Below are 54,814 nucleotides of genomic sequence, written 5' to 3'. Positions count from 1 at the left end.
CGCGCCGCTGCGCAGGGCCTTCGCGAGACGGTCGGGGCGGTCGCCCGGCACGTACAGCGCGGTGGTCCTCATCCGACGGTCTCCTTGCCCGAGGTCAGGGCCTTGGCGATGACGGTCCGCATGATGTCGTTGGTGCCCTCGCCGATGCTCATCAGCGGCGCGTCCCGGTAAAGGCGCTCGACGGCGAACTCCTTGGAGTAGCCGTACCCGCCGTGGACCTGCATCGAGGCGAGCGCGCACTCCATCGCGGCCTCGCTGGCGAACGTCTTGGCCATCCCCGCCTGCATGTCGACGCGGTCGCCCGCGTCGGCGCGGGACGCGGCCCAGTAGACCAGCAGGCGCGCGGCCTGCACCTTGATCGCCATGTCCGCGAGCTTCAGCTGGACCGCCTGGAAGTCCTGGATGGGCCGGCCGAACGCCTCCCGCTGCGCCGCGTACCGCAGCGCCTCGTCGTAGGCGGCCTGGGCGATGCCGAGCGACCGGGCGGCGACGTTGATGCGGCCGGTCTCCAGCCCGGACAGCACCTGCTGCATGCCGCGCCCCTCGACGCCGCCGAGCAGGTTCGCGGCCGGGACGCGCACGCCGTCGAACACGATCTCGCAGGACTCGGTGCCCTTGTACCCGAGCTTGGGCAGGTCCCGCAGCACCTCGAAGCCGTCCTCCACCAGCAGGACGGACATGCCCCGGTGCGCCGGGGACGCGGCGGGGTCGGTCTTGACCAGGACGGGCAGCGGGCTCGCGTGCCGGGCGTTGGTGATCCACGTCTTGCGCCCGTCGACGACGTAGTGGTCGCCGTCGCGGCGCGCAGTGGTGGCGATGCCCTGCAGGTCGGTGCCGGCGCCCGGCTCGGTGAGGCCGATGCCGGTGCGGCGCCGCCCGGCGGCGAGGTCGGGCAGGAAGCGCTCCCGCTGCTCCGGCGTGCCGTGCCGGGCGATCATCCAGCAGGACAGCGAGTGGCTGCCGAGGATGCCGGCGATGCCCATCCAGCCCTTGGAGATCTCCTCGAAGACCAGGGCGAAGGAGACCATGTCGGCGCCGAGCCCGCCGTACTCCTCCGGGACGGTCAGCCCGAACAGGCCGAGGCCCTTCATCGTCTCGACGATCTCGGCCGGGTACCGGTCGGCCGCCTCCCACTCCTGGACCACGGGGCGGATCTCGCGGTCCACGAAGTCGCGGAGCGTGTCGCGGAAGAGCCGCTGCTCTTCGGTCAGTTCGAAGTCCATCAGGCGTCCTTGGTGAAGATGGGGAGGTTGCGGCCGTCGGGCAGCGGCCGCCAGCCGAGCCGCACCGGCTCGTCGCACGCCCACGGCCCCGGGCCGTCCAGATGGCTGAGGATGATCGGGCCCTCGGCGAGCCGGACCCGCGCGACCGTGTACGGGACCTCGACGTCGGGGGCGGGCGCGCGGTGCACGACGGTGAAGGAGTCGACGGTGCCGCGCCCGGACGCCTCCGCGAACTCCAGCGCCGTGCCGCCGCAGGCCGTGCAGAGTTCGCGCGGGTAGTGCTGGGCGTGCCCGCACGCGCAGCGCTGGACGACCAGGCGCCGCTCGCGGGTCGCGTCCCACCATTCGTCCTCGATCATCGGTCCGCTCCCAGCAGGACGGTGGCGTGGCTGGACAGGATGCCGCCGGTGCCGTGCGCGAGCGCGATCTCGGCGCCGGCGACCTGCCGGTCCCCGCACTCGCCGCGCAGCTGCCGGACGGCCTCGACGAGCAGCAGCAGCCCGTACTGGCCGGGATGGCAGTAGGACAGGCCGCCGCCGTTGGTGTTGAGCGGGAGGCCGCCGCCGGGGCGGATCCGGCCGTCCGCGACGAACCCGGCGGCCTCGCCCGGCGCGCAGAAGCCGAGGCCCTCCAGGGTCAGCAGCACGGTGATGGTGAACGAGTCGTAGACCTCGGCGACGTCGACGTCCGACGGGGTGAGCCCGGCCATCGCGAACGCCCGCCGCCCGGAGTCGAACGAGCCGGGGCGCAGCAGGTCGCCGGCCGAGGTCATGCTGGTGTTGGTCGTCGACTCCCCGTAGCCGAGCACGATCGCCGGGGGCCTGCGCAGGTCGCGGGCCCGCTCCAGGGAGGTGAGCACGACCGCGCCGCCGCCGTCGGTGACCAGGCAGCAGTCGGCGGTGGTCAGCGGCGTGGACACCGGCGGCGCGCCGAGGACGTCCGGCGCGGTCAGCGGGCCCTTGCCGTACCGGAACGCCTGGGGGTTGAGCAGCGCCCATTCGCGGGCGGCGACGGCGACCTCGGCGAGCTGCTCGCGGGTGGCGCCGTAGGCGTGCAGGTACCGCTGCGCCGCCATCGCGTAGTACGAGATCGGGTACAGCGGCGCGTAGGGCGACTCGAACACCGCCTCCGGGGTGTGCGGGTCGAGCACGCCGCCGAGCGACCGGGACCGCGCGGACCGCTGGTTCGACGCGAACGTGATGAGGACCGTGCGGCACTGGCCCGCCTCGATCGCCTGCGCGGCCCGCGCCGCGAACATCTCGAACGCGGACCCGCCGGCGAACGTCGAGTCCGTCCAGGACGGCTCGATCCCCAGGTAGTCGGCGAGCTGGGTGGCGGAGAAGCGGGAGATCCCGGTGGTGGCGATCCCGTCGACGTCGGCGAGCGCGAGGCCCGCGTCGTCCAGCGCCCGGGTGACGGCCTGCGCCTGGAGACCGAGGATCGACTTCCCGGTCACGCCGAGGTCGGACTCGGCCGCGCCCGCGATGGCGACGGTCACGGCGTCCCCTCACCGAGCCGTACCTGGCAGCCTGCCGGCGCGACCGCGACCCGGCCGTCGTCCACCACCACGACCTGCTGCTCGATGGTCAGCAGGCCGTCCTCCGCGGCGGTGACGGTGCCGGTGCAGCGGACGGTCTCCCCCGCGAACACCAGGTTCTTGAACCGGAAGGACAGCTTCGCCAGCCGGGCGGACGGGCCGAGCCAGTCCTGCACCTGCTCGGCCAGCAGCGCCCCGAACACCTGGCCGTCCACGACGGGCGCGGGCAGCTTGCGCGGCTCAAGGAACGCCGGGTCGTAGTGCATGCGGTGCCAGTCCCAGGTGGCGCCGGCGTAGGCGACCATGTCGGCGAGCTCGATGCGGCGCACCAGCTCCGGCACCGCCTCCCCCGCGGCCGTCACGCGATCTCCACGTAGATCAGGGTCTCCTCGTTGGCGGCGAGCGGCTCGCCGCGCTGGTCGGTGTAGGTCGCGGTGGAGGTGACGATGAGCATCGCCTGCCCGCGCCCGTTGACCCGCTCGGTGATGCCGGTGATCCGCCAGGTGGCCGTGACGACGTCGTCCGGGCGGACGGGCCGGTGGAACTCGTAGGAGTTGCCGCCGCGCACCAGCCGGGTGCCGGGCACGTCCAGGTGCCAGCTGTGCCCGGCGAACCCGTCGTCGTCGCGGCGCAGGCCGGTGTACTGGTTCGTCTCGAAGATGAGCGTCGGCGGGGCGACCACGCCGCCGTAGCCGTGCTCGCGCGCGTGGGCGTCGTCGGTGTAGAGCGGGTTGGCGTCGCCGACGGCCTCGGCGAAGTACCGGATAGAGGCGCGTCCCAGCTCCTCGGGCGCGGTGTAGACGACCTCGCGCCCGACGAGCGCCTTCATCTCCTCGGTCAGCAGGCTCATGGTGTGCTCCTTCGAGGCGGGACGACTCCTCGCACGTCCCGGTTCGCTCCGCTCATTTCAGGACCGCCGTGGGCACGACCTCGATGAGGAAGTCGGGGCGCAGCAGCGCCGAGCACACCACCGACGACACCGCGGGTGCGTCCCCGAAGTACTTGCGGCGGATCTCGGCGACCTCGTCGTAGCCGTCCACCGCGGCGGGGGTGATGTACTCGACGAGCCGGACGACGCTCGGGTAGGGAGGACGGTCGCCGAGGCCCGCCTCGCGGAGCGTCGCGGCGATGGACGCGTAGGTGTACTCGGCCTGGGCGAGCAGATCGCCGTCGAAGATGCCCTTCTGGGTCGCCGGCTCCAGCGCGCCGAAGCCCGACATGAACAGCGTGTCGCCGGCCGCGACGCCCGGCTTGTAGGTGAGGGTGTCGTACCTCTTCCAGCCGGGGTTGACGGCGCGCAGCTCCGCCGTGGACGCGATCGCGTCGAGCGACACCATCGCGCCCGGCATGACCGGCTGGTCGACGATGATGCCCGCCGCGCCGGGGAAGACCCCGTCGGCGGTGCCGAGCAGCTCCCTGCGCGGGCGGCCGCAGCGCGGGTACTCGGCGCGGGTCTCGGACGCCGTGTAGTCGGTGGTCTGCACGAGCGCGCCGAGCCCGAGCCCGGCGGCCTTCAGCAAATCGGCGGCCTGCTCCAGGCACTGCCGGTACTGGGCGCGGAAGTCGCCGCCGCGCGGGTGGACGCTCGGCAGGTAGACGATGCCGCCCGCGATGCGCAGGGCGCCGCGGTGCAGGCCGTCGTCCGGGGCGGCCTCGACCAGCTCGCCGCCGCCGGGATACGCGGTCAGCTCGACCGACAGGTCCTCGCCGCCGGGCAGGGCCTCCACCGCCACGGTCGCGACCGGGGCGCGGTGCCCGCCGAGCGCGGCGCCGCGGGCGGCCTCCACCTCGGCGTAGGCGCCGAGCGCGGCGGCGGTGGCGTACTCGACGACGTGCACGACGTCGCCCGGCACCGCGCCGGCCTTGCCGAGCTCGGCGAAGGCCCGCTCGTAGGCGCCTTCGATCGTCCCCGCGAAGGCGGGCAGCCGAACAGTCACTCTTCCTCCAGACTGGTGAGCAGCGGCCGGACCGACGGCAGATCGGCCAGGCCGAGGATCAGGTCGGCGCGGTCCGCGGAGCCGAGGTTGGCGACCGCCTTGGCGCGGACGGTCGCGTCGATGCGCGGGTCGTCGGGGCCGCCGCCGCTGCGCGCCACCTCGGCGGTGACGACCTCGCCGTCCGGGGCGACCGCGCGCAGCCGCCCCGGCTGGTCGGCGGCGGCGCCGGGGAACGCGACGACCTCCGTGCGGACGCGGGCGGCGAGCGCGAGCACCTCGGGGCGGTCGATGTCGTCGTAGGTCGCGGCGGTCACCTCGCCGTCCAGCACCATCGCGGCGACGCTCCACGGCAGGCTGAACTTCGCGTCGTAGGGCGTGCGCGGCCGCTCCTTGCCGGGGCCGCAGACGATGGACGCGGCGTCCGGGTGCACCTCGGCGGTGATGCTCTCGACCGCCCTTCCGTGGAGCCGCCGCGCGGCGTCGAGCTGCGCGTGCATGAGCTGGCAGGCGGGATACGGCTTGACGGTGATGCGGGCCAGCTCCCACCGCTCGCCGAGCCCGTCCAGGACGGCGGCGGGCTCGACGCGGCGGCCGAGCAGCGCCCCGTACAGGCCGTACTCGCCCTCCACGACCGAGTCGGGCCCGGTGGCGCCGTGGGAGGCGAGGGTCGTGGCGAGCACTCCCCCGCGCGCGGCGAACCCGGGGTGCAGCTGCTTGGTGGACGCGCCGGTGTTGAGGAACTCCAGCAGCCCGCCGGCCTGGCTGCCCGCGATGCCGAGCGCGTGGACGGCCGTGTCCGGGGGCAGCCCGCGCATCCGGGCCGCGGTGAGCGCCGCCGCGAGCACCCCGCAGGCGGCCGTGGCGTGCAGCCCGCGGGCGTGGAAGCCGTGCGGGGCGGCGGCGCCCAGCCGGCAGACGGCCTCCAGCCCGACGACGGCGCCGAGCAGCAGGTCCGCGCCGGTGCGGCCGAGCGCCTCCGCCTCCGCCAGCGCGACCGGGACGACCGGGGCGCAGGCGTGCACGAGCCCGCCCGCGTGGGTGTCGTCGAAGTCGAGCGCGTGCATCAGGACGCCGTTGGCGAACGCGGCCTCGGCGCGGGTCACCCGGGGCGCGCCGGGCGGCCCGCCGATGACGGTCGCCTCCGCGCGGCCCCCGCCGAGGTCGCGGGCGGTGCGCACGGCGGCGGTCGCGGCCCCGCGCCGGGCGGCGGCGGCCGCGCAGCCGAGACCGTCCAGCAGGTGCCGGACGGCGGCGCGGCGCACGGTCTCGGGGACGTCGTCGAGGGTGAGCCCGAGCGCCCAGCCGGCCAGTTCGCGGGCGACCGTCATGCCGGGTCCCGCTCGTCGGCGCCGAACGGGTGGTCGGTGCCGAACGGGTGGTCGGGGCCGAACGCGCCGGCCTCCGCGAGTTCGGCGACGCGCTCCCCGGTCAGGCCGAGCACCTCGGCGGTGACGTGCGCGAGGTCCTCGCCGCGCTGCGGGGCGCGCCGGTAGGCGGGCGGCTCCGTCCCCGCCCGGACCGGCGAGGCGAGGTTCTGCAGCGTCCCGTAGCGGGGGTGCTCGGTCTCCACCACCAGGCCGCGCGCGGCGGTGTGCTCCTCGGCGAGCGCGGCGGCCACGTCGTTGACCGGCCCGCACGGGATCGCGGCGGCGTACAGCGGCTCCAGCCATTCGGCGACGGTCCGGGCCAGGAACAGCGGTTCGAGGACGCCGAGGAGGTCGGCGGCGTTGCGCTGCCGGTCGGCGAACGTCGCGAAGCGCGGGTCCTCGGCGAGGTCGGGCCGCTCCAGGACGGCGGTGAGGCGCCGCCAGAACTTCTCCTTCGCGCAGCCGACGACGAGCCAGCCGTCCTTGGCGCGGAAGTTCTGGAACGGCACGAGCGACGGGTGCGCCGAGTGCCGGGTGCGGGCCGGGGTGAACCCGGCGTTGAGGTGCCAGACGCCCGGATAGGTGAGCATCGAGATGGCGGTGTCGTAGAGGGAGACGTCGCAGTCCATGCCGACGCCGTCGCGGCGCGCGGCGTGCAGCGCGGCGAGCAGCGACAGCACCGCGACGTAGCCGCCGGAGTAGTCGACGAGGGACAGGCCCGACTTGGCGGGCGGCCCGTCCGGCTCGCCGGTCAGGTCCATCCAGCCGGCGAGGCCCTGCAGGATGTAGTCGTAGCCCGGTTCGTTCGAGCGCGGCCCGGTCATCCCGAACCCGGTGAGCGAGCAGCACACGATGCGCGGGTTGATGTGCTTGAGGTCGTCGTAGGTGATGCGGAGCTTGGCGGGGACGTCGCCGCGCAGGTTGGAGTAGACCGCGTCGGAGACCCGGACCAGCTCCTCGAACACCGTCCGGCCCGCGGCGGTGGACAGGTCCACCGACACCGACCGCTTGTTGCGGTTGAACGCCTCGTGGAACAGCGAGTCCTCGCCCTCCGCGTACGGGGGGACGTAGCGGCCGACGTCGCCGCCGGTCCGGGGGTCCTCGATCTTGATGATCTCGGCGCCGAGGTCGGCGAGGTGCAGGGAGCCGAACGGTCCCGCGCCGTACTGCTCCAGCGAGACGATGCGCACGTCCTCCAGCGGCCTCATGTCAGCTCCTTGATCAGGTCGATGATCCGGGCCTGCGCGGTCCGGATCTCCGCGGCGGCGAGCCCGTGGGTGGGCGGCGTCAGCTTGATCGTCGCGGCGTGCCCCGCGTACCCGGCGATGCGCTCGGCGACCTGGTCGGCGGTGCCGGCCAGGGTGAGCGCGTCGACCATCCGGTCCGGCACGGCGGCGGCGAGGTCGTCGGCGCGGGCGCCGGCCCGGAACGCCTCGACCACCGTGTCCTGCTCGGCGGCGAGGTCGTGGAAGGCGAAGAAGTCGGCGTAGGTCCGGACGGAGGCGTAGAACCCGGCGAGCCCGGCGGCGCGGCGCCGCGCCGCCGCCGGGTCGGCGTCGATCGAGCAGGCCGCCGAGACGACCGCGTCCACGCCGGGGCGCAGCAGCGGCAGGGCGCGCTCGCGCAGCCACTCCGGCGAGCACAGCTCGTGCGAGATCCAGCCGTCGGCGACCTCCCCCGCGAGCCGGGTCATCACCGGCCCCATGCCCGCCAGGTAGATCGGGAACGGGACGGCCGGGAACGGGCGCTGGTAGCCGCGCACCCGCAGGCTCTCCAGCTCCCCCTCGACGGTCATCGGCTCGCCGGACGCGGCGTGCGCGGCGAAGTGCCGGATGATCCGGACGGTCTCGCGCAGCCGCGCCGCCGGGCGCTCCCAGCGCACCCCGTGCCAGTCCTCGTTGAGCCGCCGCACGCCGCTGCCGAGACCGAGGACGAACCGCCCGCCGGACAGCTCGGCGAGGTCGAGGGCCTCCAGCGCGGTGGTCATCGGGCTGCGGGTGAAGGCCAGCGCGATCGCGGTGCCGACCTGGGCGCGGGCGGTGCCGGCGGCGACGGCCGCCGCCGACACCGTGGCGCTGCGGTGCAGCTCGGGGACCCACAGGGCCTCGGCCCCGGCCTCCTCGGCGGCGCGCGCGGCGGCGACCATCTCGGCCAGGGTCTCGCCCCACGGCCCGTAGGTGATCCTCATGCCGTGAGCGGGCCGTTCTTGGCCTCGGGGAAGTAGCCCTTGTCGTGCGGGGCGTCGCGCTTGTAGACCATGACGGTCCGCGTCCAGGAGACGACTTCGTCGCCGTCCTGGTTCAGGCCGCGGGTCCGGGCGGTGACGATGCCGGCGTAGGGGCGGGACGCCGACTCGCGCATCTCGGTGATGAGCGACTCGGCGTAGACCGTGTCGCCGACGAACACCGGGTGGGTGAGGCGGATGTCGGTCCAGCCGAGGTTCAGCAGCGCGTTCTGGCTGACGTCGATCACCGACAGGCCGAGGACGAGCGCCACCGTCAGCCCCGAGTTCACGATGATCTTGCCGCTGGGCGAGCGGCCGGCGAAGTCGGCGTTGAAGTGGTTCTGGTTCGTGTTCAGCGTCAGCAGCGTGAACCAGGTGTTGTCGGTCTCGCCGATCGTGCGGCCGAACGGATGACGGAACACGTCGCCGACGGCGAAGTCCTCGTAGTACCGGCCGATCTGGGCCTCATGGACGGTCAACCCGCACCTCCTCGGGGGTTTCACCCCTTCCGGAGGGGCTGACTCCGAACCTAAAGGTCAGACTTTTCTCCCGTCAAGACCCCGACCCCCTTGCATGCCGCTCAATATTCCGCTTAGCGTAACGGCGTTCCGTCAAAAGAGGGAGGTGGGCAGGCCGTGGATCCGACCCCGGAGCCCCCGCGAACCGACTACCGGGCGCTGGCGCTGCAGACCCGGACCGAGGCCGTCAACGGCCTGTCCCCCGGCGAGGCGCGCGACGCCATGGCGGCGTCCATCGCCCGGATCGGCGCCGAGGTCGCCGCCGCCAAGCGCTGGGTCGGCCCCGACCTGCGCCTGGTCGTGCTGCCCGAGTACGTCCTGACCGGCTTTCCGATGGGCGAGCCCGTCGAGCGCTGGCGGGACATGGCCGCGCTCGCCCCGGACGGCCCCGAGTACGCCGCGCTCGCCGCCGTCGCGGCGCGCGAGGGGCTCTTCCTGTCCGGGAACGCCTACGAGAGCGACCCGCACTTCCCCGAGCTGTACTTCCAGGCGTCCTTCGTGATCGACCCGGCCGGCGCCGTGGTGCTGCGCTACCGCCGCCTGCACTCGCTGTACTCGCCGACGCCCTACGACGTGTGGGACCGCTACCTCGACGTCTACGGCATGGACGCGGTGCTCCCCGTGGCCCGGACCGAGATCGGCGCCCTGGCCTGCATCGCCTCGGAGGAGATCCTCTATCCCGAGCTGGCGCGGGCGCTCGCGCTGCGCGGCGCCGAGGTGTTCTGCCACTCGACGTCGGAGGTGACGAGCCCCGCGCTCACCCCGAAGCAGATCGGCCGGCGCGCCCGCGCCGTGGAGAACCTCGCCTACGTGGTCTCGGCCAACAGCGGCGGCCTGCACGGCATCCCGATCCCCGGCGACTCCACGTCCGGCGGCTCCGAGGTCGTCGACTACGAGGGCCGGGTGCTGGCCGAGGCCGGCGGCGGGGAGAGCATCGTCGCCTCCGCCGAGATCGACCTGGCCGCGCTGCGCCGCAACCGCGCCCGCCCCGGCATGGGCAACCTGCCGTCGCGGGTCAAGCCCGCCCTGTGGGCGGACGAGTACGCGCGCCACGACGTCGAGCGCCCGAACGGGCTGGACGGCCGCGCGCCCGACCGGGCCTGGTTCGCCGAGCGGCAGCGGGACTCGATCGCCCGGCTCGCCGGCCCCCGCTGACACCGACCCCCGCAGGAGAGGAAGACCGATGGGAACGATCCGCGAGGACATGCCGCTGCTGGCCCGGCACGAGGGCAGGTGGCGGGGCACCTACACCTACATCGACGCCGCCGGGACGGTGACCGACCGGCACGAGTCGCTGCTGACGTGCAGCCTCCCCGAGGACGGCGAGTACGACTACCACCAGGTCAACGAGTACACCTGGCCGGACGGACGCACCGAGACCCGGGTCTTCCCCGGCGTCTACCGGGGCGGCGGGCACTGCGCGTTCGACACCGAGCGGCTGCGCGGCGAGTTCTGGGAGCTCGACGAGCGGGTCATCTACCTGAACTGGATCTACAAGGAGGAGGGCGAGGACCTGCGCCTGTTCGAGCTGATCCACCTCAGCGCGGACGGCGGCCACCGCAGCCGCGTGTGGCAGTGGATCAGGGACGGCGCCTGCTACCAGCGGACCCTCATCGACGAGGTCAAGATCGAGTAGGCGGGCCGGGCGCTCGTTCAGGAGCCGGCGAGGCGGGTGCGGTCGATGGTGGTGTAGGTCTCGCGCAGGTTCTCCAGGTGCGCGTGGCACGCCTCCCGGGCGCCCGCCTCGTCACCGGCCTCGATGCGGTCGAGGATCGCGCGGTGGTCGTGGTCGACCCCGTACCAGAACCGCGTCGGCGCGTTCTCCCGCAGGAACCGCTCGTTGAGCACCCGGAACACCGGCTGGGTGACGACCTCCAGGAACGGGTTGCCCGCCATCTTCAGCAGGACCGCGTGGAAGTGCCGGTTGGGCGCGAAGATCTCCGCCGGGTCGAGCGCGCTCGGGTCGAACAGCGAGCCGCGCAGCTCGGCCCGGCCCTCGTCGGTGCCGCGCACGGCGGCCAGCCCGGCGGCCGGCACCTCCAGCATCTCCCTGATCTCCAGCAGCTGGTCGACCGTGATCTGGGTGTCCAGGGTGAGCAGGTTGAGGCTGGTCGCCAGGTACTCGGTGATCTGGTCGGGCTGCGGGTAGGCCACGAAGCTGCCGCCCGCGACCCCGCGGGTGGTGGTGATCAGGTTCTGGCTGGCCAGCAGCCGGAGCGCCTCGCGGACGGTGCTGCGGCTGACCCCGTGCTCGGCCGACAGCTCCGGCTCGATCGGCAGCCGGTCGCCGGGCCGGAACTCGCCGGCGATGATCCGGTCGCGCAGCTGGGCCGCGATCCCGGCGTACGCCGGGACGGGAGCGGGCGGCCGGTCCGATGGTCTCTCGACGGTCACGCGGCCATCGTACGGTAAACGTCAGACTTTCTCGAAGCCAGGCATTGACTCCCCGTGCGCGCACCCGGCAAGCTCTCGAAGTACGCCGATCGGAACTGTATTCCGATCTACGGAACACGGAGGTGGGGCATGGCAGTACTCCCCGGCGGCGCGGCGCTCACCATGGCCGGGGGCGTGCGGGAGTTCGCCGCCTCGACACCCGACACCGTCGCCGTCGTCGACGGCGACCGGAGCCTCACCTACCGGGCGCTGGACGAGCGCGCGAGCCGGCTCGCCCAGGCGCTGCTGGCGCGCGGGCTGCGGCCCGGCGACCGCGTCGCCGTCCGGCTCGGCAACCGGCTGGAGTACCCCGAGGTCATCGCCGCGGCGGCGAAGGCCGGGCTGGTCCTCGTCCCCATCGGAACGCGGCTCACCGAGGCCGAGACGGCCTACATCCTGGAGCACTCCGGCGCCCGCGCCCACCTCTCCGACGAGGAGCCGCGGGCCCCCGTGGAGGTGGTGCTGCGGATCGGCGGCACGGGGGCGGCCTCGTACGAGAAGGCGCTCGAATCGGCCCGGCCCGACGACCCGCGGGTCCCCGTCGACGAGAACGACCCGTGCTGCCTCTACTACACCTCGGGCACGACCGGGAAGCCCAAGGGCGTCCTCAGCAGCCACCGCGCGCGGACCCTCATGTGCTACCTGTCGGCGATGGAGTGGGGCCTCGGCTCCCGGCGCGTCAGCCTCGCCGTCGCGCCGATGTACCACGGCGCCGGGATGGTCTTCGACTACGCGCCGGTCGTCGCCGGCGGCACCGTGGTGATGCTGCCCAAGTGGGACCCCGAGCACATGCTCGCCCTCGCCGAGCGGCACCGCGCGCAGTCGGCGTTCCTCGTCCCGACGCACGCGCAGACGCTCCGCTCGTCCGGCGCCCTCGACCGCCACGACGCCTCCAGCCTCGACACCCTGTACTTCAACGCGGCCGCCCTGCCCGCCACCTTGAAGGCGTGGGTCACGGAGGCGTTCCCGCACGCCGGCGTCCACGAGCTGTACGGCTCCACCGAGGCGGGCATCGTCACCAACTGCCGTCCCGCCGACGCCGCGCGCACCGGGTCCGTGGGGCTGCCCTGGTACATGACCGAGGTCCGCGTCGTCGACCCGGCGGGCGACCCCGTCGGCCCCGGCGAGCGCGGCGAGCTGTTCAGCCGCTCCCCGTTCCTGATGAACGGGTACCTGCGCGACGACGGCGCCACCGCCGCCTGCACGACCGAGGACGGCTTCCTCACCAGCGGCGACATCGTCGTCCGCGACGAGGACGGCTTCGTCTACATCGTGGACCGCAAGAAGGACATGATCATCTCCGGCGGGGTGAACATCGCGCCCCGCGAGGTCGAGGACGTGCTGGGCGCCTTCCCCGGCGTCGCCGACTGCGCCGTGGTCGGGCACCCCGACGAGCGGTGGGGCGAGCGCGTCGCCGCCTACGTCGTCGTCCTGCCCGGCGCGGCCGTCACCGCCGACGACCTCGTGGCCCACTGCCGCGAGCGGCTGTCCGGGCCGAAGGTGCCCCGCAGCGTCGACTTCCTCCCGGCCCTGCCCCGCAACGGCGCCGGCAAGGTCCTCAAGCGCGAGCTCCGCGCGCGCTGACCGCCGCGCGCCGCGCGCGCCGGCCACCGGGCCGTTCCGTTCCCGGCCCGGACTCACATTTCCCTACATCGAGAGAGGTGGCTCCTTTGCGACCCCACGTGGAACTCATCCAGGAGAACGACTACGTCTGGCACGCCGCCGAACTCGTGGGCGGCGAGGGCCGCGCCAGCGAGCGCCGGCTGTCGGTCGACGAGGAGGACGGGTCCTGCTCGCTCCGCGTCGACTTCCACACGGATTGGGGCCGCGGCCCCGGCATCCACCACGCCGACACCGAGTATCACGTGCTCGAAGGGTCGATGACCTACGGCGGCCGGCGGATCGGCAAGGGCGGCTACGTCTACGCGCCCAAGGGCGTCCCGACCGACGCCATCACCTTCAGCGAGGGCACCCGCATCCTGCACTACCGCGAGTACGGCGACGCCGGGTTCGACCCGGTGCAGAGCATCGAGGCGCCGCGCTGGAAGGACGCGCGCGAGGACGTCATCGTCATCGACTCCGAGGCGATGAAGTGGGACGCCGTCCCCAACCCCGGCCCCATGCCGGGCCTGTTCATCAAGTACCTGCACGTGGACCCGGTGACGGGCTTCTACACGCGGCTCGTCCACGCCCAGGAGGGCTGGACGGACCACCGCCTCGCGCACCACCCGTGCTACGAGGAGGCGTACACCGTCCAGGGGCACATGGAGTACAACTTCGGCACGCTGGACCTCGGCACGTACTTCTTCCGGCCCGCCCGCGTGAAGCACGGCCACTTCACCAGCATGGAGGGCGGCGCGACCTGGCTGCTGCGCTCCGACGGAGAACTGTTCAACTGGTACACCCAGAGCGAATGGGTCCGCTGGGGCGGCGAGGCGATCAACTGGGGCCCGTCCGACGACGGGCGCATGCGCTGGTCGATGTCGTCGCACGACATGGGCGCCGGCTCCCCCGGCCGCAGCGACCGCGACCTCGCCGACCTCCAGGCGTCGGTGCTGTACCAGCGCGAGCAGGGCCAGATCGACGAGGACTACGTCCAGCACGGCACGGGCGCCGACAAGAGCCTGATCGCCATCGCCAAGGCCATGGACGCCGCCCGCCTCCAGGGCGGCCACGGGCACGACCACGACCACGGGCACGACCACGATGGCGAGCACGACCACGGGCACGAGCCGGTCGCCGTCGACTGGGGGGCCGAGCCCGCGTCGCTGGAGCACGCCGACGAGCGCACCGACGACCTCGCCCACGTCTGGGGCGCCGGCCGCGTCTGGAAGGAGGGCGACCCCATCCCCGCCCCCATCCTGTCCAGCCGCCCGGTCCGCAGCCGCAGCGCCGGCCGCTGGAACGGCGACGGCATGTAGCACGGAAACCGTGAAGGAAGCCCCGGGCCGCTCGGCCCGGGGCTTCCTCATATAAGGGACGCGGTCAGGCGGCCGACTCGCCGCCGCCCAGGTACAGGGTCTTGACCATGGGGTCGGCCTCCACCTCCGCGGCCGTCCCGGACAGGCCGACGCGGCCCCGCTCCAGGACGTAGGCGCGGTCGGCCAGCCGGAGGGCGATGAGCGCCAGCTGCTCCACCAGCAGCACCGAGATGCCGCGCTCGGAGTGCAGCCGCTTGATGTAGGAGAACAGCTCGGCGGCCTTCAGCGGCGCCAGGCCGAGGGACGGCTCGTCCAGCACGAGCAGCTTCGGCTCGCTCATCAGCGCCCGCGCGACGGCGAGCATCTGGGCCTCCCCGCCGGACAGGGTGCCGCCGGCCTGGTCGCGGCGCTCGGCGAGGCGCGGGAACAGCTCCAGCACCTCGTCCATGAGCCGCTGGGTCCGGGCCCGGCTGCGCCGCAGCGCGAACCCGCCGAGCTGGAGGTTCTCCAGCACCGTGTGGTCGGGGAAGATCCGCCGCCCCTCTGGGACGTGCCCGATCCCGAGGCCGGCGCGGCGCCACCCGGGGACCCGGGTGATGTCCCGCCCGGCGAACGCCACCGTCCCGGCGGACGGCTTCAGCAGGCCGGACAGCACCTTCAGCGTCGTGCTCTTGCCGGCGCCGTTCGGGCCGAGCAGGACCACGAACTCGCCCTCCCCGACCGTCACGGCGACGTCGTCCAGGACCCGGACGCCGCCGTAGCCCGCCCGGATCCCGGTCATCTCCAGCAGCGCGGTCATGTCAGGTCCTCCACCAGGTCGGAGCGCCCGAGGTACGCGTCCAGCACCGCGGGGTCGGAGCGGACCTCGGCGGGCGCCCCGCAGGCGATCACCTTGCCGCTGTCGATGACGGTGACGCGGTCGCAGACGTCCATCAGGAAGTCCATGTTGTGCTCGATGAGCACCACCGCGAGGCCGTGGTCGCGGAACGCCCGGCACAGCCGCGCGAGCGCCTCGATCTCGGCGGGGACGAGCCCGGTGGCGGGCTCGTCGAGGATGAGCACGCGCGGGCTCGACGCCACCGCCCGGACGACCTCCAGCAGCCGCTTCTGGCCGTGCGACAGGGACCCGGCGAGCTGCGCCGACCGGCCCGACAGCCCGGCGAACGCCAGCAGCTGGGCGGCCTCCGCGCGGGACTCGGCCTCGCGGCGCCGGTAGCCCGGCAGCCGCAGCACCGCCGACGGCAGCCCGTACCGCTCGCGGCGGCGCATCCCGGCGAGGACGTTGTCGAGGACGGTCTGCTGCTCGAACAGGTGCGGGATCTGGAACACCCGCGTGACGCCGCGCTCGGCGACCTCGAAGGGGCGGTCCGGGGCCGGCTCGCCGCAGACCAGCACCTCCCCCGCGTCCAGCCGGTGGAAGCGGGTGAGGCAGGCGACAGTGGTCGACTTCCCCGACCCGTTCGGCCCGATGATGCCGTGGACGGTCCCGGCGGCGACGGAGACGTCCACGCCGTCCACCGCCTTGACGCCGCCGAAGTGCTTGACGAGCCCGCGCCCCTCCAGCGCGGGGACGTCCGGGTCGGCGGCGGGCGGCAGCACCGACGCGGGCAGGTTCCCGGACGGCTCGCTGTCCTCGCCCTCGGGCGGGCGGCCGAACCGGCCGCCCCGCCAGGTGCCGACGATGCCGCGCGGGACGAGCATCATCGCGAGCAGCAGGGTGCAGCCGAGGAACAGCGTGGTGTACCGGGCGTAGTCCTTGATCAGCTCGACCACGGCGGCGATGATCGCGACGCCGATCACCGGGCCGGCCAGCGTGCCGATGCCGCCGAGGAACAGGCCGACGAAGAACACCAGGCCGTTGTCCAGGATGCCGACGTCGGGGTTGATGAAGCCGAGCTGCAGCGCGTACAGGCCGCCGGAGAGGCCGGCGATCGCGCCGGCGACGGTGAACACCAGGATCTTGGTGCGGGTCGGGCGGATGCCCATGGCCGCGGCGGTGTCCGGGCTCTCCTTGACCGCCATGACCGCCCGGCCGACGCCGCTGCGCATCAGGTTGCGCTGCAGGACGTAGACCACGACCAGCGCGCCGAGCGTGACGTAGTAGAACGGGACCTTGCCGAGGCCGCCGGGGGCGACCCCGACGATGCCGTTGACGCCGCCGGTGACCGACTCCCACGCCTTCCCGCCCTCCACCGCGATCAGGTTCGCGGCGAGCGTGATCATGCCGAAGTACAGGTAGGTGGCGCGCAGGCTGATGACCAGGACGAGCGCGGAGAACACCGCGCCGAGCAGCATGGCCAGCGCGACGCCCGCGAGCCACGGCAGCCCCGCCTCGACGGTGGTGTAGGCGACGGCGTACCCGCCGATCAGCTGCATGCCGGTGTGCATCATCGACAGCAGGCCGCCGTACCCCATCGAGAGGTTCAGCGAGATCGTCAGGATCGCGCTGATCGCCGCCGCGGCGACCAGCCCGTTGTAGTACGAGGCGTTGTAGCTGTAGAAGTCGGTGATCGCGGGCCAGGCGAGCAGGACCGCGGCGGCCGCCGCGGTCAGCAGCGCGGGAAGGCCCCGCCGCAGGACGTCGTGTGCACCCTTCATCAGTGCGCCTCCATCGGCTTGCCGAACAGCCCGGACGGGAACGCCACGAGGATCAGCGCCAGCAGCCCGAAGACGACGAAGTCCCCGGTCGTGGCGCCGGCGAGGTTGCGGACCACCGCGTCCAGCAGGCCGACGATCAGGCCGCCGGCCAGCGCGCCGCGCGGCGAGCCGACCCCGCCGATCACCGCGGCGATGAACCCCTTGATGGTGAACATCAGCCCGGAGGCCGGGCCGATGAACAGCAGCGGCGCGGCCAGCACGCCCGCGAAGGCGCAGATCACCGCGGCGATCACGAAGCTGAGCAGGACGACCCGGCGGACCGGGATGCCCATGATCACGGCGGCGTCGGCGTCGTGCGAGGCCGCCCGGATGGCGCGCCCGTAGGCGGTGCGCCGCAGGAACAGGTCGTAGCCGGCCATCACGGCGAGCGCGACGCCGATGGTGAGCAGCTGCTGCCAGGCGAGCCGCTGCCCGAACACCTCCAGGTGGCCGGGGGCCAGGGCGCGCGGGCGCAGCGCGTCCACGTCGAAGTAGCGCAGCGTGAACAGCGCCTGGAAGATCATCGCCGCGGCGAGGGTGGCGATGATCCAGGCGTACCGGGACCCGGACAGCCGCACCGGCAGCATGATCATCCGCTCGCTGAGCAGGCCCATGGCCGCGCCGAGCACGAGCGTGGCCAGCAGCGCCGCGGGCCACCCCCACTGCCACAGCGCGACCACCTGGTAGCTGACGGCCGCGCCGAGCACGACCGGCTCGCCCTGGGCGAAGTTCAGCACCCGGGTGGGCTGGAAGACGATCGCCAGCGCCAGCGCGACCAGCGCGTACACCGACCCGGCGAACAGGCCGTCGAGCCAGACCTGCGCGCTCACGACGGGCTGATCTCCGTCGTGTACCAGCCCTTGCCGTCCTTGTTCCACTGGTACAGGTGCACCTGGTGGTAGAACTCGTGGCTCGGGCCGGGCTTGATGGCGTTGCCGGACGGGGTCTTGTCCGCCGGGACGTCCAGCGCCTCGATCGCGGCGGCGAGCTTGGCGGCGTCGGTGCTCTTGGTGGACTTCACGGCCTGCTCGAAGGCGAACAGGCAGTCGGCGGTGATGGCCGCGCCCTTCGGCGACTGCGCGCCGCTCTTCGGCCCGACGTTCTTGCCGTACTTCTGCTCGATCGCCTCGGTGTGCGTCCGGTATCCGGGCATCCACTCCGACCGGGACTTGCGGGTCGGGTACTCGTACAGCGCGGCGGGGAACACCGCACCCTTGGCCGCGTCCCCGGCCGCCTCGATGAAGGAGATGTTCTGCATGCCGGACCCGGCGCCCACGATCTTGCCCTTGTAGCCGGCCTGCGCGGCCGCCGCCATCGTCTTGGCGCCGCCGACGCTGCTGGAGATCATGATCGCGCCGGCGTCCCCGAACTTCTCGACGTAGGCGCGGTGGCTCTGGTCGTCGGCCCGGCTGACCTGCCAGCCGAGGTACTCGATGCCCGCCTCGGGCAGCAGCTTCTTCATCAGCGCGTCGGTGTTCTTGCCGGTGTCGTCGCCCTCGTAGACCAGGCCGAGGGAGGTGACGCCCTCCTGCTTCAGCCAGCTCACGACCATCCGGCCGTCGAGGTCGAAGGGGTCCTGCGAGCGGAAGCCGTACTTGAGGTCGGCGAAGCTGCCCGTGGAGACGGCGGGCTGGCAGTTGAGCTTCCCGCTCTTCTCGTAGGTGCCCTTGGCCGCGTCGTAGAACGCGGTCAGCGACGGGCCGATGACGAGCTTGACGGCGTCGTTGCCGGCCATCTCGTTGGCCGCCTGGACGGCCTTGCCCGGGTCGAGGCCCGAGTCGCGGGTGACGAGCTTCAGCTGCGAGCCGTCCAGCCCGCCCGCCTTGTTGATCCGCTCGATCTCGATCGTCAGGGAGTTCTGCTGGGAGATGCCGAGAACCGCGAAGGGACCGCTCATGGGCGAGATCAGCCCGATCTGGATCTCCGGTTTGTCACCCGCGGCCTTGCCCGAGCATCCGGTCGCGGTCACGGCGAGGGCCGCCAGCCCCGCGGCGACCGTGACGACTGATCTGCGCATGTGCACCTCCGCCAGGATGTTCCTGTTATCGGAACGCGGTTCCGTGACGTTGGACGCTATAAAGGCCCGCGCGGCAGTGTCAATAGGTCTGACTTTTTCGCTCATGACGTTTTTGTTACGCGGTGAGCTGCCGGAACACGGCCGGATGCCGCGCCCGCCGGCCGGCGGGCGCGGCACGGTGCGCCGCGCGCCGTCGCGGCTAATCGGAAACGTGCCCCATCAGAGCGGAAAGCCGTCCGGTCGCCGCGAGCAGCGCCCGGGCGCAGGCGTCCGCCTCGCCGCGGAACCGCTCCACGGGCCCGCACACGCTCACCACCGCCGCCGGGAGGCCGTGGTGGTCGAAGACGGGCGCGGCGACGGAGGCCGCGCCCGACTGGCGCTCGGCGAACGAGCGGGCGTGGCCGCGCCGCCGGATCTCCGCCAGCTCCCGGCGGAGCGCGTCCGGGTCGACGACCGTCCGGTCGGTGAGCCGGCTGAGATGGTCGCCGGCGAGGTACTCCTCGATGCGCGCCGCGGGCAGGAAGGCCAGGAACGCCTTCGACGAGGCGCCCGCGTGCAGTGGGAACGGGACGCCGAGCGACACCGACATGATCACCTCCCGGTCGGGGGTCACCTGGTCGACGTACACGCGCTCCGCGCCCGCCCGGGTCGACAGCGTCGCCGTCTCCCGGGTGGCCCGCGACAGCCCGGCCAACTCGGGCGCCGCCAGCCGGCGCACGTCGATGTGGTCGAGATAGGCCAGGCCGAGCCGCATCGCGGTCAGCCCGAGCGCGTACCGGCGGGTCTGCTCGTCCACCCGGACCAGCCGGCGGCTGCGCAGCGAGGTGAGGATCCGGTGGACGGCGGGCTTGGAGAGCCCGAGCGCGTCGGCGATCTCGGTGACCCCGAGCGTCGGGGCGCCCGCCTCGGCGAACAGCACCAGCACGTCCGCCGCCCGCTCCACCGTCGAGGCCGACTGCCCGGCCCGCTCGGCGGCGGCGCGGACGCCGGTCTCCCGGGACATCAGCGCCGTCCCGCTCAGCCGCGGCGCAGCCCGACGGGCACCGGCGGATCGGTGACGATCCGCGTGTCCAGGAACTCCCACCAGTCGTCCTGGGTGACGCGCTCGCCCTCCCAGTCGGCGTCGGCCTTCAGCCCGCCGAGCGCGGCGCGGTAGGCGCCCCACGCGGCCTCGTCCTCGAACGCCGCCCAGTTCTCCAGCGTGTAGACGTCGCCGATCACGCTGTAGTACCAGCGCACCTCCCTGACCATGGGGAGGTCGCGGTAGAACCAGCGCTCGCGGTCCTCCAGCCACGCCCAGAACTCCTTCTGGTTGCGCCGGGACCGCTCGCTGAGCTTCATCCGGTAGACGAGGTAGATCATGCGATGCCTCCTCATGTTCCGCTGTGCGTAACATCGTCACATAGGTTGTGGTGGGGACATCTTGCAACAGCTTTCCGCTAAATGGAACAGCCCGGCCGGACGAGGATCCGGCCGGGGCGTCCGGCCGGGAGCGGCTCACCGGGCCCGAACGCGGCCCAGCGCGGGCCGTCCGCGCCCGCCGGCCACAGCACGCGGACCGGCGAGCCGAAGCGCGCGGGCGCCCGCTCGTACAGCCGCGCCTCCCGGTCCCCTCCCGTGCGCAGCGGCAGCCCCGCCTCCGGAACGGGCACCGACAGCAGCGGCACCCGGCCGCCGGACGGGTCGGCCGGCGCGGCGCCCTCGCCCTCGGTCCAGGCCGGGACGCCGGAGAACCAGGCCAGCGCCAGCGCGCCTCCGCCGCTCACGGACGCGCGGCGGGTGACACCGGGCGCGATCCAGCCGCGGTCGCCCCGCTCGTAGGCCACGCCGGAGACGGTGAGGGCGCCGTCGAGGACGACGAACTCCTCGCCGCAGGCGTAGTGGCCCGGCCCCGGCCGGAGCCAGCCGGGCGGGAAGCGGACGAGCGAGGTGGACGACCCGTCCGCCGGGTCGACCTCCAGCCGGAGCAGCCCCACGGGCTCGTTCGACCCCGGGATCGTGAACGCCTTCCAGGGGAGCCCGGGGCGGGCCGGGTCCGCGTCGGCGAGGTGCAGGGGCATGAGCCTCTCCCATCGCTGTTTCTATTCTCGGAACAGTGTTTCAGATAGCATGCGCCGCGTCACCGGTCCCGACCCCAGGGAGTCACCATGCTCACCAGCCCCCGGTACGCCGTGCTCGGATGCCACGACCTCCCCGCCGCCGCGGGCTTCCTGTCCGTCCTCGGCTTCCGGGAGCGGCGCCGCGGCGTCCTCGGCCGGGACGCGGCGGCGGCCCTGTACGGGCTGTCCGGGCCGGCCGAGGAGGTGCTCTACCTCCCCGAGGGCGCCGGCGCCGGGGGCCTCGTGCTCGTCGCCGCCCCCGAGGGCGGCACCGGGATCGCCTCCGGCGGCTACGCCGTCGACGTCTACACGCGCGACATCGAGGCGAGCGTCGCGGAACTCACCGCGGCCGGCGGCGCCCCCTCCCCCGTCGCCCGGTGGGAGCTCGGCGGGCGGCCCTTCGCCGAATGCGGCCTCGTCGGCCCCGGCGGCATCCGGGTCGTCCTCGTCGAGGGCAGCTCCCGCCGCGCGAGCCTGCTGGACGCCGACGGCGAGCGGCGGCACTCCGAACTGCAGGCCGCCGTCCACCTCGCCCACGGGTGCGACGCCGGGTTCTGGACGGGCCTCGGCCTGCGGACGCTCTACTCGCAGCGGCTGGTGAACCCGGCCGTGGCCGCGCTGATCGGCATCGACCGGCCGGACGCCGAGATCGTCCTCGACCTGTTCTGGGACGGGCACGGCGCCCGGCTGGAACTGATCAGCTTCCCGGGCCTGGAACTGCCCGCCGGCGACGAGGCGTTCACCTCCGGCATGCGCGCGGGCGTCTTCCCGGTCGCCGACCTGGACGCCGCCCACGCCCTGCTCACCGCGGCCGGCGCGCGCACGGGCGCCATCGTGGACAGCCCGCTGCGCGGCGGCCGCGCGTTCACCGCCACCTCCCCCGACGGCGTCCACCTCGAACTCTGGACGGCCTGACCGCAGCGCCGCGAACGGCCCCGCGCGGCGCGCACCCGCGACCGCGTCAGGCGCGGGGCTCGTACAGCGTCACGCTGACGCCGTTCGGCGTGGTGACCGACGCCGCGGCGGCCTTGCCGTGCAGCGGGTCGTCGGTCTCCACGGGCGCGGCGGACACCACCGCGCCGCCCGTCCGGCGGACGCTCTCCAGCGCGGCGCCGAGGTCGCGCGTGCGGACCGTCCAGCCGCTGTGCCCGAGCGAGCGGCCGGGGCGCTGGGCCGGGCGCCGGTCGACCCGGTGCTCCCCCTCGGCGGAGGTGACCTCGATGCGGGCCGTCCGCTCCCCGGCGAGGAACGCCAGCCGCATGCGGGTGCCCGGCGGCAGGCCCGCGACCGTGTCGAAGCCCGGCGAGGAGAAGACCACGTCGTACCAGACGGACATGCCGAGGCCGTCCGGCCCCCAGAACGCCACCTCAGCGCCGGCGTCGGGGACGTGGCACACCACCGAGGTCAGCTCGGTGTAGGGGCGCCCCGGGTCGGCCTCCCAGGCGGCCGTCCCCCGGATCGCGGCGGGCTGGACGAACACGACCGCGGTGCCGTCGGGCGCGGGGCACACGCCCTGCGTGACCTGGACCTCCCGGTCCCCCACGGCGACGCCGTAGGTGGCGGGCGGCGTCGACCACGCGATGCCGTCCGCGGCGAACCGGGCGTGCGCGGCCGCGATGTCGGCGGCGTACACGTCGATGCCGATCAGGCCGTCGTCGAGGTTGTGCGGGCGCGCGGCGGGCGCGAGCGGCTCCGGCACGCGGACCAGGTGGATCCGGCCGGTGCCGGCGCCCGCCGCGGCGAGCGCCATGGCCTCGACGTCGGCGGGCCCGGTGCCCCACAGGGCGTCCGCGGCCGCCGCGCCGACGGTGCCCCGCGCGGCGACCTCGTAGCCGAGGCGTCCGCCGAAGAACTCCAGGTGCGGGCCGAAGTCGGACACGCCGATGACCGCACCGGTGATGCCCTCGACCAGGGCCGGTCCGTGCTCGCTCATCCGAGATCCCTTCGTGTTCCAAACTGCGGAATGCTGTTCCAATTCAGTGGAGGTTGACGCTAGGCTCGCGGGCGGCGGGCTGTCAACGCCCGCCGCACCGTCCCCCGCCCACGCGTCCGACCAGGAGGAGCCCATGCGCGCCGGAGTCCCGGGCATGCCCATCAACCGCCAGCACCTCGGCGAGTGGCGGGGTGAGTACGTCCACCTCGACGCCGGCGGGACGATCGTCGACCGGCACGCCTCGCACCTGAAGTGCTGGGTCCCCGAGGACGGCTCGTACGACATCCGCCAGATCAACACCTACACCTGGCCGGACGGGCGGGTGGAGGCGCTGGAGTTCGGCGGGCGCATGCGGGGCGACGTCTGCCACTTCGACAACGACCGGATCATCGGCGAGATGAGCCAGGTGGACGCCCAGGCCATCGTGCTGACCTGGTCGTACAAGTCCGACCCCGGCAACTACCTCTACGAGCTCATCCAGCTCTCCCGCGACGGGCTGCACAAGTGCCGCACCTGGCACTGGATGGACGGCGACCGCCTGGTCAAGCGGACGATCATCAGCGAGTCCAAGGTCGCCTGACCCGCCCGCCCCGGCGGCCGGGGGCCCGCGCGCCCCGGCCGCCGGACGGCCGGTCAGCCCTCCGCCGCGCCGAGGGGGCGGGCGCCGGCGGGCCACCAGTCGCCCGCGCCGTAGGGGTCGGCGAGCGGCTGCGACCCGTGCTCGTGGACGATGCGCCACCGCCCGCCCTCGTCGCGCAGCAGCCAGGTCATCCGCATCCGGAGCCGGCCGGCGGCGCCGTCCCCGTGCACGTCGTAGTCGATGACGCCGGTGACCTGGCCGAGCGCGGCGGACTCGAACACGTGCGGGCCCTCGATCCACCGGTAGCCGTCGATGCCGACGGGGGCGGCGAAGTAGGCGCGCCAGCCCTGCTCGATCCGGTCGCCGCCGCGCGTCGTCCAGCGGGGGCCCTCGGGGAAGACGTAGGCGTCGGGCGCGCCGGAGAAGGCGTCGAGGACGGCGTCGAGATCGCGGTCGACGACCGCCTGGAGCATGGCCTCGGTCGCTTCGAGCGGGGACTTCATCGCTGGTTCCTTCCTGTTCGGGGACCGTGGGCGTGTTTCATCTCATAATGTGGAACCGGGGTTCCCCGCGGGGCACCGGCGTCGCCACGTAGTGGAACGGCATTACACTGGTCGAAACCGCGTGCACGCTCGCGTCCATCAGCCATGCCGACCCACGGGGACCGGGAAGGAACCACCTCCATGACCAGCACCGCGCAGCCGAGCGAGCTCTCCCCCCGCGCCGAGGAGCGCGCGGGGACGGGCCAGACCATCGCCACGGTGGAGCGCGCGGCCGACGTCCTGATGTACTTCGCGGAGCAGCGGGCGGCGACCCTCGGCGTCACCGAGGTGGCCACCGCGCTCGGCCTGTCCAAGGCCGCGGTGCACCGCATCCTCACGTCGCTGCGCGGCCACGGGCTGATCGAGCTGGACGAGGCGACCCGGCGCTACTCCCTCGGGATCGGCGCGATGAAGCTCGGCATGGCCTACCTGGAGCGGATCGACGTGCGGACCGTCGCCCGGCCCGAGCTGACCGCGCTGTCGGAGCGCACGATGGAGACCGCGACGCTGTCGGTCCGGTCCGGCTGGACGCGCTCCTACATCGACCAGGTGACCCCGCGCCGGGAGCTGATCATGTCGGTGACGCTCGGCGTGCCCTACCCGCTGCACGCCGGGGCGTCCTCGAAGGCGTTCCTGGCCTTCCTGTCCGACGAGGAGATCGACCACTACCTCGCCCAGCCCGCGCTGGAGCAGTTCACCCCGGCCACCCTCGCCACCCCGCCGCGGCTGCGCCGCGAGATCGAGGAGATCCGCGCCCGCGGCTACGCCTCCTCGATCGCGGAGCGGCAGCCGGGCGCGGCGTCCGTCGCCGCGCCGATCCTCGACCAGAACGACCGGCCGATCGCCGTGATGAGCGTCAGCGGCCCGATCGACCGGTTCCGCGAGGAGACCGAGTTCTGCGCCTCGGCCCTGCTGCAGACGGTGCGGCGGCTGTCCGAGCGCTTCGGCCACCGCTCCGCCTGAGCCCGCCGCCGGTCCGCCGCGCCCCTGGGAGTCGCGCCGCATTCAGTACGCCGTCGATCCGGGCTTGACCACGCCGAGCAGGGCGGCCACCACGACCAGCGTCCAGATCACGAGGACGTACGGGATGCTGCCCTGGACGGCGCCGCGGATGTCGCGCTCCACCGCCGGGTCGCTGCCCTTGGCGAGCAGCGTCCCCCAGGCGGCGCCGAACGGCTTCAGCTTCACCCGGATCATCAGCCCGGCGGCGATGCACAGCGCGTAGGCGGCGACCTTCCCGGCCAGCCACTTCGGGTTGGACGTCACACCGAACGGCTCCTCGGCGAGGAAGGTGTAGCCGGCCGCGCCGAGCAGTCCGGCGATCAGCGCGCCGCGCACGACCAGGTCGGTGCGGTGCACCAGGTCGCCGTACCGGCCGGGCCGGCGCCGGTAGTCGGCGACGACCAGCCACAGCCAGACCAGCGCGAGGGCCCAGACGACGGCGAGCCGCCAGCCGCCGAAGACGTCGCGGCCGAGCTCGTCGGCCGCCATCAGCGTGATGCCGCTCGGCAGGAACAGCACCAGGCAGATCCGCGGGGACATGTCGACCACGTGCATGATCTTCACCGCGACGCCGCGCGCCTCGGTGGACAGCTCGGGCTTGAGGATGAATCGGCTGGAGTAGAAGACGCCGAGGTCGCCGCCGAGCCAGTAGGCGAACAGGACGATGTGGAGCAGGATCGCCCAGCTGTGCAGCGTCCATCCGTGGGTGCCGATCACGGGGCCTCCGTCAAGGGGAAAGGTCAGACTATTATCTGTACCATCATTCCGGTTTCAATGGAACGGCGTTACAGTCGTCGGAACAGATTCCGGGAGGTTGGGATGGCTCGACAGATCGGCGTGCGGGACCCGCGCACCGGGCGCACCGACGGGACGCTCCGCTGCGCCGACGCCGCCGAGGTGGCCGCGGCGGCGGGCCGGGCCCGCGCGGCGCAGCCCGGCTGGCTCGCGCTCGGCACCGCCGGGCGGGTGGCGGCGCTGCGCGCGCTGCGGGACGCGATCGCCGAACGGGACGGCGCGATGACGGCGGCGCTCGTCCGCGACACCGGGCGCCTCCAGGTGTCGCGGCTGGAGACCGACAGCGTCCTCGCCTCCCTGGACCGCTGGTGCGAGCGCGCCCCCGGGCTGCTCGACGCCGCCGGCCCGGACCCCGTGCCGACCTCGATGCCGGGCATCGGCCTCCGGCAGGCGCCGCTGCCCTACCCGCTCGTCGGCGCGATCAGCCCGTGGAACTTCCCGCTGCTGCTGGCGATGATCGACGCCGTGCCCGCGCTGCTCGCCGGCTCGGCGGTGCTGCTCAAGCCGAGCGAGATCACCCCGCGGTTCGCCTCCGTCCTGCGCGAGTGCGCCGCCGCGGTGCCCGCGCTGGACGGCGTCCTCACCGTGGTCGACGGCGACGGCGCCACCGGCGCGGCCGTCGTCGACGCCGTCGACCTGGTCTGCTTCACCGGCAGCGTGCGGACCGGCCGCGCCGTGGGCGCCGCCGCGGCGGCCCGGTTCATCCCGGCGTTCCTGGAGCTCGGCGGCAAGGACCCGGCCATCGTCTGCGCGGACGCCGACCTCGACCGCGCCGCCCAGGCGATCCTCTACGGCGGGACGGTCAACACCGGCCACTCGTGCATGTCGATCGAACGGGTGTACGCGGCCGCGCCCGTGTTCGAGGAGTTCGTCGGCCTGCTGGTGGCGCGGGCCCGCAAGGTCGGCCTGGCCTACCCGGAGGTGACCGACGGGGAGCTCGGGCCGATCATCTCCGCCGACCAGGTGGGGATCATCCGCGAGCATCTCGGGGACGCGGTCGCGCGCGGCGCGTCCGTCCGGTGCGGCGGGGAGATCCGCGTGCTCGGCGGCGGCGCCTACCTGGAGCCCACGGTCCTCACCGGCGTCGACCACACCATGAAGGTCATGCGGGAGGAGACGTTCGGGCCCGTCCTGCCGGTCATGCCGTTCGCGGACGCCGACGAGGCGGTCCGGCTGGCGAACGACAGCGCCTACGGGCTGTCGGCCGCCGTGTTCGCGGGCACCACCGAGGCCGCCCTGGCGGTCGGCGAGCGGCTGGAGGCGGGCGGCGTCAGCGTCAACGACGCGTCGCTGACCGGCTTCGTGCAGGACGGGGAGAAGAACGCCTTCAAGTCCTCGGGGCTCGGCGGCTCGCGGATGGGCCCCGCGTCGATCCGCCGGTTCCAGCGGCAGCGCTCCTTCCTGATCCGCTCCCCCGAGGACCGGGCGCCCTGGTGGTTCGACTGACACGGGTGGTTCGGCTGACACGGGTGGTTCGACGGCTGGGTCAGCGCACCTCGATCTCGACGCCCGCCGGTCCGCGCACCGCCGCGGCGCCGAGACGCTCGGCGCCGGCGGCCTCCAGGCCCCGCAGCGCCGCCGCGGGGTCCTCGGAGGCGAACACCAGCCGGCGCAGCCCCAGCGGGCCCCCGGACCGGTCCTTCGCGTCCACGCCGGTGAACGACATGATCTCCAGGCGGGCGGGCGCGTGGTCCGGCGGGACGAGGAACGTCAGGCGCAGCGCCGCGCCGGGCGGCATGCCGGTCATCCGGTCGAACGGCTCCCCCGACATCTCGCCCGCGAACAGCACCTCCAGGCCCGCGCCGGTGAAGAACGCGACCGCCGCGTCGTGGTCGTCCGGGACGAGCACCGCCGTGTGCAGCTCGCCGTGCAGCCGGTCCGGGTCGCCCTCCAGCGCCGGGCTCGGCCGGTGGCCGGCGGCGGCGCGCGGGATCGTCCACCAGACGCCGTCGGCGCCGAGCGCCACGAACTCGCTCAGCTCGGCCGCGCCGTACGGGTAGGTCACGCGGTCGCGGGACGCGCCCCCGGCGGCGTCGACCGCGGTCGCGGTCCGCTCCAGGTCGCGGGAGTAGATGCCGAGGAGCCGCGGCCCGATGTCCCAGATCCGCGGGGCGGGCTCCGCCGGGGCGTCCGGCGCGGCGACGAGGCGCAGGCGGCCGGTCGGCGCTCCCTCGACGCCGAGCAGGGCCGAGCCCGCGTCCCGCTCCAGCACGTCCATGCCGAAGGCGCGGGTGTGGAAGCCGATGGACGCCGCGAGGTCGCGGGTGGCCACCACGGCCTCGATGACCGCTCCGAGCATGCCTACCTCCATTGGAACGCTGTTCCCGAATTCGCGGACGGGCCTTGCGCCACCCGTCCCGAGACAGCAACATAGACCACAATATTGAAACATCGTTCCTAGAATCGGAACAAGAAGGAGCGGGTGTGCCGTACGACGTCGTCATCATCGGAGCCGGGACCGGCGGCATCCCCTGCGCCGTGGAGGCCGCACGGCACGGCGCCCGGGTCCTGCTCGTGGAGAAGGACGCCCGGATCGGCGGCACCCTGCACACCAGCGGCGGGCACATGTCGGCCGCCGGGACGCGGCGGCAGCGCGAGCGCGGGATCGCCGACTCGGTCGAGCGGCACCTGGCCGACATCGAGCGGATCAGCGGCGGCACCGCCCGCGCCGACCTCGTCGAACTCGCCGCGCGGCACGCGCCCGAGACCATCGACTGGCTCGACGAGCACGGGTTCGACTTCGCCCCCGAGTCGCCCCGGCTCGTCTACGGCCACGAGCCCTACGGCGTCCCGCGCACCTACTACGGCAAGGACGGCGGCCTGTCCATCCTGGCCGTCCTCAAGCGGCTGCTGGACGAGCAGGTCGCCGCGGGACGCGTCGAGCTGTGGCTGGGCAGCACCGCGATCGCCCTCACCGGCGCGCCCGGCGTCACCGTCCTGCGCAACGGGGTCGACGAGGTCGAGGTGACCGCCCCGGCGGTCGTGCTCGCCACCGGCGGCTTCGCCGCCGACCACGAGCTGTTCCAGGAGATCGAGGGCGTCCCCCTGGTCAGCGCCGCGCACCCGACGTCCACCGGGGACGGTCTCGTCATCGCGCGCGAGGCGGGCGCCGCGATCGCCGGGCGCGGGCGGTACCTGCCCACGTTCGGCGGGCTGCCGCACCCCACCACCCCGGGCAAGGCGTACTACGAGGAGCGGCCGCTGCTCGTCGCGACCGAGCGGCTCCCCTGGGAGATCTACGTCGACCGCGCGGGCCGCCGCTTCGTCGCCGAGGACGAGCGGAGCATCGACCGCAAGGAGCGCGCCCTCGCCTCCGCGACCGACGGGACCTTCTGGACGGTCTTCGACGACCGGGCGCGACTCAACTCCGTCCCCATGGTGATCGGCTGGAGCCCCGACGACGTCCTGGCGAAGGCCGGCACCCGCAAGGGCGTCCACAAAGCCGGCACGATCGCCGGGCTGGCCGCCCTCGCCGGCATCGACCCGGCCGGGCTCACCGCCACCGTGGAACGCTACAACGCGGCCGTGGCCGCCGGGCGCGACACCGACTTCGACCGCGCCCACCTGCCCGCGCCCATCGCGGACGGCCCCTTCTTCGCCATGGAGAACCACGGCATCACGCTGATCACCTTCTCCGGCCTGGACGTGGACGAGCGGCTGCGCGTCCGCCGCACCGACGGCACCCCGATGCCCGGCGTGCACGCGCTCGGCGAGCTGATCGGCGCCGCCGCGACCTGCGGCAACAGCTTCTGCGGCGGCATGCTGGTGACCCCGGCCCTGACCTTCGGGCGGCTCCTCGGCCGCCGCCTCGCCACCGGCGGCGGCTGAGGCGGCGCGGCCGTCCGGATCAGGGCGTCCGGGTCAGGGCGCCCGCCAGGACGGGTCGCGGCCGATGAAGCCGAGCAGGCGCGTCTGGACGTCCGCGTCGGCGGGCACCTCGACCCGGGGCCCGTACTGGCCGGACGAGCGGAGCACCTCCTCCATCCCCTCCATGCCGCCGAGGAGCTCGGCGCAGAAGCCGGCGTCGAGCCGGTCGTCCTGGCCGGTGGCCCTGGCCAGGTCCCAGGTGTGCATGAACACGTCGGCGGTGTAGAACCGGTCGATCGCGGGCGCCAGCGGCAGGGTGCCGATGTGCGGGTTGGTGAGCTTGCGGTCCGCCGTCTCCGGGTCGTCCAGCACCGCCTGCACGCCGTCGCAGTGCACCTGCCACGCGGCGACGGGGTCCTCGTCCACCGACGGCCCGGCGGGCAGCCGGACGCCGGCGCCGGAGGCCAGGAACCCGGGGAACCACTCGGTGAGGTGGCGCACCACGTCGCGGGCGGTCCAGCCGGCGACCGGGGACGGCGCGTCCCACGAGCGGGTGCCGCGGACGCGGTCGGTGAACAGCCCGGCGATCTGCCGGTGCCGGTCGGCGGGGAGGTCAGAGAGCGCCATCGGCGATCATCCTCTCCAGCTTGGCGTACCCCTCGTTCACTCCGGTCTCCATGCCGCTGCGCAGCCAGGCGTCGCGGCCCTCGAAGCTGTCGACGAGCGACTGCGCGCGCAGCCGGGTGCGGCCGTCGCCGAGGTCCTCGAACCACAGCGTCTCCAGCGCGACGCCGTCGGGCTCGCCCTCGAAGGTGAAGGTCTGCACGATGCGGCCGGGCCGCACCTCGTGGAAGCAGCCGTGGAACCAGTACTCGTCGTCGCCGCGCGCCGCGGCGTACCGCCAGCTTCCGCCGGTGCGCGCGTCCCACTGGTCGATCCGGGTGTCCATCCCGTCCGGGCCGACCCAGCGGGCGAACAGCTCGGGGTCGGTGTGGGCGCGCAGCAGCTGCTCGGGCGTCGCCGCGAAGTCACGGCTCATCCGTATGATCGGCAGTTTCGGGTCGGCCTCGATGGTCGTCTCGGTGGTCATGCTCGTCCTCCCTCATCCCCTCCAGGACGGCGTCGAGGCGGCGGTAGCGCCGCTCGACGCGGGCCCGGTGGCGCTCGATCCAGGTGTCCATCAGGTCGAGGGCCCCGATCTCCAGGCGTACCCGCCGCGGCTGCGGCCCGGCCGGCCGGCTGACGAGCCCAGCCCCTTCGAGGACCCGCAGGTGCTTGTAGACCGCCTGCAGCGACATCCGGTACGGCTCGGCGAGCTCGCCCACGGTCGCGTCGCCCTCCGAGAGCCGGGCCACGATGTCGCGCCGGGTGGGGTCCGCGAGGGCCGCGAAGACCTGCGACAGCGCGTCCGCGGTCATCGGCCCCTCCGTTTCAACTTGATGGTTTAAAGCCACCGTAGGTCGAGCCCAGGCCCGCCGTCAACCCTTCGGTTGAAAGCCCAGCTCTAACTAGGTGAGAAAGGGCGCGGGCCCTAGCGGGACGCGGCGGTGGCGCGGAGGGCGGCGGCGCGGCCGGCGCGGCGGCCGAAGAAGGAGCCCTCGCCGAGCTGGGTGCCCGAGCAGTAGCCCGCGCCGTCCTGGGCGATGTTGGACGCGCAGGCTCCGGCCGCGTAGAGCCCGGCGATGACCGACCCGTCGGGCCGCCGCACCTCGCCGTCCACGCTGGTGGCCATGCCGCCGAGCGTGAACCCGGCGTACAGGGCGGTGCCGAGGCTCAGGTCGTAGACGCCCCACGGCCCCCGGGTCTGCGGCGCCAGCCAGTCGGGGTGCTTGTGGAAGTCGGGGTCCTCACCGCGCGCGGCGTGCGCGTTGTAGCGGGCCATCGTCGCGGCCAGCGAGCCGGACGGCAGCTTCAGCCCGGCCTCCATCTCCTCGATGGTCTCGTAGCCGTCCTTCAGCGGGACGAGCGGCATCCGCTGCTCCTCCATGTGGTCGCTGTCGGCGATCAGGTACGCCGTCGCGTCCGGCTGCCGGAGCACGAAGTAGGAGGTGCGGGCGTGGTAGCTGTCCTCGGCCACGAACCGCTCACCCCGGTTGTTGACGATCAGCCCCTTGACCAGCGACGACGGCGGGTAGAACGGCGCGGTGATGAAGGGCTCGTCCATGTGCTCCAGCGCGGCCCCGACCGATTGGCCGAGCCTGATCCCGAGCCCGTCGTCGTAGCTGCCGCCCAGCGTGAACAGCTTGCCGCCGAGGGCCGGCGTGTAGGCGGCGACCATGTCGGGGTTCATCACGAACCCGCCGGCCGCGATCACCACGGCGGCGGCTCCGACCACGCCGGTCTCGTCGTACCTGCGCCACGCGACACCGGTGACCGCGCCGTCCTCGGCGGCCACCAGGTTGGTCGCGCCCGTCTCGTAGCGGACCTCGACGCCGGCCTCCTCGACCCGGTCCCGCAGCAGGTCCATCACGATCTTGGTGCCCTCGGTGTCGCCCGGCACCGGCACCTTGTGGCCACGCGGCGCCGGCGGGACCTCGTCGCGGAACGGCCACACCTTCTCGTTGCCGGTGAACATCAGGCCCTCGGTGCCGGGCTGGATCACCGCCTTGCCCGGGAAGTAGGACCGCTCGAACCGGAACCCGAGCGCCTCCAGCCAGTCGAAGTGGGCGACCGACCCCTCGCAGTAGGCCCGGATCTTCTGCTCGTCGGGGTCCTTGGTGCTCGCCGCCAGGTACCGCGCCATCGCCTCGACGGTGTCCTCATGGCCGGTGGCCCGCTGGACGGCCGTGCCGCCGCCGAGGTAGAAGTGGCCGCCCGACATGCTGGACGTGCCGCCGTGCACGGCCGCGCGCTCCAGCAGCAGCACGCGGGCGCCCGAGCGCGCGGCCTCCAGCGCGGCGCAGCCGCCGGCGATTCCGAAGCCGACGACGACCACGTCGAAGCGCTCGGCGCCGCCGGGCAGGTCCGCCGCCGGCAGCACCTGCGGGACGGCCAGTCCCGGAGAGGGGTGTGCGTCCATCGCTCCTCGCCTCGCTCAGCCCTTGTGCGGGATCTGGTTGACGGTGCCGCCGTCGATGACGAACTCCGCTCCGGTGGCGTAGGACGACTCGTCGCTCGCGAGGAACACCACGAACGAGGCGACGTCCTCCGGCTGCCCGGGACGCCCGAGCGGGATCGGGACCATGTCGTCGGGGATGCCCTCGGTGATCGGCGTGCGGATCAGCCCCGGGTGCAGCGAGTTGACCCGGACGCCGTGCGGCGCGAGCTCGACGGCGACCGACTTGGTCAGGCCGCGCAGGCCCCACTTGGAGGCCACGTAGCCGTGCGCCCAGGAGGTGCCGCGCAGCCCCTCGATGGAGGAGTTGTTGATGATCGAGCCGCCGCCGGCCGCGATCAGCGCGTCGGCGGCGGCGCGGATGCCGAGGAACGGGCCGGTCAGGTTGACGTCGATGATCTTCTGCCACTTCTCCAGCGAGAAGCGGGTGATGGCGGCCCCGTTGGCGATGCCCGCGTTGTTGAACAGCACGTTCAGGCGGCCGAACTCGCCGACGGCCGCGGCGACGGCGGCCGTCCAGTCCTCCGGGCTCGTCACGTCGAGGTGCACGTAGCGGCACGCCTCGCCGAGCTCGGCCGCGACGGCGCGGCCCTTCTCGTCGAGGATGTCGCCGATCACGACCCGCGCGCCCTCGGCGACCAGTGCCCGCGCGGCGGCCGCCCCGATGCCGCGCGCGCCGCCGCTGACCAGGGCGACCTTCCCGTCCACACGTCCCATCGCCGGTGTCCTCTCCTCGGTGTGCCTCAGCCGGCCAGCGTCGCCGCGAACACGCCGCGGGCGGTGTTGAAGGGTAGGTCGAGCGGCGTCCGCAGGCCCGGCGGCGCCGCGACGACGTCGGGGATTGCATTGACGATGCGCCCGGCGCCCGCCGCGATCGCCGCGTAGTTGTGGTCGCCGCGCGCGCTGGACGGGCAGACGTCGACGCGGTAGGACGGCTCGCCGGTGATCTCGACCCGGTAGGAGCCGCCGTCCTGCGCGGGCCGGGGCCAGTCGGGGCGCAGGTCGGCGCGCAGCCGGGTGGTGTGGTCGATGACCAGCACCTCCTTGCCGGCGGCGACGCCGGCGATCTGGAACCGCATGGCCGCGACGCCGCCCGCGGGGATGTGCCCGGCGGCCACGTCGAACGCCTCCGGCGCGGGCTCCTGCTCGAACCGCTCGGTGATGTCGTCCAGCTCGAAGCCGAAGCCGCGGGCCAGCATCCGGAGGCTGACGCCCCAGGACGCCGCCAGCATCCCCGGCCTGAACATCTTCGGCAGGTCGCCCACGGGGCGGCCGAAGCCCATGAAGTCGAAGATGACCGGGGCGCCGTCGTAGGTCGCGTAGTCGGCGATCTCCGAGCAGCGCACCCGCTCCACCCGCTGGCAGGTGCTCGCGATCGCGAAGGGCAGCAGGTCGTTGATCCAGCCGGGGTCGACCCCGGTGGCGAACAGGCTCGTCCCGCCGGCGCGGCAGGCGTCCTCGATCGGGGCGATCATGCGGTCCGGCAGCACGCCCCAGGGGTGGATCAGCGGCACCGGCGAGGACGCGACGACGTCGCTGCCCGAGGCGAGGATCCTCCGGAGGTCGTCGAGCGCCTCGAACAGGCGGGTCTCGCCGAGCGCGCAGTAGACGGTGCAGTCCGGACGCAGGGCCAGCGCCGCGTCCAGGTCGGCGGTGGCGGCCACGCCGGTGACCGCGTCCAGGCCCGCGAGGTCCCCGGCGTCCCGCCCGACCTTCTCCGGGTTCGACACGACCAGCCCGGCCAGCTCGAAGCGGGGGTCCTCGATCAGCTGCGACAGGGCGATGCGGCCGACGTTGCCGGTCGCCACATGAAGGACGCGGATGGCCATGGTGCTCCTCGGCGCGGGGCTGGTCAGCTGCCTGGACAGGTGTCCACCCTAGAGCCGGGCCGGGCGGCGCCGCAATGGCGCCGGACGGGAGCCGACTCGACCGGACAGCTGTCCAGTCACTATTCCAGAATTGATAGAACGCGTTCTAGTATGGCGTCCATGCGCAACGGAATCGTGCTCTTCACCTCGGACCGCGGCATCACCCCGGCGGCACTGGCCAAGGCCGCCGAAGAGCGCGGCTTCGACACCTTCTACGTGCCCGAGCACACCCATATCCCGGTCCGCCGGGACGCGCTGCACCCCACCGGCGGCGCGGACCTGCCCGACGACCGCTACACCCGCACCCTCGACCCGTGGGTGTCGCTGGCGACCGCCGCCGCGGTGACCTCCCGGATCGGCCTGGCGACCGCGGTCGCGCTGCCGGTGGAGTCCGACCCGATCACCCTCGCCAAGACGCTCGCGACCCTGGACCACCTGTCCGGCGGCCGGGTGACGGTCGGCGCCGGGTTCGGGTGGAACACCGACGAGCTGGCCGACCACCACGTCCCGGCCGCCAAGCGGCGCACCGTCCTCAAGGAGTACCTGGAGGCGATGCGCGCCCTGTGGACGCAGGAGGAGGCGTCCTACGCCGGCGAGTTCGTGTCGTTCGGCCCGAGCTGGGCCTACCCCAAGCCCCCGCAGGGCCGCATCCCCGTGATCATCGGTGCGGGCGGCGGGCCCAAGACCATGAAGTGGATCGCCCGCCACGCCGACGGCTGGATGACCACCCCGATCGAGACGGACATCGCCGAACGGGTCGCGCTGCTGCGCAAGGAGTGGGACGAGGCGGGCCGCGGCGGCGAGCCCGACGTGCGGATCCTGGTCGCGAAGAACCCCACCCCCGACGACCTCGCCGAGTGGGAGGCCGCCGGCGCCGGCGAACTGATCTGGGGCGTGCCCGACGCCGACGAGGCCGCCGTGCTCACGTATCTGGACAAGACCGCCGCCCGGCTCGGCCTGGCCCAGAGCTGACGACCGACGGGCCCAGAGCTGACGACCAAGGAGACCGGCAGATGACCCCTGCGCCCCCGCCGAGCCGCTACGCCGCCCTGTCCCGGGAGCGGCTCGCGGCCGCCGTCCCCGAGCTGCTGCTGATCGGGCAGCTCATCGACCGCTCGGGGATGGCGTGGTGCATCTCCGCCTTCGGACGGGAGGAGATGGCGCGGATCGCGATCGAGGAGTGGGCGGCCTCAAGCCCGATCTACACCCGCCGGATGCAGCGGGCACTCGGCTACGCCCCCAAGGTCCCCGGCAAGGGCGACGTCCCGACCATCTTCAAGGGCCTCCAGCTCGACATCGGCGCTCCCCCGCAGTTCATGGACTTCCGCTACACGGTCCACGACCGGTGGCACGGCGAGTTCCACCTCGACCATTGCGGCGCCCTCATGGACGTCGAACCCATGGGCGAGGACTTCGTCCGCTCCATGTGCCACGACATCGAGGACCCCACCTTCGACGCGACCGCCGTCGCCACCAACCCCAGGGCGCAGGTGCGTCCGATCCACCGGCCGCCGCGCCTGCCCGCCGACCGGCACCCCCACTGCGCGTGGACGGTCACCATCGACGACGCGCACCCGGAGGCTCGGGGCATCCCCCTGCTGGCCGTCAACGAGCGGTCCCGCGCCGCGACCCTCGAACTCGCGCCGATCGACCTCGCCGGGGACGGCCTCGCCGACTACTCCGGCCCGCTGCTGTCCGACCTGGACTTCGCCGCGTTCTCCCACTCGGCGCTGGCCCGGATCGCCGACGAGGTGTGCCTGCAGATGCACCTGCTCGACCGCGCCTTCGCGCTCGCCGTCGCCGAGCGCGCCGACGGCGCCGACGCGCTGCTGAGGATCCGCCGCAAGCAGCTCGTGGGCATCGCCGGCATCGCCGCCGAACGGCTCGCCCGCGCCCTGGACCTGCCGGGCGACGAGCGGGGCGCGGCCCGCGCCCTCGCCCTGCACCCGCTCCTCAACCCCGCCGCCTACGTCGACGCCGACATCGACGGCGCGGCGGTCGCCGTCCGGCCGTCCCCCGCCCACGAGGACGGCGCCTGGATCTCGCTGTGCGGCCCCGGCTGGACGGACGCGCTCCAGGCCGTGGTCCGCGCCGTGGACCCGCACCTCGACGTCGAGGTCACCGGGGACGGCCCGGGATGGCGGCTGACCGTCGTCCGCCGCGAGGAGCCGGCCCCCGAGGCCGGCGAGGTCGCCGTCGTCCGGTTCAGCACCGGCGCCGGCTTCGCCTTCGAGCCGCGCCGGCCGCTGCCGATCACCCCCGTCTGACCGCGGCGGAGCGTCGGGGGCGGAGGTCAGAAGGGGAACTCGCGGTCCTGGTCGCGGACGGTGACCCACTGCAGCTCGCAGAACTCCTCGGCCGCGAACCCCAGCCCGAACCGGCCCCAGCCGGTGTCCTTGACGCCGCCGAACGGCATCTGCGGCTCGTCGTTGACGGGCTGGTCGTTGACGTGGACGATGCCGACGTCGAGCGCCGCGGCCAGCCGCAGCCCGCGCCGCCGGTCGCCGGTGATGACCGAGGCGACGAGCCCGAAGTCGGAGGCGTTGGCGCGGGCGACGGCCTCCTCGGCGGAGTCGGCCGCCTCCAGCACCACCACGGGGCCGAACGTCTCGCCCTGCGCGATCTCGGCCTCGTCCGGCACGTCGGCGAGCACGGTGGCCGGGTAGCACGGCGGCCGGGGGTCGCCGCCGGCCAGCACGCGGGCGCCGAGCCCGACCGCCTCCTTGACGCGCCGGTCGATGAGCGCGAGCGCCCACTCGTTGATCACCGGGCCCACGACGGTCGCCGGGTCGGACGGGTCGCCCGTCGGCAGCGCCGCGGCCCGGGCGGCGAACCGCTCGGCGAACTCCTCCATCAGCGGGCGCTCGACGTAGACGCGCCTGGCGCACATGCACACCTGCCCCTGGTGCACGAACGCGCCGTAGACGGCGGCGTCCACGGCGTAGCCGAGGTCGGCGTCGCCCGCCACGATGAGCGGGTTCTGCCCGCTGAGCTGGAGCACCACCCGCTTGAGGTGCCGGCCCGCCTTCTCCGCGAGGCGCCGGCCGGTCGGGGTGGAGCCGGTGAAGTTGATCCGCCGGACGAGCGGGCTGGCGAGCAGCGCGTCGCCGATCCCGCCGGCCTCGCCGGGCGCGTGGGTGACGACGTTGAGCACCCCGGCGGGCAGGCCGGCCTCGTGCAGGATCTCCGCCCAGAGCGCGCCGCCGGTGTACGGGGCGTCCTCCGACGGCTTGAGCACCACGGTGTTGCCGAGCGCGAGCGGCCCGACGATGCCCCGCCCGGCGAGGGTGAGCGAGGCGTTCCACGGCGCGATCGCCGCGACCACGCCCACCGGCCGCCGCACGGCCATCGCGCTGGTGCCCTCGACGTCCGACGGCAGCAGCTCCCCCGCCGGGCGGTACGCCAGCTGCGCGGCCTGGCGGAGCAGCCGGACGGCGAAGCCGAGCTGCACGCCACCGAAGACGGCGCCGCAGCCGGTCTCGGCGGCCAGCGCGGCGAGCACCTCGGCGCCGCGCCGCTCCAGGACGTCGGCCGCGCGCAGGAAGACCAGCTGCCGCTCGTGCGGCGGCGTCCGCGCCCACCCGTCGAACGCCGCGCGGGCCGCCGCCACGGCCCGGTCGGCGTCCTCGATGTCGCCGGCGGCGACCTCGCTGAGCGTCTCGCCCGACCACGGGGAGCGGTTCAGGTAGGAGCGCCCGGACGCGGACTCCGCCCACTCCCCGCCGATGAAGTGCCCGACGCGCGGCTTGCGCCAGCCGTTCCCGTTCGGCTCCGCTTCGGCCATGGGGGTCGGTTCTCCTCGCTCGCGTCGTCGCACCGGCCCCAGAAGACTGCCATCCCTGCCGTGATGGTCAAAAACGTTCGGATATATGGAACTTCCGAGCCGTATTCTGACCGCGTGACCGACGACGACTCCCCCCGCAGGCGCGCCCGGCCCGCCGCCGACCCCACGTTCTCCGCGTCGCTGGAGCGCGGGCTGCGCGTCCTGTCCGCCTTCACCGGCAGCCGCTCGGTGCTGGGCATCGCCGACCTCGCCCGGGCCGCGGGGCTGACCAAGAGCACGACGCACCGGTACGTCGCCACGCTGACCAAGCTCGGCTACCTCCAGCAGGACCCGGAGACCAAGAAGTACTCCCTCGGCCCGCGCGCGGTCGACCTCGGGTTCGCGGCGATCGACTCCATGGAGCTGACGAGCCTCGCCGGTCCGCCGCTCCAGGCGCTGGCCGACGAGACCGGCTACACCGCCAGCCTGGGACTGAGCGACGGCCCCGACGTCGTCTACGTCGACCGGCGGCGCAGCGGCCGGCGCAGCGCGCTCGCCATGGACCTCAACCTGCACGTGGGGTCGCGGCTGCCCGCCTACTGCACGTCGATGGGCAAGGTGCTGCTGGCCTACAAGGACGCGGCGGAGCTGCGGCAGCTCCTGGACCGCACCGACATGGCGCGCCGGGGCCCGAAGACGATCACCAACCGGGAGCAGCTCACCGCCGCGCTCGCCCGGGTGCGGCAGAGCGGCGTGGCGGTCAACGACGAGGAGCTCGCGCCGGGCCTGCGCTCGTTCGCGGCACCGGTCCGCGACCGCTCCGGCGCGGTCATCGCGGCGGTCAACGTGGCCGTCCACCTGACCGTCGCGCCCGCGTCGGTCGAGGCCCTCGCCGGACGCGTGGAGCCGCCGCTGCGGCGCGCCGCCGCCGAGATCTCCCGGAGGCTCGGCCATCGCCCCATGTCAGAGCCGCGTTCCAAATAGCAAAGTAGCGTTCGAGCCCTCGGAACAGGCTGTTGCCCCGCAGGTGGGGGGCCCGTACGGTCACGTCAACTTTCCGTCGCCCGGGCCGCGACCCCTCGGCCGCGCGGCGGCCGAGCCAGGTGTTCCCCCGAGCAACCGCGGCGTTCCCGAGCACAAAGGACCAGCCCGTCCTGCCCCGGGAGCGCCGCGGCGACAAGGAGTTGGGCGTGAGCGAGTTCTCGACGCGCGGACTGAACCGCCGTTCCTTCCTCAAGACGGCCGCCGTCCTCGGCGGCACGTCGCTGGCGACCGCGTGCGGCGGGCTGAAGGGCACCGGCAGCACGTCGTCGGACGTCCTCAAGATCGGCTACGTCAGCCCGCAGACCGGACCGCTGGCCGGCTTCGCCACCGCCGACAACTTCGTGGTCGAGCAGGTCAAGAACGCGCTCCGCAACGGCTTCACCTCCGGCGGCAGGAAGCGCCGGATCGAGATCGTCGTCAAGGACACCCAGTCCAACCCCAACCGCGCCACCGAGGTCACCCGCGAGCTGATCAACAGCGACAAGGTGGACCTCATCGTCGGCTCGTCCACCCCGGACACCACCAACCCCGTCGCCGACCAGTGCGAGGCCAACGGCGTCCCGAACGTCACCACGATCGCCCCCTGGGAGGCGTGGTTCCACGGGCGCAACGGCAAGGACGGCGAGGGCTTCAAGTACACGACGCTGTTCTTCTTCGGCATGCAGGAGTTCGGCGACTGCTTCTTCCCCATGTGGGAGCGCATGGACGTCGGCAACAAGAACGTCGCGGCGCTGTGGCCCAACGACACCGACGCCAACGCCTTCCGGCAGGGCCTCGGCCCGATGATGAAGAAGGCCGGCTACACCCCGGTCGACGGCGGCGCCTACCAGAACGGCGCCACCGACTTCACCGCGCAGATCGCCAAGTTCAAGGAGTCCGGCGCCGAGCTGTTCACCTGCACGCCGATCCCGCCGGACTTCCAGACCTTCTGGAAGCAGGCCCGGCAGCAGGGCTTCGCGCCGAAGCTCGCCACCGTCGCCAAGGTCATGCTGTTCCCGTCCGAGGCGGAGGCGCTCGGCCGGCTCACCGACAACATCGCCACCGACTTCTGGTGGAGCCCGGCGCACCCGTACAAGTCCGTCCTGGACGGCCGCAGCGCCCGGCAGCTCGCCGACGACTTCGCCGCGTCCACCGGCAAGCAGTGGACGCAGGCGCTCGGCTCGGTCTACTCGCTGTTCGAGATCGCCGTCCAGGCGTTCAAGGACGCGGGCGACCCGAAGGACCGCGACGAGGTGGCCTCCAAGCTGCGCTCGATGAAGATCGAGTGCATGAGCGGGAAGCTGGACTTCACCACCGGCCCGCAGCCCGGCATCGCGATCCAGCACCCGGTCGGCGGGCAGTGGCGCAAGGGCGGCAAGTTCCCCTGGGACGTCGTCATCGTGGACAACACGGCCAACAAGGAGGTCCCCGTCGGCGGCGACCTCAAGCCCACCAACGCCTGATCGGCCCGCGTCGATGACAGATCCGCTACTGCATCTCGACGGCGTCACCAAGAGCTTCGGCAAGGTGACCGTCGCCGAGGACCTGACGCTCCGCGTCCGGCCGGGCGAGGCGCTCGGGATCGTGGGGCCGAACGGCGCCGGCAAGTCCAGCCTGTTCGCCATGATCTCCGGCGACCTGCGGCCCGACGCCGGCGCGGTGCGGTTCGCCGGGCGGGACGTCACCGGCGTCCCGCCGCACGCCCGCACCCGGGCCGGCGTCGGCCGCACCTACCAGGTGCCCCGGCCGTTCGAGCACCTCACCGCGTTCGAGAACGTCCTCGTCTGCGCGCACCAGGGCGCGGCGCTCAAGGGCCGCCGGGCGCAGGCCCACGCCATGGAGGTGCTGGAGCGCACCGGCCTGGCCGACCTCGCCAACACCCCCGGCGGGCGCCTCACCCTGCTCCAGCGCAAGCGCCTGGAGGTCGCGCGCGGCCTGGCCACCTCCCCCACGCTGCTGCTGCTGGACGAGGTCGCCGGCGGGCTGACCGAGCCGGAGGTGCTGGAGCTCGTCGCGATCATCAAGGACCTGCACGCCGGCGGCCTCGGCATCGTCTGGATCGAGCACGTCGTCCACGCCCTGGTCAAGACCGTGGACCGGATGGTGTGCCTGGCCGGCGGCGCCCTGGTCGCCGACGGCGCGCCGATGGACGTGCTCGCCGACCAGCGGGTGCGCGAGCTGTACCTGGGCGGCGGCCCGGAGACGGGCCTGCCCGAGGAAGGAGGCGAGGCGCCGTGACGCTGCTGTCGGTCCGCGACCTCACCGTCCACCACGGCCAGCTGCGCGCCGTGGACGCGCTCGGCCTGGACGTCGCGAAGGGCGAGGTCCTGGCGATCATCGGCGCCAACGGCGCGGGCAAGTCGACGCTGCTGCGCGCCCTGGCCGGGCTGAACCCGCCGACCTCCGGCTCCGTGCTCCTGGACGGCCGCGACATCACCCGGCTGCCCGCGCACCGGCGGGTGGCCGAGGGGATCGCGCTGGTGCCGGAGGGCCGGCGCCTGTTCCACTCCCTCACGGTGGAGGAGAACCTGCTGGCGGGCGCTTACCGCAAGCGCCCCGGCCCCTGGACGGTCGCCGCCGTCCACGAGCTGTTCCCGTGGATGGCCGACCGCCGCGGGCAGAACGCCTCCCAGCTGTCCGGCGGCGAGCAGCAGGCCGTGGCCATCGGCCGCGCGCTGCTGTCCAACCCGGACCTGCTGCTCATCGACGAGCTGTCGCTCGGCCTCGCGCCGGTGGTCGTCCGCCGCATCTACGAGCTCCTGCCGGAGATCGTGGGCGCCGGCACCACGGCGCTGATCGTCGAGCAGGACGTCTCGCAGGCCATGCGGGTCGCCGACCACGTGCACTGCCTCCTCGAAGGCCGGTCGGTGCTGTCCGGCCGGCCCGCCGACCTGACCGCCGAGCAGGTCGAGCACGCCTACTTCGGCATCGGCACGGACCCGGGCGCCGAGGCGGCGCCCGCGGGCCGGGAAGGACACGACTGACATGGGCTGGCTCAACGCCGTCATCCAAGGAGTGCTGCTCGGCGGCCTCTACGCGCTGTTCGCGGCGGGCCTGTCGCTGATGTTCGGCGTCATGCGGATCGTCAACCTGGCGCACGGCGACCTGTCGGTCGTCGCGGCGTTCCTGGCGCTGGCCATGGTCAGCGGCACCGGGCTGCCGCTGTGGATCGTGCTGGTGGTGACCGTCCCGCTGTTCGCCCTGCTCGGCTACCTGACCCAGCGGGTGCTGCTGCAGCGCAGCCTCGCCGCCGGGCCGCTCGCGACCCTGCTCGTCACGTTCGGCCTGTCGATCGTGCTGCAGAACGTGCTGCTGGAGACGTTCTCCGCCGACACGCGCACCCTCGACGGCGGCTCCTTCGCCACCGGCTCCTGGCGGCTCACCGACTCGATCTCGGTCGGCTACCTGTCGGCGGCGACGTTCCTGCTCGCCTGCGGCGCGCTGATCGGCATCCAGGTGTTCCTGTCGCGCACCGGGCTCGGCCGGATGCTGCGCGCCTCGTCCGACGACCGCGAGACCGCGAGCCTCATGGGCGCCGACAGCAGGCACGTGTACGGCATCGCGACCGCCATCGCGTTCGCGACCGTCGCGCTCGCCGGGCTGATGTTCGCGGTGCGCTCCTCGTTCGACCCCGCCATCGGCCCGTCGCGGCTGATCTTCGCGTTCGAGGCGGTCGTCATCGGCGGGCTCGGCTCGCTGTGGGGGACGCTGCTCGGCGGCATGGTGCTCGGCATCACGCAGTCGCTGGGCGCGCAGGTCGACCCCGCGCTGACGCTGCTCGCCGGCCACCTCGTCTTCCTCGCCGTGCTGGCCTTCCGGCCGCAGGGCCTGCTCACGGGACGGACCGCATGACGATCTCCGAGATGGTGGCGGCCCGCGCGGCCGGCGCCCTGCAGGTGGGCCGCGCGGCCCGGTCCTCGAAGCCGTCGGCCGCCGCCATGGCGGCCGGCGCGGTGCTGCTCGCGGCCCTGCCGTTCCTGGTGTTCAGCTCCGTCACCGACACGCTGGTCAACCTGTTCGTGCTGATCGCGCTCGCGAGCATGTGGAACCTGCTCGCGGGCTTCGGCGGCCTGGTCTCGGTGGGGCAGCAGGCGTACATCGGCATCGGCGCCTACAGCCTGATCGCCCTCGCCGACCTCGGCGTGCAGCCCTACCTCGCGGTCCCGCTGGCGGCGCTCACCTGCGCGGTCTTCGCCCTGCCCACCTCGTGGCTGGCGTTCCGGCTGCGCGGCGACTACTTCGCCGTCGGCACCTGGGTGATCGCCGAGGTGTACCGGCTGCTGGTGGTGCGGATCGACGGCCTCGGCGGCGGCAGCGGCAAGGGGCTGACCGGGCTGTCGGGCATCGACCAGACGCTGCGCGGCGCCCTGACGTACTGGGTCGCGCTGGCGCTGGCGCTGTGCACCATCGGCGGCTGCTACCTGCTGCTGCGCGGGCGGCTCGGCCTGTCGCTGATGGCGGTGCGGGACGAGGAGACCGCGGCGGGCGCGGCCGGCATCGACGTGCGCCGCGCCAAGCTGCTGGTCTACCTCGTCTCGGCGGCCGGGTGCGGCGCGGCCGGGGCGGTGATCACCGTCAGCTCGCTCAGCGTCAACCCGGACTCGATCTTCAGCGTACAGTGGTCCGCCTACATGATCTTCATCGTGGTGATCGGCGGCATCGGGTTCGTCGAGGGACCGCTGCTCGGCGCGCTCGTCTTCTTCGGGCTCCAGCAGCTCCTCGCCGACTACGGCTCCTGGTACCTCGTCCTCCTCGGCGCCGTCGGCATGGCGGTGGCGCTGTGGCTGCCGGGCGGGCTGTGGGGCCTGATCCGCGGGCGGACCGAGCTGAGCCTGTTCCCCGTCGGCTACCACGTGCGGAGGCCCGATGCCGCAGGTTGAGCACATGTCCGCGACCGAGGCCGCGGCGGCCGTCGCCGCCGGGCGGCTGTCGGCCGCCGACCTGACCGAGCGGACGCTGGCCGCGATCGAGGCCACCGAACCGCACCTGAACGCCTACGCCACCGTCATGGCCGGCCCGGCCCGCGCCGAGGCCGCCGGGCAGGCCCGGCGCGGGCCGCTGCACGGCGTCCCGATCGGCGTCAAGGACCTGATCGACACGGCGGGCGTCCGCACCGCCTACGGGTCGCCCCGGTTCGCCGACCACGTCCCGGAGCGGGACGCGGAGGCCGTGCGCCGGCTGCGCGCGGCGGGCGCGGTGATCGTCGGCAAGCACACCACCCACGAGCTGGCCTGGGGCGGGCGCACCGACAGCCCGTTCTTCGGCCCCACCCGCAACCCGTACCGGCCGGACCGCGTCCCCGGCGGGTCGTCCGGCGGGTCGGCGGCGTCCGTCGCCGCGGGCAGCTGCCTCGGCGCGGTCGGCTCCGACACCGCCGGCAGCGTGCGCATCCCGGCCGCGCTCAGCGGCTGCGTCGGGTTCAAGCCGACCCGCGGCCGCATCCCGCTGGACGGGGTGCTGCCGCTCGCGCCGTCCCTGGACCACCTCGGCGTCCTCGCGGGCACGGTGGACGACGCGGCGCTGCTGATGTCCGCGCTGGCCGAGCCGGACGCGCCCGCGACCGGGCCGGAGCCGCCGCGGGTGGGCTGGCTGGGCGGCTGGTTCGACGCGGTGCTGGCCCCCGAGGTGCGCGCGGTCATCACGGCCGCCCGCGCCGCGCTCGAAGCGCACGGGGTCGTCGTCGAGGACGTGGCCGTCCCCGACGAACCGCGCATGCCGGAGGCGGTGCTGGGCAGGATCCTCGCCGAGGCGGGCGCGTTCCACCGGCGCGCCTTCGAGCGGGACCCCGCCCTGTTCGGGCCCGACATCGCCGAGCTAATGGGCCTGCCGCCCCGCACCGCCGAGGAGGCCGGGCGGGACGAGGCGGCGATCGCCCGGATGACGGCGTTCCTGGCGGAGGCGCTCGGCGCCTACGACGTGCTGGCGAGCGCGACCGTGCCGGTCACGGCGCCGCCGATCGGCGCGATGACCGTCGCGGCCGGGGGCCGCGAGTGGCCCGTCGAGCTGGTCTTGACGCGGCTCACCTCGCCGTTCAACGCCGCCGGCCTGCCCGCCGCCTCGGTCCCGGTGGGCCTCGCGGACGGCCTGCCCGTCGGGCTCCAGCTCGCCGGGGCCGCGGGGCGCGACGGCGCCGTGCTCGGCGCCGCCCGCCTCGTCGAGCGGCTGATCCCGCGGCCGCCCCGGCCGGACGTCAGCAGGAGGAGGGACCCGTCATGAGAGTGACCGCCGCCGTCGTCGACGAGCTCGGCGCGCCGTTCCGCGTCGAGGAGCTCGACCTCGACGAGCCCGGGCCGGGCGAGGCCCTGGTCCGGGTCGTCGCCACCGGCATCTGCCACACCGACGAGATCACCCGCCACGGCGACCTGCCGATGCCGTTCCCGTGCGTCCTCGGCCACGAGGGCGCGGGCGTGGTCGAGGCCGTCGGCGACGGGGTGATCGACGTCCGGCCGGGCGACCACGTCGTCATCGGCTGGCCGTCCTGCGGGACGTGCCGCAACTGCCGCGACGGCGAACCGCGCTACTGCGCCCGGCTGGGCGAGGCGGTGGCCGGCGGCGGCCGGCTGCTCGGCCCGCGCGCCGGGGAAAGCGCGCTGCGCCGGCCCGGGGGCTCGTCCGTGCACAGCCACTTCTTCGGCCAGTCCTCGTTCGCGACGTACGCGCTGACCTGGGCGGACGCCCTGGTCGTCGTCCCGCGGGACGCGCCGCTGGAGCTGCTCGGCCCGCTGGCCTGCGGGATCTCCACCGGTGCCGGGGCGGTGTTCAACACCCTCCAGCCGCGCACCGGGTCGAGCCTCGTGGTGTACGGCGCCGGCGCGGTCGGCCTGGCCGCCGTCATGGCCGCCCGGCTGTCGCCCGCCACGACGATCATCGCCGTGGACCTGCACGCGTCCCGGCTCGCGCTCGCGACGGAGTTCGGCGCCACGCACGTCATCGACCCCGGCGAGACCGACCCGGTCGCGGAGGTGCGCCGCATCTGCGGCGGCCCCGCCGACTACGCGCTGGAGTGCACCGGCGTGATCAGCGTGCTGCGGCAGGCCGCCGAGAGCGTCGGCATGCTCGGCACCTGCGTGCTCATCGGCGGCGCGCCCGCCGGCGCCGAGTTCACCCTCGACCACCTGGACACGCTGTGGGGCAAGCGCGTCGTCGGCACGCTCGGCGGCAGCGGGCGCAGCGGCGTCCTCATCGGCGCCCTGGCCGACCTGCACCGCCAGGGCCGCTTCCCGTTCGACCGGCTCGTCCGGTACTACGACCTGGCCGACATCGACCGCGCCCTCGACGACAGCCGTCGCGGCGAGGTGCTCAAGCCCGTACTCCGCATGAACCACTGAGGCACGAACCACCGAAGAAGGGACGACACCCGTGGGACTGCTCGACAGCGTCGACTGGCAGGGAAAGATCTTCAAGAACGGTGCGTGGACGGCGGCGCACGGCGGCGACTACGCCGTGGTCGAGCCCGCGACCGGCGCCGAGCTCGGCCGGATGGGGCAGGCCTCCCCCGCGGACGTCGCCGAGGCCGCCGCGAGCGCCGCCGCGGCGCAGCGGGAGTGGGCGGCGCTGCCGCACACCGCCCGCGCCGCCGTGCTGCGCCGGGCCGGCGACCTGTGGCAGCGGCACGCCGAGGAGATCAGCGGCTGGAACGTCCGCGAGGTCGGCGCGGTCCCCGGCATGGCCGGGTTCGCGCTGCACGTCGCGGCCGAGGAGTGCTACGAGGCGGCCGGGCTGCCGTCCCGCGCGATCGGCGAGGTGCTGCCGTCGGAGGAGCCGCGGCTGTCCATGGCGCGCCGCATGCCGGCCGGCGTGGTCGCGGTGATCTCGCCGTTCAACGTGCCGATCATCCTCGGCATCCGCTCGGTCGCGCCGGCGCTCGCGCTCGGCAACGCCGTGCTGCTCAAGCCCGACCCGCGCACCGCCGTCACCGGCGGCACCCTGATGGCGCGCGTGTTCGAGGAGGCCGGGCTGCCGCCGGGCGTCCTGCAGATGCTGCCCGGCGGCGCCGACACCGGCGAGGCGCTGATCACCGACCCGAACGTGCGGGTCATCTCCTTCACCGGATCCACCCCGGTCGGCCGCCGCATCGGCGAGCTGGCCGGCCGCCACCTCAAGCGCGCCCACCTGGAGCTCGGCGGCAACTCCGCGCTGCTCGTGCTGGACGACGCCGACGTCGACGCGGCGGTGAACCTCGCCACCTGGGGCTCGTTCTTCCACCAGGGCCAGATCTGCATGACCACCGGCCGCCACCTGGTCGCCGACCGGCTCTACGACGAGTTCGTGGAGCGGCTCGCCGCCAAGGCCGGCGCGCTCGCGGTCGGCGACCCGGCGGGCGGCGAGGTCGCGCTCGGCCCGGTCATCGACGCCGGCCAGCGCGACAAGATCCACGGCATGGTCACCGCGAGCGTCGAGCAGGGCGCGAAGCTCGCCTCCGGCGGCACCTACGAGGAGCTGTTCTACCGTCCGACGGTGCTGGCCGACATCCCGCTGACCGCGCCCGCGTTCGCCGACGAGGTCTTCGGCCCGGTCGCCCCGGTGACCCGCGTGTCGTCGGCGGCCGAGGCGGCGGAGCTGGCCGCCGCGAGCGACTACGGCCTCTCGCTCGGCATCGTGACCCGGGACGTGATGCGCGGCCTGGCCGTCGCCGAGCAGATCCCGACGGGGATCGTCCACATCAACGACCAGACGGTGAACGACGAGGCGAACGCCCCGTTCGGCGGTGTCCGGGCCTCCGGCACCGGCTCCCGCTTCGGCGGCGCCGCGGCGAACATCGAGGCGTTCACCGAGACCCGCTGGATCACCATGCGGGGCGAGCCGCCGCAGTACCCGCTCTGACCGACACGGCGTTCGGGCGCGGCCGGGTGGCCGCGCCCGTCCGCTTTCGCGGGGGTCAGGCCGCCCGGGCGACCGGCTCGTCCCAGTCGATGTGGTGGCGGTACATCCAGGCGAGCGACTCGGCGCTCGCCGACTTCTTCAGGAAGACCGGCATCATCAGGTCTCGGAAGACCCGGGCGACGGGGCCGGCGGCCTTGCTGCTGCTGATCTTGGCCGAGTAGGCGACGACCCGCTCGGCGCGGGGGCGGCGCAGCGCCTCGAACCGGGCGAACGCCTCCGCGTGGCCGGGCAGGTCGCGCAGGCACTTGGCCAGGACCAGCGCGTCCTCGACGGCCAGCGAGGCGCCCTGCCCGGAGCTCGGCGAGGTGGCGTGGGCGGCGTCCCCGGTCAGCACCGTCCGGCCGCGGTGCCACACCGGGACCGGCGGCAGGTCGTAGACGGGCAGGGCTGGCCCGGCCGGGCTCATCTCGACGATCTCGGCCGACCGGTTGGCGTCGCCTCGCAGCGCCTCGACCAGGGCCCGCTTCCAGCTCTCGGCGGACGTCGCGGCGAGCGACTCCCGGGTCGGCGCGTCCCGGTGGGGCAGGTTGGCGAACCACCAGGTCCGGCCCTGCTCGTCCACGGTGTGGCCGAAGAAGGCCCGCTTGCCGAACACCATGTGGTACGCGCCGGGGTCGGCCTCGGCGCCGGGGTCGTCGACGATGCCGCCGAAGCTGAGCAGCCCGGTGTAGCGGGCCTCCGGCGCGGCCGGGTCGAGCAGGGCGCGGGTCGTCGAGTGGACGCCGTCGGCCCCGATCAGCAGGTCCCCGGTCGCCTCGGTGCCGTCGGCGAACCGGGCGGTCACCGCGTCGCCGGCCTCCTCGATCGCCACCAGCTCCTTGCCGTACTCGATGGGGATGCCGCGCGCCGCGGCCTCGTCGCGGACGATCCGGTACAGGTCGGCGCGCTGGACGGTGTGGCTCTCGGTGCCGTCGGCCAGGCGCAGCCCGTTGGCGACCTCGCCGAGCCGCTTGCCGGTGCCGCTCCACATGACCATCCGGGGCGTGCGGACGCCCGCGGCCATGACGGCTTCGTGGGCGTCCAGGACGCGCAGCGCGTCCAGCCCGTTCGAGGCGATGTTCAGGAAGGAGCCGACGTCGTCCGCCGCCTTCGCGTACGCCTCGTAGACGACCGCGTCGATGCCGACGCGCCGCAGCGCCATGGCGATCGCGGGTCCGCCGATGCCGCAGCCGATGATCAGTGCCGTGCGCCCCATGTCCGGGCCTCCCGTCGTGGTATTATTTAGTTCGTCCGAACGAAATATATGGAGAGGCGTACCGGGTGTCAAGATCGGATCGTCGGGAGGAGCTGCTCGCGGCGCTGGGGCAGGCGGGCCGCGAGCAGAGCAACGCCACGGTGATGTACCACTCGGCGCTCAGCGCGCGGATGGGCCTCGGCATGACCGAGGAGAAGGCGCTGGACCTGCTGCAGCGGCTCGGCCCGCTCACCGCGGGCGACCTCGCGCGGCACTCCGGCCTGGCCCCGGCCTCGGTCAGCGGCCTGATCGACCGGCTGCAGGCCAAGGGGTTCGTCCGCCGGGTCCGCGACGAGGGCGACCGGCGGCGGGTGATCGTGGAGATCGACCCGTCCCGCGTCCAGGCGTTCGCCGAGCTGTTCGCCGACTTCGTCCGCGGCCTGGACGAGATGTACGCCGCCTACGGCGACGACGAGCTCGCGCTGATCCTCGACTTCCTGCGCCGCGTCACCGCCGTCCAGCGGGACGCCACGGCACGGCTCACCGACCAGGACGGCGCGGCCGGGTGACGCCCCGCTCAGCGCCCGGCGGGCACCGGCCGCCGCAGCGCGGGGGCCAGCCAGCGGCCGAGGAAGGCGCGCAGCTCGGCCTCGTCCCGCGGCGGCCCGCTCGGGTGCTGCAGCAGCGACGTCAGCAGCCGCAGGATGATCTCGGCGAGGCCGTCGAGGTCGCCGTCTTCCACGCCGGCGGCCGCCCAGTCCACGGGGTAGCGCCGCAGCATCCGGGCGCCGTAGGCGATCACGTCCGCGGTGATCGCGCCGCGGCCGAGGGCGCCGGAGTCCGCCAGCTGCAGCACCAGGCTCAGCCGCGGCTCCGCCGGGATCGTCCGCACGCAGAAGACCATGCCCTCGACCACGGCCTCGGCCGGGTCCCCGATGCCCTGGACGTGGGCGATCAGCCGGTCGACGAACGCCTCCGCGCCCTGCGCCGCGACCTCGCCGATGATGTCGCCGACCCGGGCGAAGTGGCGGTAGACGGTCTGCCGGGTGACGCCGAGCTCGTTCGCGACGTCGGTCAGGGTCGTCTTCGCGGCGCCGTGCCGGTCGACGCAGCGGGCGGTGGCGTCGACGATGCGCTGACGGGCCTCGGCGTCCGATGCGGGAGGGCTGCCTCCCCAGCCGTGGTGCGCCATCGCATCAGGATCCCACAGGCTCCGCGGCCGGGCGCGCCGCGACGGCGCGCAGCGCGGCGCCGATGAGCCCGGCCGCGGCGACGGCGCACAGCACGACGTACCAGAGGCTGCCGACCGGCGTGCCCTGCTCGGTGACGCCGCCGTCCGACGCGAGGTACGCGGGCATGGCGACCAGCCAGAGGACGGCGAGGACGCCGAGGTAGAGCGCCGGATAGACCCGCACGAACAGCGGCGACGCCACCGGCGGCACCGCTCCCCCGCGCGGCGCGCGCAGGGCGTCCGCGAGCAGCAGCAGCCCGGCGACCCAGACCACGGCCAGCTCGGCGCCGAGGATGGCGCGCTGGATCCCGAGCTGGTCCTCGCCCCGGAAGGCGCCGCTGGGCGCGCTCACGACGATCATCGCCAGCGGGGTCACCGCGCCCGCGACGGCCGACCGCCAGCCGACCTGCGCGCCGCCGAGCGCGGAGCGGCCCTCCCTCGGCCCGGTCAGGCGGACCACGAGGTAGGTCATCGCGCCGAAGGAGACCGAGGCGAACAGCAGCATGCTGTTCATCGGCACCGACGCGAGCGCCGGCTGGTTGATCATCTCGTTCCCGGGGTTCCACGCCCACCACTTCAGCTGCGGGCCCAGGTGGTCGAAGACCTCGTAGAAGACCTGGCAGGCGAACGCGACCGCGACCGCTCCCGCCAGCGGGCCGCGCCGCGCGAACACGCCGAGGGCCCGGACCAGCTCGTAGGCCAGCTGCGACAGCGCCGGGTAGAAGGCGATGATGTAGAGCGGCAGCCGGTCGTACATGAACTGCACGGTGAACACGTTGTGGGAGAAGATGAACCCGACGTGCTCCTGGAGGCCGAACCAGCCCGGGAAGTAGAGCGGCGGCTCGATCACGGCCAGGTACACCACCGAGGCGGTCCACAGCGAGAGGTTGACCGGGTCGCCGTCGCGCCTCCACCGCCGCCACGCGTGGACGAGGGCGAACACCGCGCCGCCGACGATGAGCAGCTCCAGGACCGGCATCGTGCCGTTCTCCAGGCCGAACGGGTCGCGGACGGTCATGAACGGGTGGGCGTCGCGGCAGGAGAAGCCCAGCCCGCCGGCGATGCGCTCGGCCACCGCGTCGCAGGTGCTGTCCATCGCTCGTCCTCCGCTCACGCGCCGACGAGGTCGCCGCGGTCGGGGCCCGCCGCCGCGGGCCGGCCGGTGTACCCGGTGAAGTCGGTGCCGGGCGGGTCCTCGCGCTCGTCGAACCCGCCGGGGACGACCGTGCGGCCGAGCCGCCGGCGCACCTGGTAGCGGACGATCCCGAACCAGAACCGGGGGTCGGCGGCCATCTCCCGGAGCGACCGGTCCAGGTTGAACACCTGCGCGAACGTCCGCTCGACGTAGGCGTCCTCGCGTCCGGCGGCGGTGATGGCGTTGAACACCGGCCAGCTGAAGCGGGCGGTCAGCCTGCGCCGCCAGGGCGCGGCGACCTCGGTCCCGGTCGCGAAGTCGTAGGCCTGGTCGCGGGCCATCGCGAGCATCCACGGCACGTCGAGGGACTTCTTCTGGAGGCCGAGGAACTCGCGGAAGAAGGCGTGGTCGAGGGCGTCGCGGCGGCGCAGCACCGCGCCGAGGATGAGCGCGGAGCGGGCGGCCGAGCTCATGCCCTGGGCGTAGAACGGGTTGAAGGCGCAGATCGAGTCGCCGACGCAGACGAGCCCGGCCGGGGGCGTGCCGAGCAGGTCGAAGCGGCGCCACCGGTTGCCGGTGGAACGGGTCAGGTGGACCTCGGAGACCGGCGTGCACGCGCGGGCCGCCCGCCCGAAGGCCGGGGCGCGCACGCGGTCCACGGCCGCCTCGAACGCGTCCGTCCTGCTCGGCATCTTGATGCCCCACGACCCCATGCACACGATGGCCCGGTCGCCCTCGATCGGGAAGAAGTTGCTGAGGAACTCGTGCTCCTCGGGGTGGCTGCCGGTGTCCTGCGTCGGCGTGATGACCAGGTGCCTCCACCACCACGACTCCGGCCGCCGGCCGGCGGGCGGCAGGTCGTACCACCGCGAGGTGTAGGTGACCTTGGCGTCGAGGGTCCGCTCGGGCGGCGCGGGCCAGCCCGCCTCGCGGAGCCAGTCGACGACCGAGGACCCGCGTCCGAGCGCGTCCACGACCAGGTCGGCGGCGAGGTACTCGTCGCCGGCGCCCTCGCCGTCGGCACGATCGCCGGCGCGGTCGTCGGCGCGGTACTCGACGCCCTCGACGCGCCCGCGCGCGGTGCCGCCGCCGGTCGAGCGGAGCCCGGTGACGGTCGCGCCCTCGCGGATCCGGATGGCCGGCAGCTCGCGGACCTTGTCCCGCAGGACCCGCTCGATGAGCAGCCGGGAGCCGTAGACCATCGTCATCGAGCCCGACTTGCGCGGCGCCCAGCCGTCGTTCTCGCAGTACGCGGCGTCCATCGACGGCATCAGCCGCATCCCGCCGGCGGCGATCAGGGCCTCCTCGAACCCGGGGAAGATCTCGCCGATCGCGCGGCGGCCGGAGTTGAGCAGGAAGTGCGGATGCTTGCTCTGCGGGACGCCCCTGCGGTGCTCCGCGTCCGGCGGGATCCGGTCCCGCTCCAGGACGACCACCTCGTCGAAGTGCCGCGCGAGCACCCCCGCGGCGCACAGCCCCGCCACGCTGCCGCCGAGCACCACGGCCGTCCGTCCGCGCATCCGAACCTCCATTCATACAGATGATGGATGAATGTATGATTCACGGCGGACGCGCGTCAATGCCCCGGCTCCCCCGGCGCGCGACGCCCCCGCACACCGCCGCCACGGTCCGTGTTCTAATGATCACAGGAATGACGGTTCCGGCGGGAGCGAAGGGTGCGCGTCTCGAACGATCCGGGCGGCCCGGCCGCCGCCCCGAGGCGGAGCGGGCGCGCCGCGCCGCTCAGCTGGCCGGCCGTGGTGCTCTGGCTCGTGGGGATCACGGCGGCCCTCGCGATCACCGGCGTCGTGCTCAGCCGGGAGACCGGCCTCGCCCCCTTCCTGGTCTTCCTGCCGACCCTGATCTCCGGGCGGGGAACGGTCCGGCAGACCGCGGTCGCGTCCGCGTGGGCGACCCTGGTCATCGCCGGCTCCCTCATCCGCAGCCCGCTCGGCACCCCGGCGGCGAACGCGAGCGTCCTCGTCTTCGCCGTCGCGCTGAACGGGCTGAGCGTGGCCCAGGCGGCGCGGCGCGTCCTCCGGGAAGGAGAGATCACCCGGCTGCGCTCCGCCGCGGCGGCCCTGCAGCGCCAGATCCTGCGCCCGTTCCCCCTCACCACCGGCGAGCTCACGGTCCACGGCCTGTACGAACCGGTCGAGGAGGACAGCCTGGTCGGCGGCGACGTCTACGAGGTCGTGGCCACGCCCTACGGCAGCCGCGCGTTCATCGCCGACGTCCAGGGCAAGGGGCTGCCCGCGATCAGCACGGCGTTCTCGGTGCTCAGCTCCTTCCGCGAGGCGGCGCTGGCGGAGCCCACCCTCGGCGGCGTCGTGGCGGCACTCGAGGAGTCGGTGCTGCGGCACAACTCCTTCGCCGTCCAGACGGGCGAGGAGGAGCGCTTCGTCACCGCGTTCGTCCTGGGCGTCGGCGCGGAGACCAAGGTCCAGGCCATCAACTGCGGCCACATCCCGCCCTACCTCATCGACGAGGAGCGCACCGGCCGGGTGCCGCTCGGCGAAGCCTCCGTACCACTCGGGCTCGCCTCGCTCAGCGGCGAACCGCGCCCCGTCAAATGGTTCGACTTTCCGTACGGCTCCACACTTCTGCTGTGCACCGACGGCGTCACCGAGGCCCGGAATCCGGCCGGCGCCTTCTACCCGCTGGAAGAGCGAGTGGCCTCGTGGAAGGGCGTCCCCGCCGAGGACATCGCCCCGACCGTCCGCCACGAGTTGCAGGAGTACACGCGCGGCAGATTGGCGGACGACACGGCGCTTCTCATCCTCCACAGAAAAGCCGCCACAAGCGCGACTACCGAATCGTCGAATCCGGCAGAAGACCCTCAACGGTGACCGCGCCGGAATCGGGATCGCGGACGCCGGTGGCCAGGAGGCCCGCGTAGTCGTACTCCGGGTTCCGCCGCAGCCCGAGGCGGACGGCCCACAGCGACCCCCGAGCGCCCGGCGGTTCCGCCCGCAGCGCCGCGACCAGGGCCTCCAGCGCGCGGGCCCGGTCGCCGCTGACCCCTCCGGGACCGGCGCGCGTCCCGTCGCCGCTCCGCACGTCCCAGCTGTACAGGTCGACGGTCACGCAGTGCCCCCATCCCCCGTCGC

At 73.9% G+C, this 54,814-nt stretch carries 56 protein-coding genes and 1 pseudogene (1 of these 57 cut by a window edge); 22 read left to right on the top strand and 35 right to left on the bottom strand.

Annotated features, from left to right (window positions below; translation table 11 throughout):
* The 11 genes in view from ETD96_RS01935 to ETD96_RS01885 are tightly spaced (at most 52 nt apart) and all read right to left on the bottom strand, a layout consistent with a single transcriptional unit that may run on beyond the window.
* On the bottom strand, positions 1-72 hold the beginning of the coding sequence (locus ETD96_RS01935; RefSeq protein ID WP_138633011.1) for an HpcH/HpaI aldolase/citrate lyase family protein. Its footprint begins 750 nt before the window's first position; 72 of the gene's 822 nt are visible here — the first part of the coding sequence; its start codon is at positions 70-72; the stop codon falls past the left edge of the window.
* Positions 69-1,223 (bottom strand): acyl-CoA dehydrogenase family protein, encoded by a 1,155-nt coding sequence (locus tag ETD96_RS01930; protein ID WP_138633008.1) that lies wholly within the window; start codon positions 1,221-1,223, stop codon positions 69-71. Before ETD96_RS01930 ends, ETD96_RS01935 begins: the two co-directional genes overlap by 4 nt.
* Positions 1,223-1,582: a Zn-ribbon domain-containing OB-fold protein gene (locus ETD96_RS01925; RefSeq protein ID WP_138633005.1), complete on the bottom strand. Its 360-nt coding sequence runs from the start codon at positions 1,580-1,582 to the stop codon at positions 1,223-1,225. The genes ETD96_RS01930 and ETD96_RS01925 overlap by 1 nt, the downstream gene beginning before the upstream one ends.
* Positions 1,579-2,721: an acetyl-CoA acetyltransferase gene (locus ETD96_RS01920; protein ID WP_138633002.1), complete on the bottom strand. Its 1,143-nt coding sequence runs from the start codon at positions 2,719-2,721 to the stop codon at positions 1,579-1,581. Before ETD96_RS01920 ends, ETD96_RS01925 begins: the two co-directional genes overlap by 4 nt.
* Entirely contained in the window at positions 2,718-3,122 is a 405-nt protein-coding gene (locus ETD96_RS01915) for a MaoC/PaaZ C-terminal domain-containing protein (protein WP_240807102.1), read from the bottom strand. Before ETD96_RS01915 ends, ETD96_RS01920 begins: the two co-directional genes overlap by 4 nt.
* Positions 3,119-3,610 (bottom strand): FAS1-like dehydratase domain-containing protein, encoded by a 492-nt coding sequence (locus tag ETD96_RS01910; RefSeq protein WP_138633000.1) that lies wholly within the window; start codon positions 3,608-3,610, stop codon positions 3,119-3,121. The genes ETD96_RS01915 and ETD96_RS01910 overlap by 4 nt, the downstream gene beginning before the upstream one ends.
* 52 nt (positions 3,611-3,662) lie before the next feature.
* On the bottom strand, positions 3,663-4,697 hold the full coding sequence (locus ETD96_RS01905; protein WP_240807100.1) for a RidA family protein: 1,035 nt from the start codon (positions 4,695-4,697) through the stop codon (positions 3,663-3,665).
* Positions 4,694-6,025 carry an MmgE/PrpD family protein gene (locus ETD96_RS01900; protein ID WP_138632997.1) on the bottom strand — a complete coding sequence of 444 codons (1,332 nt, stop codon included), beginning with the start codon at positions 6,023-6,025 and terminating at the stop codon, positions 4,694-4,696. Before ETD96_RS01900 ends, ETD96_RS01905 begins: the two co-directional genes overlap by 4 nt.
* The gene (locus ETD96_RS01895) at positions 6,022-7,272 is read right to left on the bottom strand and encodes a CaiB/BaiF CoA transferase family protein (protein WP_138632994.1); all 1,251 of its coding nucleotides are present in this window, start codon (positions 7,270-7,272) and stop codon (positions 6,022-6,024) included. The genes ETD96_RS01900 and ETD96_RS01895 overlap by 4 nt, the downstream gene beginning before the upstream one ends.
* Positions 7,269-8,252 (bottom strand): LLM class flavin-dependent oxidoreductase, encoded by a 984-nt coding sequence (locus tag ETD96_RS01890; protein WP_138632991.1) that lies wholly within the window; start codon positions 8,250-8,252, stop codon positions 7,269-7,271. Before ETD96_RS01890 ends, ETD96_RS01895 begins: the two co-directional genes overlap by 4 nt.
* Positions 8,249-8,767: a MaoC family dehydratase gene (locus ETD96_RS01885; RefSeq protein WP_138632988.1), complete on the bottom strand. Its 519-nt coding sequence runs from the start codon at positions 8,765-8,767 to the stop codon at positions 8,249-8,251. Before ETD96_RS01885 ends, ETD96_RS01890 begins: the two co-directional genes overlap by 4 nt.
* Positions 8,768-8,923: 156 nt before the next feature.
* Between ETD96_RS01885 and ETD96_RS01880 the strand changes: the two genes are divergently transcribed.
* Both ETD96_RS01880 and ETD96_RS01875 read left to right on the top strand, forming a co-directional pair.
* Positions 8,924-9,961, top strand: coding sequence for a nitrilase-related carbon-nitrogen hydrolase (locus tag ETD96_RS01880; protein WP_205719056.1), 1,038 nt, complete (start codon positions 8,924-8,926; stop codon positions 9,959-9,961).
* A 28-nt stretch (positions 9,962-9,989) separates the two neighbouring features.
* The gene (locus ETD96_RS01875) at positions 9,990-10,442 is read left to right on the top strand and encodes a DUF3598 family protein (RefSeq protein ID WP_138632985.1); all 453 of its coding nucleotides are present in this window, start codon (positions 9,990-9,992) and stop codon (positions 10,440-10,442) included.
* A gap of 17 nt (positions 10,443-10,459) precedes the next feature.
* On the opposite strand, the gene ETD96_RS01870 is transcribed toward ETD96_RS01875, so the two are convergent.
* Complete coding sequence (locus tag ETD96_RS01870; RefSeq protein ID WP_138632982.1) at positions 10,460-11,200, bottom strand: FadR/GntR family transcriptional regulator; 741 nt, start codon at positions 11,198-11,200, stop codon at positions 10,460-10,462.
* Between the two features lie 129 nt (positions 11,201-11,329).
* Between ETD96_RS01870 and ETD96_RS01865 the strand changes: the two genes are divergently transcribed.
* Together ETD96_RS01865 and ETD96_RS01860 are read left to right on the top strand one after the other, a co-directional pair.
* The gene (locus ETD96_RS01865; RefSeq protein ID WP_138632979.1) at positions 11,330-12,823 is read left to right on the top strand and encodes a class I adenylate-forming enzyme family protein; all 1,494 of its coding nucleotides are present in this window, start codon (positions 11,330-11,332) and stop codon (positions 12,821-12,823) included.
* Between the two features lie 86 nt (positions 12,824-12,909).
* Positions 12,910-14,160 carry a DUF4437 domain-containing protein gene (locus ETD96_RS01860; protein WP_171068806.1) on the top strand — a complete coding sequence of 417 codons (1,251 nt, stop codon included), beginning with the start codon at positions 12,910-12,912 and terminating at the stop codon, positions 14,158-14,160.
* A gap of 64 nt (positions 14,161-14,224) precedes the next feature.
* On the opposite strand, the gene ETD96_RS01855 is transcribed toward ETD96_RS01860, so the two are convergent.
* The 7 genes from ETD96_RS01855 to ETD96_RS01825 all read right to left on the bottom strand — a co-directional run bounded on the left by ETD96_RS01855 (position 14,225) and on the right by ETD96_RS01825 (position 20,874).
* The gene (locus tag ETD96_RS01855; protein ID WP_138632973.1) at positions 14,225-14,959 is read right to left on the bottom strand and encodes an ABC transporter ATP-binding protein; all 735 of its coding nucleotides are present in this window, start codon (positions 14,957-14,959) and stop codon (positions 14,225-14,227) included.
* Entirely contained in the window at positions 14,956-16,758 is a 1,803-nt protein-coding gene (locus tag ETD96_RS01850; RefSeq protein WP_138632970.1) for a branched-chain amino acid ABC transporter ATP-binding protein/permease, read from the bottom strand. Before ETD96_RS01850 ends, ETD96_RS01855 begins: the two co-directional genes overlap by 4 nt.
* Entirely contained in the window at positions 16,758-17,627 is an 870-nt protein-coding gene (locus tag ETD96_RS01845; protein WP_171068805.1) for a branched-chain amino acid ABC transporter permease, read from the bottom strand. The genes ETD96_RS01850 and ETD96_RS01845 overlap by 1 nt, the downstream gene beginning before the upstream one ends.
* Positions 17,624-18,814, bottom strand: coding sequence for an ABC transporter substrate-binding protein (locus ETD96_RS01840; protein WP_171068804.1), 1,191 nt, complete (start codon positions 18,812-18,814; stop codon positions 17,624-17,626). The genes ETD96_RS01845 and ETD96_RS01840 overlap by 4 nt, the downstream gene beginning before the upstream one ends.
* Before the next feature lie 199 nt (positions 18,815-19,013).
* Positions 19,014-19,817 carry an IclR family transcriptional regulator gene (locus ETD96_RS01835; protein WP_138632961.1) on the bottom strand — a complete coding sequence of 268 codons (804 nt, stop codon included), beginning with the start codon at positions 19,815-19,817 and terminating at the stop codon, positions 19,014-19,016.
* A gap of 14 nt (positions 19,818-19,831) precedes the next feature.
* Positions 19,832-20,176: a hypothetical protein gene (locus tag ETD96_RS01830; protein WP_205719055.1), complete on the bottom strand. Its 345-nt coding sequence runs from the start codon at positions 20,174-20,176 to the stop codon at positions 19,832-19,834.
* A 77-nt stretch (positions 20,177-20,253) separates the two neighbouring features.
* Positions 20,254-20,874: a cupin domain-containing protein gene (locus ETD96_RS01825; RefSeq protein ID WP_138632955.1), complete on the bottom strand. Its 621-nt coding sequence runs from the start codon at positions 20,872-20,874 to the stop codon at positions 20,254-20,256.
* Between the two features lie 87 nt (positions 20,875-20,961).
* On the opposite strand from ETD96_RS01825, the gene ETD96_RS01820 reads away from it, so the two are divergent.
* Positions 20,962-21,828, top strand: a complete 867-nt coding sequence (locus ETD96_RS01820; RefSeq protein ID WP_138632952.1) for a VOC family protein — start codon at positions 20,962-20,964, stop codon at positions 21,826-21,828.
* Between the two features lie 46 nt (positions 21,829-21,874).
* On the opposite strand, the gene ETD96_RS01815 is transcribed toward ETD96_RS01820, so the two are convergent.
* Entirely contained in the window at positions 21,875-22,846 is a 972-nt protein-coding gene (locus ETD96_RS01815; RefSeq protein ID WP_138632949.1) for a hypothetical protein, read from the bottom strand.
* 133 nt (positions 22,847-22,979) lie between these two features.
* Between ETD96_RS01815 and ETD96_RS01810 the strand changes: the two genes are divergently transcribed.
* Entirely contained in the window at positions 22,980-23,426 is a 447-nt protein-coding gene (locus ETD96_RS01810) for a DUF3598 domain-containing protein (RefSeq protein WP_138632946.1), read from the top strand.
* 53 nt (positions 23,427-23,479) lie between these two features.
* On the opposite strand, the gene ETD96_RS01805 is transcribed toward ETD96_RS01810, so the two are convergent.
* Positions 23,480-23,929 (bottom strand): YybH family protein, encoded by a 450-nt coding sequence (locus ETD96_RS01805; RefSeq protein WP_138632943.1) that lies wholly within the window; start codon positions 23,927-23,929, stop codon positions 23,480-23,482.
* A 180-nt stretch (positions 23,930-24,109) separates the two neighbouring features.
* On the opposite strand from ETD96_RS01805, the gene ETD96_RS01800 reads away from it, so the two are divergent.
* Positions 24,110-24,931, top strand: a complete 822-nt coding sequence (locus ETD96_RS01800; RefSeq protein ID WP_205719054.1) for an IclR family transcriptional regulator — start codon at positions 24,110-24,112, stop codon at positions 24,929-24,931.
* Positions 24,932-24,973: 42 nt separating this feature from the next.
* Here the strand turns inward: ETD96_RS01800 and ETD96_RS01795 are convergent, their stop codons facing one another.
* A complete protein-coding gene (locus tag ETD96_RS01795; protein ID WP_240807098.1) occupies positions 24,974-25,687 on the bottom strand; it encodes a hypothetical protein in 714 nt (237 codons plus the stop codon).
* Between the two features lie 102 nt (positions 25,688-25,789).
* On the opposite strand from ETD96_RS01795, the gene ETD96_RS01790 reads away from it, so the two are divergent.
* On the top strand, positions 25,790-27,211 hold the full coding sequence (locus ETD96_RS01790) for an aldehyde dehydrogenase family protein (RefSeq protein WP_138632937.1): 1,422 nt from the start codon (positions 25,790-25,792) through the stop codon (positions 27,209-27,211).
* A gap of 40 nt (positions 27,212-27,251) precedes the next feature.
* Here ETD96_RS01790 and ETD96_RS01785 read toward each other — a convergent pair whose 3' ends face one another.
* Positions 27,252-28,064, bottom strand: coding sequence for a VOC family protein (locus ETD96_RS01785; protein ID WP_138632934.1), 813 nt, complete (start codon positions 28,062-28,064; stop codon positions 27,252-27,254).
* Positions 28,065-28,189: 125 nt separating this feature from the next.
* Between ETD96_RS01785 and ETD96_RS01780 the strand changes: the two genes are divergently transcribed.
* Positions 28,190-29,593, top strand: coding sequence for an FAD-dependent oxidoreductase (locus tag ETD96_RS01780; RefSeq protein ID WP_138632931.1), 1,404 nt, complete (start codon positions 28,190-28,192; stop codon positions 29,591-29,593).
* Positions 29,594-29,626: 33 nt separating this feature from the next.
* On the opposite strand, the gene ETD96_RS01775 is transcribed toward ETD96_RS01780, so the two are convergent.
* The 6 genes from ETD96_RS01775 to ETD96_RS01750 form a co-directional block, all read right to left on the bottom strand.
* The gene (locus ETD96_RS01775; RefSeq protein WP_138632928.1) at positions 29,627-30,199 is read right to left on the bottom strand and encodes a TIGR03086 family metal-binding protein; all 573 of its coding nucleotides are present in this window, start codon (positions 30,197-30,199) and stop codon (positions 29,627-29,629) included.
* A complete protein-coding gene (locus tag ETD96_RS01770) occupies positions 30,186-30,662 on the bottom strand; it encodes an SRPBCC family protein (protein ID WP_138632925.1) in 477 nt (158 codons plus the stop codon). Before ETD96_RS01770 ends, ETD96_RS01775 begins: the two co-directional genes overlap by 14 nt.
* Positions 30,601-30,990 carry an ArsR/SmtB family transcription factor gene (locus tag ETD96_RS01765; RefSeq protein ID WP_138632922.1) on the bottom strand — a complete coding sequence of 130 codons (390 nt, stop codon included), beginning with the start codon at positions 30,988-30,990 and terminating at the stop codon, positions 30,601-30,603. The genes ETD96_RS01770 and ETD96_RS01765 overlap by 62 nt, the downstream gene beginning before the upstream one ends.
* A 113-nt stretch (positions 30,991-31,103) precedes the next feature.
* Positions 31,104-32,591 carry an FAD-binding protein gene (locus ETD96_RS01760; protein WP_138632919.1) on the bottom strand — a complete coding sequence of 496 codons (1,488 nt, stop codon included), beginning with the start codon at positions 32,589-32,591 and terminating at the stop codon, positions 31,104-31,106.
* A 15-nt stretch (positions 32,592-32,606) separates the two neighbouring features.
* Positions 32,607-33,344, bottom strand: coding sequence for a glucose 1-dehydrogenase (locus tag ETD96_RS01755; RefSeq protein ID WP_138632916.1), 738 nt, complete (start codon positions 33,342-33,344; stop codon positions 32,607-32,609).
* A 26-nt stretch (positions 33,345-33,370) separates the two neighbouring features.
* Positions 33,371-34,456 (bottom strand): NAD(P)H-dependent amine dehydrogenase family protein, encoded by a 1,086-nt coding sequence (locus ETD96_RS01750; protein WP_138632913.1) that lies wholly within the window; start codon positions 34,454-34,456, stop codon positions 33,371-33,373.
* Positions 34,457-34,615: 159 nt separating this feature from the next.
* On the opposite strand from ETD96_RS01750, the gene ETD96_RS01745 reads away from it, so the two are divergent.
* Both ETD96_RS01745 and ETD96_RS01740 read left to right on the top strand, forming a co-directional pair.
* On the top strand, positions 34,616-35,467 hold the full coding sequence (locus ETD96_RS01745) for an LLM class F420-dependent oxidoreductase (protein WP_138632909.1): 852 nt from the start codon (positions 34,616-34,618) through the stop codon (positions 35,465-35,467).
* Positions 35,468-35,508: 41 nt separating this feature from the next.
* Entirely contained in the window at positions 35,509-36,762 is a 1,254-nt protein-coding gene (locus ETD96_RS01740; protein WP_138632906.1) for a hypothetical protein, read from the top strand.
* Positions 36,763-36,788: 26 nt separating this feature from the next.
* On the opposite strand, the gene ETD96_RS01735 is transcribed toward ETD96_RS01740, so the two are convergent.
* Positions 36,789-38,279, bottom strand: coding sequence for an aldehyde dehydrogenase family protein (locus ETD96_RS01735; RefSeq protein ID WP_138632902.1), 1,491 nt, complete (start codon positions 38,277-38,279; stop codon positions 36,789-36,791).
* A gap of 114 nt (positions 38,280-38,393) precedes the next feature.
* Between ETD96_RS01735 and ETD96_RS01730 the strand changes: the two genes are divergently transcribed.
* The 9 genes from ETD96_RS01730 to ETD96_RS01690 all read left to right on the top strand — a co-directional run bounded on the left by ETD96_RS01730 (position 38,394) and on the right by ETD96_RS01690 (position 48,104).
* Positions 38,394-39,242, top strand: coding sequence for an IclR family transcriptional regulator (locus tag ETD96_RS01730; RefSeq protein WP_240807096.1), 849 nt, complete (start codon positions 38,394-38,396; stop codon positions 39,240-39,242).
* Positions 39,243-39,448: 206 nt separating this feature from the next.
* Complete coding sequence (locus tag ETD96_RS01725; RefSeq protein WP_171068803.1) at positions 39,449-40,744, top strand: ABC transporter substrate-binding protein; 1,296 nt, start codon at positions 39,449-39,451, stop codon at positions 40,742-40,744.
* Positions 40,745-40,757: 13 nt separating this feature from the next.
* Positions 40,758-41,519 carry an ABC transporter ATP-binding protein gene (locus ETD96_RS01720; RefSeq protein WP_138632892.1) on the top strand — a complete coding sequence of 254 codons (762 nt, stop codon included), beginning with the start codon at positions 40,758-40,760 and terminating at the stop codon, positions 41,517-41,519.
* Entirely contained in the window at positions 41,516-42,265 is a 750-nt protein-coding gene (locus ETD96_RS01715) for an ABC transporter ATP-binding protein (RefSeq protein WP_138632889.1), read from the top strand. Before ETD96_RS01720 ends, ETD96_RS01715 begins: the two co-directional genes overlap by 4 nt.
* Before the next feature lies 1 nt (position 42,266).
* A complete protein-coding gene (locus ETD96_RS01710; protein ID WP_138632886.1) occupies positions 42,267-43,133 on the top strand; it encodes a branched-chain amino acid ABC transporter permease in 867 nt (288 codons plus the stop codon).
* Positions 43,130-44,161, top strand: a complete 1,032-nt coding sequence (locus ETD96_RS01705) for a branched-chain amino acid ABC transporter permease (protein WP_138632883.1) — start codon at positions 43,130-43,132, stop codon at positions 44,159-44,161. Before ETD96_RS01710 ends, ETD96_RS01705 begins: the two co-directional genes overlap by 4 nt.
* Positions 44,148-45,497 (top strand): amidase, encoded by a 1,350-nt coding sequence (locus ETD96_RS01700; protein WP_138632880.1) that lies wholly within the window; start codon positions 44,148-44,150, stop codon positions 45,495-45,497. The genes ETD96_RS01705 and ETD96_RS01700 overlap by 14 nt, the downstream gene beginning before the upstream one ends.
* Complete coding sequence (locus tag ETD96_RS01695) at positions 45,494-46,609, top strand: NAD(P)-dependent alcohol dehydrogenase (RefSeq protein WP_138632877.1); 1,116 nt, start codon at positions 45,494-45,496, stop codon at positions 46,607-46,609. Before ETD96_RS01700 ends, ETD96_RS01695 begins: the two co-directional genes overlap by 4 nt.
* A 31-nt stretch (positions 46,610-46,640) precedes the next feature.
* Entirely contained in the window at positions 46,641-48,104 is a 1,464-nt protein-coding gene (locus ETD96_RS01690) for an aldehyde dehydrogenase family protein (RefSeq protein WP_138632874.1), read from the top strand.
* Between the two features lie 55 nt (positions 48,105-48,159).
* On the opposite strand, the gene ETD96_RS01685 is transcribed toward ETD96_RS01690, so the two are convergent.
* Positions 48,160-49,359, bottom strand: a complete 1,200-nt coding sequence (locus ETD96_RS01685) for an FAD-dependent monooxygenase (RefSeq protein ID WP_138632871.1) — start codon at positions 49,357-49,359, stop codon at positions 48,160-48,162.
* Between the two features lie 65 nt (positions 49,360-49,424).
* On the opposite strand from ETD96_RS01685, the gene ETD96_RS01680 reads away from it, so the two are divergent.
* Entirely contained in the window at positions 49,425-49,907 is a 483-nt protein-coding gene (locus ETD96_RS01680; RefSeq protein WP_240807094.1) for a MarR family winged helix-turn-helix transcriptional regulator, read from the top strand.
* A gap of 8 nt (positions 49,908-49,915) precedes the next feature.
* Here ETD96_RS01680 and ETD96_RS01675 read toward each other — a convergent pair whose 3' ends face one another.
* The 3 genes from ETD96_RS01675 to ETD96_RS01665 are packed head-to-tail and all read right to left on the bottom strand — an operon-like array spanning position 49,916 to position 53,224.
* The gene (locus ETD96_RS01675) at positions 49,916-50,530 is read right to left on the bottom strand and encodes a TetR/AcrR family transcriptional regulator (RefSeq protein ID WP_138632868.1); all 615 of its coding nucleotides are present in this window, start codon (positions 50,528-50,530) and stop codon (positions 49,916-49,918) included.
* Between the two features lie 4 nt (positions 50,531-50,534).
* Positions 50,535-51,665: a hypothetical protein gene (locus tag ETD96_RS01670; protein ID WP_138632865.1), complete on the bottom strand. Its 1,131-nt coding sequence runs from the start codon at positions 51,663-51,665 to the stop codon at positions 50,535-50,537.
* Between the two features lie 14 nt (positions 51,666-51,679).
* Positions 51,680-53,224, bottom strand: coding sequence for an FAD-dependent oxidoreductase (locus ETD96_RS01665; protein WP_138632862.1), 1,545 nt, complete (start codon positions 53,222-53,224; stop codon positions 51,680-51,682).
* Positions 53,225-53,380: 156 nt separating this feature from the next.
* Between ETD96_RS01665 and ETD96_RS01660 the strand changes: the two genes are divergently transcribed.
* Positions 53,381-54,553 (top strand): PP2C family protein-serine/threonine phosphatase, encoded by a 1,173-nt coding sequence (locus ETD96_RS01660; protein ID WP_138632859.1) that lies wholly within the window; start codon positions 53,381-53,383, stop codon positions 54,551-54,553.
* Here ETD96_RS01660 and ETD96_RS01655 read toward each other — a convergent pair.
* Positions 54,513-54,814 (bottom strand): annotated as a pseudogene (locus ETD96_RS01655) (hypothetical protein); the annotation flags it as partial. The gene ETD96_RS01660 and the pseudogene ETD96_RS01655 sit on opposite strands and share 41 nt — an antisense overlap.

The sequence above is a fragment of the Actinomadura geliboluensis genome (assembly GCF_005889745.1).
Classification (GTDB): domain Bacteria; phylum Actinomycetota; class Actinomycetes; order Streptosporangiales; family Streptosporangiaceae; genus Spirillospora; species Spirillospora geliboluensis.
The sequence above is the reverse complement of the archived record's forward strand: the minus strand, read 5'-3'. Positions and strand labels throughout refer to the sequence as shown.

Bases quoted from the DNA above. Each gene is read 5' to 3' on its own strand.
- ETD96_RS01930 (WP_138633008.1), bottom strand. From the start codon at position 1,223: ATGGACTTCGAACTGACCGAAGAGCAGCGGCTCTTCCGCGACACGCTC.
- ETD96_RS01925 (WP_138633005.1), bottom strand. From the start codon at position 1,582: ATGATCGAGGACGAATGGTGGGACGCGACCCGCGAGCGGCGCCTGGTC.
- ETD96_RS01910 (WP_138633000.1), bottom strand. From the start codon at position 3,610: ATGAGCCTGCTGACCGAGGAGATGAAGGCGCTCGTCGGGCGCGAGGTC.
- ETD96_RS01900 (WP_138632997.1), bottom strand. From the start codon at position 6,025: ATGACGGTCGCCCGCGAACTGGCCGGCTGGGCGCTCGGGCTCACCCTC.
- ETD96_RS01895 (WP_138632994.1), bottom strand. From the start codon at position 7,272: ATGAGGCCGCTGGAGGACGTGCGCATCGTCTCGCTGGAGCAGTACGGC.
- ETD96_RS01890 (WP_138632991.1), bottom strand. From the start codon at position 8,252: ATGAGGATCACCTACGGGCCGTGGGGCGAGACCCTGGCCGAGATGGTC.
- ETD96_RS01875 (WP_138632985.1), top strand. From the start codon at position 9,990: ATGGGAACGATCCGCGAGGACATGCCGCTGCTGGCCCGGCACGAGGGC.
- ETD96_RS01865 (WP_138632979.1), top strand. From the start codon at position 11,330: ATGGCAGTACTCCCCGGCGGCGCGGCGCTCACCATGGCCGGGGGCGTG.
- ETD96_RS01855 (WP_138632973.1), bottom strand. From the start codon at position 14,959: ATGACCGCGCTGCTGGAGATGACCGGGATCCGGGCGGGCTACGGCGGC.
- ETD96_RS01850 (WP_138632970.1), bottom strand. From the start codon at position 16,758: ATGAAGGGTGCACACGACGTCCTGCGGCGGGGCCTTCCCGCGCTGCTG.
- ETD96_RS01840 (WP_171068804.1), bottom strand. From the start codon at position 18,814: ATGCGCAGATCAGTCGTCACGGTCGCCGCGGGGCTGGCGGCCCTCGCC.
- ETD96_RS01835 (WP_138632961.1), bottom strand. From the start codon at position 19,817: ATGTCCCGGGAGACCGGCGTCCGCGCCGCCGCCGAGCGGGCCGGGCAG.
- ETD96_RS01830 (WP_205719055.1), bottom strand. From the start codon at position 20,176: ATGATCTACCTCGTCTACCGGATGAAGCTCAGCGAGCGGTCCCGGCGC.
- ETD96_RS01825 (WP_138632955.1), bottom strand. From the start codon at position 20,874: ATGCCCCTGCACCTCGCCGACGCGGACCCGGCCCGCCCCGGGCTCCCC.
- ETD96_RS01820 (WP_138632952.1), top strand. From the start codon at position 20,962: ATGCTCACCAGCCCCCGGTACGCCGTGCTCGGATGCCACGACCTCCCC.
- ETD96_RS01815 (WP_138632949.1), bottom strand. From the start codon at position 22,846: ATGAGCGAGCACGGACCGGCCCTGGTCGAGGGCATCACCGGTGCGGTC.
- ETD96_RS01810 (WP_138632946.1), top strand. From the start codon at position 22,980: ATGCGCGCCGGAGTCCCGGGCATGCCCATCAACCGCCAGCACCTCGGC.
- ETD96_RS01805 (WP_138632943.1), bottom strand. From the start codon at position 23,929: ATGAAGTCCCCGCTCGAAGCGACCGAGGCCATGCTCCAGGCGGTCGTC.
- ETD96_RS01800 (WP_205719054.1), top strand. From the start codon at position 24,110: ATGACCAGCACCGCGCAGCCGAGCGAGCTCTCCCCCCGCGCCGAGGAG.
- ETD96_RS01790 (WP_138632937.1), top strand. From the start codon at position 25,790: ATGGCTCGACAGATCGGCGTGCGGGACCCGCGCACCGGGCGCACCGAC.
- ETD96_RS01785 (WP_138632934.1), bottom strand. From the start codon at position 28,064: ATGCTCGGAGCGGTCATCGAGGCCGTGGTGGCCACCCGCGACCTCGCG.
- ETD96_RS01775 (WP_138632928.1), bottom strand. From the start codon at position 30,199: ATGGCGCTCTCTGACCTCCCCGCCGACCGGCACCGGCAGATCGCCGGG.
- ETD96_RS01770 (WP_138632925.1), bottom strand. From the start codon at position 30,662: ATGACCACCGAGACGACCATCGAGGCCGACCCGAAACTGCCGATCATA.
- ETD96_RS01765 (WP_138632922.1), bottom strand. From the start codon at position 30,990: ATGACCGCGGACGCGCTGTCGCAGGTCTTCGCGGCCCTCGCGGACCCC.
- ETD96_RS01760 (WP_138632919.1), bottom strand. From the start codon at position 32,591: ATGGACGCACACCCCTCTCCGGGACTGGCCGTCCCGCAGGTGCTGCCG.
- ETD96_RS01755 (WP_138632916.1), bottom strand. From the start codon at position 33,344: ATGGGACGTGTGGACGGGAAGGTCGCCCTGGTCAGCGGCGGCGCGCGC.
- ETD96_RS01750 (WP_138632913.1), bottom strand. From the start codon at position 34,456: ATGGCCATCCGCGTCCTTCATGTGGCGACCGGCAACGTCGGCCGCATC.
- ETD96_RS01745 (WP_138632909.1), top strand. From the start codon at position 34,616: ATGCGCAACGGAATCGTGCTCTTCACCTCGGACCGCGGCATCACCCCG.
- ETD96_RS01740 (WP_138632906.1), top strand. From the start codon at position 35,509: ATGACCCCTGCGCCCCCGCCGAGCCGCTACGCCGCCCTGTCCCGGGAG.
- ETD96_RS01735 (WP_138632902.1), bottom strand. From the start codon at position 38,279: ATGGCCGAAGCGGAGCCGAACGGGAACGGCTGGCGCAAGCCGCGCGTC.
- ETD96_RS01720 (WP_138632892.1), top strand. From the start codon at position 40,758: ATGACAGATCCGCTACTGCATCTCGACGGCGTCACCAAGAGCTTCGGC.
- ETD96_RS01710 (WP_138632886.1), top strand. From the start codon at position 42,267: ATGGGCTGGCTCAACGCCGTCATCCAAGGAGTGCTGCTCGGCGGCCTC.
- ETD96_RS01705 (WP_138632883.1), top strand. From the start codon at position 43,130: ATGACGATCTCCGAGATGGTGGCGGCCCGCGCGGCCGGCGCCCTGCAG.
- ETD96_RS01700 (WP_138632880.1), top strand. From the start codon at position 44,148: ATGCCGCAGGTTGAGCACATGTCCGCGACCGAGGCCGCGGCGGCCGTC.
- ETD96_RS01695 (WP_138632877.1), top strand. From the start codon at position 45,494: ATGAGAGTGACCGCCGCCGTCGTCGACGAGCTCGGCGCGCCGTTCCGC.
- ETD96_RS01685 (WP_138632871.1), bottom strand. From the start codon at position 49,359: ATGGGGCGCACGGCACTGATCATCGGCTGCGGCATCGGCGGACCCGCG.
- ETD96_RS01675 (WP_138632868.1), bottom strand. From the start codon at position 50,530: ATGGCGCACCACGGCTGGGGAGGCAGCCCTCCCGCATCGGACGCCGAG.
- ETD96_RS01670 (WP_138632865.1), bottom strand. From the start codon at position 51,665: ATGGACAGCACCTGCGACGCGGTGGCCGAGCGCATCGCCGGCGGGCTG.
- ETD96_RS01665 (WP_138632862.1), bottom strand. From the start codon at position 53,224: ATGCGCGGACGGACGGCCGTGGTGCTCGGCGGCAGCGTGGCGGGGCTG.